Origin of the sequence: Burkholderia sp. S171, assembly GCF_009766085.1 — a bacterium.
GTDB lineage: Bacteria > Pseudomonadota > Gammaproteobacteria > Burkholderiales > Burkholderiaceae > Caballeronia.
The window spans coordinates 57,672-112,112 of record NZ_LMUF01000023.1 but is presented as its reverse complement, the minus strand read 5'-3'; the positions used below and the strand labels follow the sequence as shown (position 1 = coordinate 112,112).

Below are 54,441 nucleotides of genomic sequence, written 5' to 3'. Positions count from 1 at the left end.
TGCTTCGTTTCTTTGTCGCTTTGGACAAAGAAATGACGTGCCGCCACGCACAGTGGCTAACAGTGATAAAGAGAAAATCCAACTCTCGCAGACCACTAACACTGAAAGCAGCAACCCGGCATTGACCCCGACCGCTAACGCAGAAACCACCAACCCCGGCACCACCCCGACCACCCCCGACCACTACAATCACCCCCGAGTGCGAACGAAACCAACTACACGCTTAGGCCATTCACAAGGCGCCCTGCTTCTATTGTCACCGTGGCGTCGCATCGCTCGGCCAGCTCGATATCGTGCGTGACCAGGATGAGCGTGGCGCCATTACGCCGGTTCATCTCGAACATCAGGTCAATGATCGCGTAACCTGTTGCCGCGTCCAGACTGCCCGTGGGTTCATCGGCGAACAGCACGGCCGGATGCGTGACAAACGCGCGCGCAAGGGCCACGCGTTGTTGCTCGCCACCGGATAACAGCTTGGGATAATGCGCGGTCCGCTGACCGAGACCGACCTGATTGAGCAGGTCCCGTGCACGGATCGCAATCTCTTTGTGCGGCACGTCGCCGCGCAATTCCAAAGGCAACATCACGTTCTCGAGAGCGGTCAGGTGCGGCATCAACTGGAACGACTGGAAGACGAATCCCACCGAGCCGCTGCGCAATGCCGCACGTTCGTCCTCGTTCAGCGTGCCCAGGTCGCGCCCGAGCAAGCGAACCGAGCCAGCCGTCGCGCTGTCCAATCCCGCAAGCAGACCGAGCAACGTAGACTTGCCGGACCCCGACGCGCCGACTATGGCGACACTGCTGCCCTTTTCGATCGACAGGTCGATCTGATCGAGGATGATCAATTCGCCCGTCGCGTCCTTCACTCGCTTGCTTAAACCCCGTACTTCAATGACTGGTTCGATATTGTTTTGCATGGAGAGACTTAAGGTGAACTGGACAACGCGCGCCACGCTGGCACCGCTGGCATATGTAGCATTGATTGCATGCACGGGCGCCGCGCCGGCTTGTGCGGCGCAAGACGCGGCTGTGGCCAAGGTTGGGACAAGCACGACGGCCACAGCGGGCAAACCGTCGATCGTGGTCCTCGGCGACAGCATTTCCGCGGAATACGGCCTGCCGCGCGATACAGGCTGGGTTGCGTTGCTGCGCACAAAGCTTCCGCAAGAGCACTTCGATTATAGCGTCGCCAATTCAAGCATCAGCGGCGACACCACCAGCGGCGGCCTCGCCCGCCTGCCCGCTGCACTTAACCGCATCAAGCCAACCATTGTCATAGTAGAACTCGGCGCCAACGACGCGCTGCGCGGCGTGCCGCTCGCCACCACCGAAGCGAACCTGCGGGCCATTATCGAAAAATCACAGGCCGCCAACGCGAAAGTTTTACTCGTGGGGATGTATGTTCCGCCTAACTATGGCCCCGACTATTCGCAAAAGTTTCACGGCGTCTATGAACAATTGTCCAAAGAAAACCATGTGCCGCTAGTCCCGTTCCTATTGGCTGGCATTGAAAATAACCCCGAAATGTTCCAGGCGGACCAGATTCATCCGACCCCTCAGGCCCAGCCTTTGCTATTGAACAACGTCTGGCCAGTTTTAAGACCTTTGCTGGGCGCGCCATCGAAATGACCGGAGGTTATTGCTGATTGAAGCGATTCATCGATATAACCCAGTCAGCGCGTCGCCCGGTTGGCATTTAGCCATGCGCGGAATACGGCCACGATTCAGTAATCAAGATTTTCGCGTAACCCTGAAAAACCCCGGCTCCGCTGTGAGCGCATTGAAAGGAGGTAACGTGAAATATTTACCAATTCTCGCCATGACCGTCGCGATCTCGGCTTGTGCCGCTCCCATGTCCCCTGGCGTCAGTCAGGTCGGCACGAGCCAGCAACCGCCGAAGGTCGTCGCACAATGTATCGCGCAGAAATGGGCCGATAAATCACAGCAACAAGTGGTTTCGCAGGACACGCTCGCGAACGATATGGCAGCCGATGTCTACGTTCCGGGTCAGCAACCGCCCGATGGCGCCAAGGCTATCGTGCGCCCCAACTATTCGGGTCCCGGTACATGGGTCGGCTTCCGCGCTGCGGGCTCGGCCGGCAGCGATGCCACCGGCGACATCCAGACATGCCTCTGACCTCATTGAAGGTCTTGTAGTTCGTTCTGAAACCCTTCCATCGGGCGCCTTCTTCTTAGACTCTCAAAGAAGCCTGATACGAAAAAGCCCCACTGGTTTTCGCCAGCGGGGCTTTTTTTCTGCGGATCAAATTTGGCGGCTCAGACCGCGACGATCATTGCGACTGATCGGACGTGGTCGGCACGTTGGTGACCTTCACCTTCGAGCGCGCCTTCAATGAATCGAGGTACGACTCCATCTCGGCTTGCGCGTAGACCTGAGCGACTTGCTGCTGCGCGCCGGCAAGACGGTCAGCGGTCACCGGTTCAGGCTTCTCGATGCCGTTCACGCGATAAATAGCGTATCCGTCCGTACCCAGATCGACGCCAACATAAGCCGGCAGCTTCGACGAATCCGCCTTGAAGATAGCGGCGAGCGCGGCGGGCGGCAGGCCCTGCGCGTCGTTACGCGATACCTTCGACACCGACGAAAAACCGGCAGTCGAGTTCGACTTCTGCAGTTCGGCCAGCTTGGCTGCGCCCTCTTTGCGCGCAGCCTCGGCGGCTTCTTCCGCCACGACCTTCGTGCGCACTGCGTCCTTGATGGTGTCAAGTGCAGGCACGGCTGCCGCTTTGTAGTCGGTCACACGGCCGGCGATCAGCGTGCTGTTGCCGATATCGATAGCCTGCGTGTTGTTGTGCTGCTTCACCGCGTCCGGCGCAAATACGGCTGCGAGGAACTTCGTGTTATTCAACGGGCTGTCTGGCGGCAGCTTCGGATCCGGCTTCGATCCAACCGTTGCCGTCTGGATTTGCAGCTTGTATTTATCGGCAGCGGGTTGCAGCGACTTCGATTGCTCGTACACCGTCGAGGTGAAACCTTCCGCGCCGTCAGCCAGGCTCTTCGCCGCTTGCTGCGCGACGACTTCCTTCGTGATCGCGTCCTTCACTTCGTCGAACGGCTGCGTGACGGACGGCTTTACGTCGGTTGCTTCGATAATGTGATAACCGAAATCCGTCTGCACGATCCCGCTGATTTCGCCCTTCTTCAGACCGAACGCGGCGTCGTCGAATGCCTGACCGCCTGCAATCATGCCGCGGCTGAAATAGCCCAGGTCACCGCCTTTTGCCGCCGATCCCGGGTCCTGCGAATTTTTCTGTGCAATCTCGGCGAACTGGTCCGGATGCGCCTTGACCTGCGCGAGCAGCGTTTCGGCTTGTTGCTTGGCCTTGGTTTTATCAGCAGCGCTTGCATCTTTCGGCGCCGTGATCAGGATGTGGCTCACGCGCACTTGCGCCTGCGTCTTGAAGCGCGCGATGTTGTCGTCGTAGTACTTCTTGAGGTCCGCGTCAGACGGCTTGAGCGCTGCCGACAACGTAGCCGGCGACATCACCAGATACTGGATAGTCGCGGACTCGGGCGTAGCGAACTCAGCACTGTGCGCGTCGTAATACGACTTCACTTGCGCGTCGGTGGGCTGGATCTTTGCGGTGTAATCGACGGTGCGGAACGCGAGACCCTGAACGTCGCGGCGCTGCTCGGCGATCTCGGTCAGCGTTTGCGCCAGGGTTTTCGACGTGAACGCCGTGGACTGGATACTCGACGGAATCTGGTCCGAGGCCAGGCCATAACGGACGCGCTCGTCATACTGCTCAGGCGTCATGCCCTGCATCGCGAGCAATTGCTTGTACTGGTCCACGTCGATGGAACCATCCGGCTTGCGCAGCGAAGCGATGGTCGGATCAGCCAGCAATGCGCGGCGTACGGCTGCGTCGGAGGCGGTCAGGTGGAGGCGCTGGGTTTCGTCGGAGAGCATGCGCTGTTGCACGAGGCTGTCGATCAGCGACGCGCGCATTTCCGGCGTTTCGAACATCTTCGGGTCGAACTGGGCGCCGAGCATCTGCCGCGCGCGATCGACTTGCTGGCGCATCGCGCCGTCGTACTCGACACGCGTGATCTTGTGGCCGTTGACGCTGGCGACGTTGGCGTTTTCGTCGAAGAAACTGCTGAAGCCCTGGATACCCACAATGCCTAATCCCGGCACGACGATCAGGATCAACAGGGCCATCATCAGGCGTTGGTGATTACGGAAAAAGTCGAGCATGCGTGACGATTCTGCCTAATACGAAACGCCCGATGTTACAGCAGCGGGCAATAAAAAAGGCGAACCGGAGTTCGCCTTTCTCGTGAATGCTGGCGGAGTGGACGGGACTCGAACCCGCGACCCCCGGCGTGACAGGCCGGTATTCTAACCAACTGAACTACCACTCCTTTTTTACATCTTTTGCAACGATCCGGACGAGATCAGCGCGGCCGATTATTTCAATCATTTGCAACAATCCGTCGGCCGATTGAACCGGAAAGCGGCGGTCCGGAAGGTTTGTCAACACCCTGCCAGCCTTGCTCCACAACCGTTTGCTCAATCGGGGACGAAGTATACAACGAAACATCGGATGATGCGAAATTTTCTCATGCGACGCAGCAAAGACTGCGGCAGCGGGGATCGCTTCGGCAGGATTCCGTCGGGCTGTGAAGCTAATCAGCGTCTGCAGCAGCTGAGCCGTTAAGCCGCGGTTTCAACGGCGAGAACAAAGCTTCCAGTTGGCTTGCCGGGGCATTTCATGGAGGTCGAATCGCGTCGACGTTCGCAAAATGCCCTCCGGACCACTAGCGTCCCCCCACTCCCTGCGACTCGGCTACATCAAGCGACTGACCACCCGGAATCTGCAGCGGCTCGATCTTGCCTACGATCACCAGGTAACTAAACGCGCCGAGAAAACAGAACCCGCCCGCGACGATCAGCGGAATCGTGAACGACCCTTTGGTCAGCGCGAGCATAAAGCCGGTGAACGTGGTGATCACGATGCCCGCGAGGTTCGACGCGAAGTTCTGGATACCGCTGATCGAAGCCACATAATCCGGCGTGGGCGCCACGTCACCGGGGAGCGACCAGATGCTGGCAGCCGCGAACGCGAGGCTGCCATAGGCAATTCCAAACGATGCCAGCATCACATAGATGCTGGATGTGAACGCCGACAGCGTGATGATCGATGAAAGCAGCATGCCGCCGACCATGCAGGTCTTGCGCGACTTCGTCAGGCTCCAGCCGCGTTTATAGAGCGCGTCCGAAACGATGCCGCCCAGCCAGCCGCCGGGAATGGAAATGAGCGCGGGAATCATGCCGAGAGTGCCGAGCGACTTAAGCGAAAAACCGCGCGTTTGCACGAGATAGCTCGGGAACCACGTGATAAAAAAGTAGATCACGAAGTTCAGGCAGAAGAAGCCGAGCATCATGCCCCACAGCGTGCGATGCCTGAAGAGCGAGGCCCACGTGACGTTCTGGCCGGAAGTTTTCTCGCGCGGCACAGGCGTTGCATTTTCCTCGCCGGTCAGATCCCCACGCGACGGATTGCGGTAGATCAGGAACCAGCCGAGCACCCACAGCAGGCCGACCGCGCCCGTCGCGACAAACGACGCTTCCCAGCCGAAGCCGCTGATGATCAGCGCGACAATCGGGATGGAGAGCGCGGAGCCGACCCGCGAGCCGCTATCGAAGATACTGGTGGCGAACGCGCGCTGCGCCGGTTTGAACCATTGCGCGACGAGCTTCGCACACGCCGGATAAGCGCCCGCTTCGCCCACGCCGAGCATCAGGCGGCAGCCGAACATGCCCGCCACGCTCGAGGTCGCCGCCGTGAGCGCGGTGAATATGGACCACCATCCGACTGCGAGCGGCAATGCAATACGCGCGCCGACTTTATCGATGAACCAGCCGAACGGCATTTGCATCAGCGCGTAGGTCCAGAAGAAACCGCTCATTACCAGGCCCATTTGCGCCGGTCCGATGTTGAGCGCCTTCTGTATTTGAGGTGCTGCGACTGCGAGGTTCGCGCGATCGACATAGTTGATCGCGATTGCCAGGAAGCATAGAAATATGACCATCCAACGCATCTTGCGCATTCTTTGTCTCCTCCGGTACGGCACGTTTTTTTATCTACGATGCTCGAGGCTTAAGCGATGCTGCGAGCGAGCGCAGGATCGACCCGGTCAAGCACGGTGCGCGTGCTTGCCGAGGCGTTACATGCTACTCGCAAAATGCGGATGTTTGCACGGCCGGTATCGCGCGCCACCCTTCCAAAAGCGCCCACCTTGGATTCAAGGTGGATTTTCAGGAAGAGCGGAGCCGGCCGATCAGGGTGTCCAACGATAAACAATGATGCTTGAACCGTTGTAGTTGTCCTTCGTGACCACGTACTCTCCGGTCGACCGAAGATACGACCTGAGGCCGTACATGGAGTCCACGTCATTGCCTACGTACACGGTGCTGGGGCTGCTGTTGATAAACGTGTTGTCCAGGTTGCCCGTGGTCAGGTTGAAGGCATCGATGTTGGGTACGGTGTGTACGTATCCGACGAAGAGATAGTTGCCGGTTGCCGTGATCGACTTGGGATTGGTGCTGGTGAGATTGATCACGGGGTTGGGTGCGGTGGTGTTGCCTGCGAGCCAGCCGTGATACACCTCGACTCTCGTTCCGATCGACGTCCAGCCTGAGCTCCCGGTCAGGCCTTGGGCCAGGATCATGGTGTCGCTATCAGGCAGGTAAATGATCCGCGACAACGGCGTGATCGTGCCCGGAATGGGCGTTGCAATTCCTGCTCCCCATGTCGGTTTTCCGTTGCTGTCGAAGCCAATCAGCGGATAGTGCCAGATGGCGTTCGTCTTATCCAGACCTGCCCAGACGTCCCCTTTGCTGTCGAGGCAGAATCCGTCCCTGACGGGTGCGGTCGCATTGAACAATGTCCCTGGAATCGAGCCATCCGGTATGGCGATGTAGCCATTCGCCGTATTGAAGTGAAAGAAGTAAAAGGTATCTGGATTCTGGCCGGATGCCACAAGGATTCGATTGATGCCGAGCGCGGCGACTTGACCGAAGCGCTCATCGCGAGAGGGATCGTTGATGTTGATGCGTGGGTCGGAGGGATAGTCGATCGGATCGACCGTGTTCGCTACGAAGGTCCCGCCTGCGGTGCCGCTGTAGAGGTTGGTGCCGCTGTAGAAGTAGCCGCCGTCGCTACCCGGGTCCGGAGCGGCGACCCCTTCGAAGTTGAGAGATTGAAGCTTCCATTGCAAGGTGCCGGAGCTGCTGTAGGAGTGAATGTCCGTGCCGCCGTCGCGGCCGAGGTCCCAGCTTCCGCCCCATGGGTTGTTGAGGACGTACAGGTTGCCGCCCGAGTCCTTGCCGACGCCGGTAACCCGGGTGAAACGCTTATCGCCGACCCGGCCCTTTGTTCCAGCCGTCGTGTCGAGATATCCGCCCTGGATGCCGAACGTACTGACCAGAACTGGCGTGTTCGAGATGTTGTAGTTCTTGATGTTCATGTCGGGCCCCTGGTCCCCGACCATGAGATATCCCGTCGATGAATCGAAATACAGCGCGGACGGACGAGACGTAGTGGACATCTGGATCGTGTTCAGCGGCGCGCCGGCCGGACTAAATTCGAGGACCGTGCCGGCGCTTTTCTGCGCCACCCAGACGTTTCCTGCGCTGTCCACGGCGAGCGCGCCCGGGCCTGAGACGTTGATATCCTGCCGCCAGGTGCCGTCGGTGGTGTAGACCCGGACGCGATTTCCCGGAAAATCGCTCGCGTAAAGGAGCGACCCCGACGTCGCGAGTCCGGTGATTACATCGGCTCGCTGCTCAGTCGTTGTCGCGCTGACGGAGATCAGCAGATCGCGGGATTGGGTGATCCGGTTGTACCGCCCCACCGCGCCGCTGCCGTAAGCGGTAGTCAATGCCAACGCAGCGAAGATTGAAGTGGCATTACCCGTAATGGCGCCGCCCTGGAAATCGCCGTGACCTCCTATGGACCCCGTGCTTTGGCCGTTTTGGTAGATGGCGACTCCGCCCTCGTTTTCGTCCCACATTGAAGCCGTATAGATGACGCCCTCGGGCGCTACCCACATGGAGCGCGCAACGCTGCCCACGCGCGTGGCGTTGGTCCCGTAGGTGTTTGCTATCCAGTCAGTGGTGTATTGCGCCTGGCACGCGGGAGCAATGGTCGCGATCAGCAGCGCGGCGAGGAACGTGGCATGGATTCGTTTCATGATCCTGAAGGCCGCCCTTTTGAGGCACCTGTATTGGGTGAATGTGGCGTCGCCGATGATTGCGGCGTTGGCAACGGGGTGGACTCTGCGTGGAGAGCGGGTGATGGGTCCTGTGGTGGCATTCGTTTGCGGCGGTTGTCGTACTGGCGTGCGAGCTGGGGCTGGAAGATGCTTCGATCTGGACGTGTCTTCTTTGAGGCTTTGAGGCGCACCCCCACGGCGCCCTCCCGTTCGGCGAGCGTCGTTTCGCAGAGACATGTCCCTCTTCGCTCGGTGCTCCAACACTCGCCACTGCAACACGTGTCGTGTCTGTCCAATCCGATGCTGCCTTCAGGCGGTATATCGGCGGGGTAGGAAAAAAGTTGAGTTGTTCGCGTTTTGAGAACAGGCGAATGCGCTGGAACGGGCAGTCGGTCTGGCCGGTCCGAGAGGTGGTTGAGCTTTTACGGGTGATATCCGCAAACTGGCGTATTTAATGTCGAAAAGCGCTTGTCCTGTCAGAGGGTTTGAATATATGATTCGTATACGTTTCATATATAGAGAGTGATATGGGCATTGTGAATATCGACGACGAATTGCACGATCAGATACGTAAGGCAAGCGCAGTGTCATGCCGGTCGATCAACGCGCAAGCAGCCTTCTGGATCAAGATCGGCAAGTTGTGCGAAATGAATCCGACGCTGAGTTTCAATGAAATAGCTACCCGTGAACTGAGAGCCGCAGGCGTCGTTGCGCAAGCCCTCAATGTGGCATTGACATGACCAAGCGACCCGAAGAAATCGCGTTGATGGCAGAGTCAGGCCAGTTGCTGGCGGATGTATTCGGCTATCTGGATCAAATGAGCTTGATTGGCATGTCGACCATGCAGGTCAATGATCTGGTCGATAACTTCGTCGTCAACGAACGCATGGCACGCCCGGCAAGCAAAGGGCAATACGGCTACGCCTATGCGCTTAACGCTTCACGCAACCATGTTGTTTGTCACGGTGTTCCGTCCACGACAGAGATGCTGCAAAACGGGGACATCGTTAATTTCGACATTACGCTGGAGAAGAATGGCTACATCGCTGATTCCAGTAAGACCTATCTTGTGGGAGAGGTGTCTCCACTGGCTCAACGGCTCGTGCAAGTGGCCTACGAAGCAATGTGGAAAGGGATCAAGGCCGTTCGCCCCGGTGCCAGGCTCGGCGACGTAGGTCATGCCATTGAGCGGCACGCCCGCAGAAATGGCTATTCGGTCGTAAAGGAATATTGCGGACATGGCATCGGGCGTGAAATGCACGAGGATCCGCAAGTGCTGCATTGGGGAAAGCCGCGGACGGGTTTGTTGTTGCGGGAAGGCATGGTGTTCACCATCGAACCCATGATCAATCAAGGGCGAGATTCTGTCCAAACCGAAGAAGACGGCTGGACGGTGGTCACGCGCGATGGGCAACTGTCGGCGCAGTTTGAACACACCGTGGCCGTGACCCAAAACGGTGTACAGGTCTTAACGCTCCGATCCGAGGAAAAGGTGCCCAACTGATAGTTCTGCAGATTAACCGTGCGTTAAACCAAGCACATCTTTGCGGCACAGGTCGGGAAGATCGCTCATTGCCGGTGGCACGTCCACTCGAACCAAGCGCGAGACGCAGTCGTCAACGATTGCCGCGAAACCACGTAAGCCCGTTGTTGGCCGATGGCGGGCGCTGGCTATCAGTCAGGCTTACTGCCGCTGCCCTCCTGTTAGATCCGTTGACCTGACCGAAGACGAGGGCTAGGCGTCAGCGAGACCCTGCGCCGGAAACTGTGATCTCTGCTTCAGCAAGAGCTCTGGTTCGTAACAACGCAACGGTCACCGATCCTCAGGCATCACCTGCAGCAGCGGCTCCGGCGACAGCGCGATCTCTCCTGTAAAGGGCCTATCGTGCGAGAGGATGAGCAAAAAGGTTGTGGCAAGTGCCGTCGAAAACAGACCGATTGCCACGGCAGATGTCAACCGGTTGTCGCAATGAACGAACGCGATTGCGAACAGCAGGCACACCGCCAGAATCGCCAGGCATAGCCATTTGACACCGTTCACTTCGCTGCGACTGATCAGGATACGCTCGCGACGCACTTCGAGAGCACGCTGCAGGGACGCCGCGACCTCGCGCTGCGCCGTCTGCTGTCCAGGCGTAACGACTGGCAGAGATAGCGTGAACGTCAGTGCGTTGTTCAGCGTAGGAGGACTAACGTTAAGCGTGACGACTCCCTTCGCGACGAGCGGCCATTCAGTCGTCGTGGTGTACTGAATGTAGTCTCGGACCATCCTTCGCAGTTCGGTCTGGGCTTCGATCGGCAAAACGGCGGACATGACAACAACCGATCGCAGCGCACTCGCTTCATCGGCGACCGCGACAGTGGCACGCGCTGTATCGGTCCAGACCTGCGAGGCCGTGAAGGCGATAAACAAGCCGAATATGATGCCGAGTGGAGAAAGCAGACCGGGCGAGATTGCCTTGAATGATGGCCCATATCGACCGGCAGCAAGCCAGCCAGTGATGAAATGGATGGCCGCGCCCACGAGAAATATCACACCGAACGTGACAAGTGCCATCAACCATAACGGCAGCTCATGTACCCATGTACTCATTATTGTGGTTGCGCAGTGCGCAGTCCGAACGGGATCTTCGTGGTGGGTCGGGACGTCCAAACCCCTCAACCAGACCACGAAGCTGTATTAGTAGTCTGTGCGCTCGGCCACGTTGCGCCGTGATGGCCGAACAACCCATCCCTCGGCATGCATCCTGTAGAGGCTGTGTGCGGTTATCGTCCTTTCAGGTCGGCCAGCGCTTCGACGCCCGCGGCACCTTCTTTGCCTGGTTGAATTCGAGCAGCAGCATGTCGCGAAACCCCTTCGCCGCGGTAGACAACGGGCGAGCGGTCGACGTAATCAGATACGCGCGATAGTCGATGCGCGGCTTGAACGCGGCGATGTGATAGCCGAGATGCGCGAACTCGAGCGCTGACTCGTGGATCACGAGCCCGACGCCCAGACCATGCGCCACCATATGGCAGACCGTCGATGCCCATGGTGTCTCCGCGCGAATGCGTCGCTCGACGCCGCTCGAATCGAACACCGCATCGATCGACGTGCGCGCTTTCACCTTGGCGGCCATCGAAATGAAGTCTTCGCCGGACAGATCGGCCGGCTGCAACAGGGGTCGTCCCGTGAGGCGGTGCCCTTTGGGCAGGATGCAGACGATCTCCGAACTGGTGATTTCCTCGCTGCGCAAACCCTCGCGATCCGACGCGCGCAGCGCAATACCGAGATCGATGGTTTGCCGCGACACGGCTTCGATCACGCTATCGGTCGACATCGGCTCCAGCGACGTCAGCAGTTCCTCACGCCCCGCGACATAGCGCGCGATCCGCTCCGTGATCCAGCCCTCGGCGAATGCGGGAAACACACCGACGCGTAAATAGCCGCGCCGCGTGGTGCCGATTTCTCTCGCCACTTCGTTAAGGTAATCGAGCCCGCGATATACCTGCGTGACTTCGGCGAAGAAGATTTCCGCTTCCGGCGTCGGCACCAACTTGCCTCGGCGCCGCTCGAAAGCGACGAAACCGGCCTCCTGTTCGAAGCGCTCGATCATCCGGCTCACGGCCGGTTGCGATACGTTCAGGCGCTGACCGGCGGCGGTGATCGAGCCGTGCGTCATCACCGCGACGAATACTTCCATCTGCTTGGCATTGAGTCTGGCCACGAGCGTGTCACCTCGATTATTGGTGCGATGCGGCAGCGCTGAAAGCCCACCGTGAAGCGATCTTAGGCCATTACATAGAATAGGATCAAACGAACAAAATTGTGTTGGATGTAATAGTTTTGCCTGCCTATAGTCGCTTCATCGACGCATTGCGCATCTTTCGAAACGACTGCTTCACGAGGACAGGCCAGTGGACATTGAAGCTAGAGAAGACCTGCAGGACCCCGCTGCGTTTCTCACGGAGACGCCGCACAGCCACCGGCATAAAAGCGACGCTTACAGGCCTGGAGAAAAACCACCTGCGGCCTTACGCATTCATGCGCGCCCTAAGAACTCCGACTGGTTCTGGTACGCCATGCTGTTCGTCGTCGCCGTACTGTTCGTCGAACTGGTAGTCGACAACCAGCGCTGGCAATGGGATATCGTCGCCCATTACCTGTTCAACAAGCGCGTGCTGAAGGGACTAGGGAATACGCTGATCCTGACCGTGCTGTCGAGCGCGCTTGGCCTGTGTTTTGGGGTCGTTATCGCCGCCTGCCGGATGGCGGACAACGCAGTGCTGCGCACCGCCGGCTACGTGTACATCTGGATCATCCGGGCGACGCCGCCGCTTGCCATGCTGCTGTTCCTGTTCTTCTTATCAGCGCTGATTCCTCGGATCTATCTGCCGCTGCCGTTTCTTCATGCGAATCTGTTCGACGTCGACACTAACCAGATCATCTCGCGCTTCAGTGCGGCCGTGATCGGTCTCGCGTTGTACCTCGGCGGCTATAGCGCGGAGATTTTTCGCGGCGGGGTCTCAGCCGTCGATCGCGGACAACGAGAAGCCTGCAAGGCGATCGGCATGAGCGATTTCCGGACAATGTGGCATGTGGTCATGCCGCAAGCGGTGCGCATCATCATTCCGCCGCTCGCCAACGAACTGATCACGATGTTCAAGAACACGTCGCTCGTCACGGTGATCGGTTATGTCGAACTCCTGACTACCGTGCAACTGATCTACGCGACCAACTTCGAAACGATTCCGCTGCTGACCGTCGCCTGTATCTGGTATCTGGCGCTGACGAGCCTCGCCATGGCGGCGCAGAGTCTGCTTGAACGTCACTTCAGGAAAGGAGTGCGGGCATGAACGCGATCCTCAAGGACACATCGGCGATGAACGACACAACACGCTTTCTCGACATGCGCGCCGTCACGAAGCAGTTCGGCGACTTCACTGCGCTGGATGCCGTGGACTTCTCGCTGTCCAAGGGCGAAGTCGTTGCGATGATCGGACCGTCCGGTTCGGGCAAGAGCACCCTGCTTCGCTGCATCAATATGCTCGAATTGATCGATGCCGGCAGCATTACCTTCAAGGGCGAAGTGCTCGGCACGGAAATGCGCGGGACGCGCTGCGTCCGCCTGCCGAACAAAACGCTCGACCAGCAACGCCGTTACTTCGGCATGGTCTTTCAGGGCTTCCACTTGTTCCCGCACTATTCGGCGCTCGACAACGTGCTGGCCGGCCCGTGCATTGTCGGGCGCAAGCGCAAGCGCGACGTGATGGAGCGCGGCAAGTATCTGCTGTCGCGCGTTGGACTCGCAGACCGGATGCACCACTACCCTTCCGAACTGTCCGGCGGACAGAAGCAGCGCGTCGCGATTGCACGCGCACTCGCGATGGAACCCGAAGTGATGCTGTTCGACGAGCCCACCAGTGCGCTCGATCCGGAACTGGTCAACGAAGTGCTCAACGTGATCAAGGAGTTGGCGCTCGCGGGCACCACGATGGTCGTCGTCACCCACGAGATGGAATTTGCGCGCAAGGTGGCGAGCCGCGTGGTGCTGATGGACGGCGGCCGCATTGTCGATGAGGGCGCACCGGCCTACATCTTCAATGGCCGCGGAACCGAACGCTGCAAACGCTTTCTTTCCAGCCTGGGCACCTAGTGCATGACGGTTAATCGGTGATTTGGAAACTTCGATCGGGATTTGAAAAAATGACCACTACAGACGGAAAGATCAGAATTGGCTTGTCGATACGCTATCTGGGGTATCACATGGCCGCATGGCGGCATCCGGATGTGCCGGCAGCGGGCGCCATCGATTTCAATTATTTTCTTCGGACTGCAAAGAAAGCCGAAGAGGCTAAACTCGACATGATTTTCTTTGCCGATGGAATCGGCGTCCGCGCAAACGATACGCCTAAAGGATCGCTCGCCCGCGACGCAAAGAATGCCGAACTCGAGCCACTGACCTTGCTCGCGGCGATCGGTGCGCGCACGTCGCACATCGGCCTGGTCGCAACCGCTTCGACGACATACAACGAGCCTTTCCATATCGCACGCAAGTACGCGTCGATCGACCATATCAGCGGCGGTCGCGCGGGCTGGAACGTCGTCACGTCGTGGTCGCAGCAAGAAGCGTGGAATTTCAGCCGCGACGAGCATCTCGGCTATGAAGAGCGTTATGAGCGCGCAGACGAGTTCGTCGACGTGGTCAGGAAACTGTGGGATAGCTGGGAAGACGACGCATTTATTCGCGACAAGGCAAGCGGTGTCTTCTATGAAGAGACCAAGCTGCACGTGCCGAATCACAAGGGCAAGCACTTCAAGGTCCGCGGCCCGCTGAACTCCGCGCGCACGCCGCAAGGCCGTCCGGTCATCGTGCAGGCCGGCGCCGCCGAAGCGGGACGCGAGCTTGCCGCACGCTATGCCGATGTCGTCTATAGCAACGCAAGCAGCATGGAAGGCGCCAAGGCCTACTACGACGATCTCAAGGGCCGCCTTGCGAAATATGGCCGCACGCCGGATCAACTTTTGATCATGCCCGGCGTCACGCTGTATGTCGGCAAGACGCGCGGCGAAGCGCAGGACAAGTTCGATCAGTTGCAAAACCTGATCGATCCGCTTAGCGGACTGGCGATCCTGTACGGCGTGCTCGGCGATCTGTCCGAATACGATCTCGACGGCCCGGTGCCCGATGTCGGCAATCAGCGTGTGCGCAGTATCGCGGAGAATCTGCTCGCGCTGGCGCACAGGGAAAACCTGACGATCCGCCAGATGTACAAGCGCGTGGCCTCGGGCAATAACTGGCAGATCGTTGGCACTGCGGAGGATATCGTCGACGAATTGGAAAGGTGGTTTCGGGCTGGCGCTGCCGATGGCTTCAATATTTGCCCGGCGACGTTGCCGCAAGGTGTCGACGACCTGACGCAATACATTCTTCCCGAGTTGCGCAAGCGCGGACTGTTCCGCACCGAGTACGAGGCGAGCACGCTGAGAGGCAATCTCGGACTGCAGCCCCTGCACTTCGGCGACTAAATTCCGGTGTCTAAAAATATCGTGCGCCGCTTGCCACGGAGCGGCGCACGCCTGACGGGAGGCGTTTCACATGAACACCGACACGACCGACGAACTTTTCCGCAACGCGATGGCGCGCTTCACCAACGGCGTCACGCTCATTACGACCGCTGAAAGCGGCACACCGTTCGGCCTGATCGCGACATCGGTGTGCAGTCTGTCAGCCGATCCGCCGACGGTGCTCGTCTGCGTGAACCGAAGCGCGAGCGCGCACGACGTGATCCTGCGTGCGAAGGTATTTGCCGTCAATCTGCCGTCCGCGGATCAGAAGAACGTCGCGCAACGCTTTGCCAGCGAGAAAGGCCCGTCCCGTTTCGATCCCGCGCAATGGACAGCGGGCAAGAGTGGCGCGCCGTTGCTGACCGGCAGTGTGGTCTCTCTTGATTGCAAGGTAATCGCGACGCACAACGGGTATTCGCATACGATCTTTATTGGCGAGATCACCGATTCATCGACGCACGACGATCCGTCCGCCCACTGTCTGTTGTGGCATCAACGTCATTTCGCAGCGGCGGCGATGGAAGCGCGATGAGCGTGACAAGAGCGCGTACGCTTTAGCCCGGTCAACCCCATTCGAATCCCCCCACATAATGACCACGCCCGTCCGTTTCACCCAAATCATTGCGCGACTTTCCGTCGCTGCCGCGTTCAGTCTGGTCGTTGCGCCGTGTGTTGTGTCACCGGCTTTCGCCGAAGACGCGCCGAATATCGACGCGCTCCCCGCCGACCCCGCGCTGTCCGCGCTCGTGCCGGAGTTCTATCGTCAGAAGCAACCCATTACGGTTGCGGTCAATCCGGAGGTCGCGCCCGTCAAGTTCATCGACGATGACGGCGACGTGGCGGGTTTCGCGCCCGATCTGATCTCTGCTGCGGCCAAAGTGCTGGGGCTGAAAATCAAGTTCGTGCAGGCATCGTTCGATTCGTTGATTCCGGGCCTCGCCGCGAACCGCTTCGACGTCCTGCTGTCGCTCGGTGATTTTCCGTCGCGTCATGGCAAGGTGACGTTCATCGACTACCTGAACGTCGGCCAGACGATCGTCGCCTCGGCTAAGCGGCAACCGACGCTCAAGTCGCTCGACGATCTATGCGGGATGCAGATCGCGCTGCCGCGCGGCACCGCGCCGATGCAACGGGCCATTGAAGTAAGCAACAAATGCGTGGCGGACGGTAAGAAAGCGATCTCGATCGCCACCTATCCGGACACCAACATGACGCTGATGTCGCTGACCAACGAAGCAAGCCAGGTCGTGTGGATCGACTCGCCCGCCGCGAACTACAACATCAGGAAGTTTCCCGACAAATACCAGGCGGTGTACTACTACAACCTCTCGTCATACGGAATCGGCTTTGGCGTCGACGACAACGGCAAGCGGCTCGCTCATGCGTTCCAGCAAGCCCTGATCAAGTTGCAGAAGCAAGGGTTTTATCAAAGTGTGATGCAGAAGTGGGGTCTGCCCACGAAGGATGGACGCCCCACTTTCCCGATCAACGATCCGCAGATGTGAAGCCTCAGGCCGGCAGCGAGCCGGCCTGCGCGTCCGCTTACGCCCCCTTGCATACCGCGTGAAGCGCGTTAAGCCTGCGCACCGGATCGGCCACGTACGGATTCGATTCATCCCACGCATAGCCCGCCAGCACCGCGCTGATAAAACGGGAGATCTGCGGTGTCTTATGCGGATAAAAGATGATGTCCTGCAACTCGCCCGTATACCACCGCTCGACGAATGCACGGAACGTATCAATCCCTTTTCGTAGCGGCACGTCGTAAGCCTCGTTCCAATCGAGCGTCTCTCCGTTGAACTGCCGCTGAAGCGTTTGTACCGCCAGATGCGCGGAGCGCAGCGCGATCGTCACGCCTGATGAAAACACCGGATCGAGGAACTCCCCGGCATTTCCAAGCAGCGCGTAACCCGGACCATGCAGACGCTCGACGTTCGCCGAATAACCACCGATATGCCGTACCGGCATCAGGAACGGCGCCTCTCCTATAAGCCCGTTGAGCGTCGGCTCCTGCTGGATCAGCGCGCGCAGTTTTGCATCGCGCTCATCTTCCGGGCCCTCCAGGAAACTCGCTTCGGCTACGCACCCGACCGATGAGCGCCCGCCTGCCAGCGGAATCATCCAGAACCAGACATTGCGATGTTCCGGATGCGTCGCCACACAGATCTTGTTGCGGTCCGTGGCGCCCGCCGGAATGCCGTCGCGCACATGCGTAAAGATGGCCGCGCGCGTCGGCATCCGCGTGGGCGCTTCAAGATTCAGCAGACGCGGCAACACACGGCCGAAGCCGCTTGCGTCGAGCACAAAACGCGCTTGCACGCGGTATGCAACACCCGCTTCATCGATCACGTCCAGCACGGGCGCGCTGCCGGTTTGCATCGCCTGCACGGTGTGGCCGAAGCGCACTTCGGCACCCTGATCTGCGGCGCAGCGAATCAGCAGGTCATCGAAGACTGCACGTTCGACCTGATACGTCGTGCCCCATCCCGGTGAATGTTTATCGCGGAAATCGAAGGACGACGACTGCTCCCGATAAATAAAATGCGCGCCGTTCTTGTACTGGAACCCTGCCTCGACGACGGACTGCAGCATGCCGGCCTCCTCCAGGTACGCCATGCTTTGCGGCAACAGGCTCTCACCCACCGAAAAGCGTGGAAAATGCTGGCGCTCGAGCACGAGCACCGAACGGCCCGCCTTTCTCAGCAGCGCAGCCGCGACCGCACCTGAGGGGCCCGCGCCGATGATGGCTACATCGACAGTCGTGTCTTGCTTCGAAGAATCAGTATTCAAGGGTGCCTCGCTTAGGCCCTGGGGCTGTCTGTGAAATTTTTTACGGCGCACGTTGCCAGTTCATCTGCCCGGATCAACTTTCCCGCTCTTGCTTCTATGCGTGCCATGCTTGCGATTACAATGAAGTGCGCCCTGTTCGCATTCTTTGTTGCCGGAGAGAAATTCGTGTCGTCATCCGAAATATCCAGCGTTGCCTTCGTGCCGGAGACGGCTTTCGGGCTCTGGTTCCTGCGTACCGCCACGTGGGAGCATCACGTACTGCGCGTAGCGATCAACGATCTCAAACGCCTGGTCGATACCACCCTGCCCGCCGCGCCCGTGATCGTTGATGTGGGCTGCGGGCAAGGTCAATCGTTCCGGCTGCTCGGCGAAGCATTCAGGCCGGCCCGGATCATCGGAGTCGATTTCCATGAGCCTTCGCTCGCGGAAGCCCATAGTGCAGCGCAGGCTTGCTCGCGGGACGACGGCTGGGCGAGCGAGATCCAACTGCTGCACGGCGACTGCGCGAAGCTGCCCTTGCCCGATGCGAGCGCTGACATTGTGTTCTGCCATCAGACCTTTCATCATCTCGTGGATCAAGGCCGCTCCCTGGATGAATTTCGCCGGGTGCTGAAACCCGGTGGGGTGTTGCTGTTCGCTGAATCCACCGATGCGTATATCAAGTCCTGGGTAATCCGCTTGCTGTTTCGCCATCCCATGCATGTGCAGAAAAGCGCCGACGGTTACCTCGATATGATCCGCGACGCCGGCTTCGCATTCGGTCCACAAAACGTTTCGATGCCCTACCTGTGGTGGAGTCGTGCTGCTGACTTCGGACTCCTTGAACGGCTGGGGTTGCATCGGCCGCTGCCGGGCAAGCGTCGTGAAACGCTGGTCAATGTGGCTGCGATCAAGACAGGTTGAATCGGCCTTGGCCTTGGCCTTGGCCTTGATCTTGATCTTGACCGCAGCTTTGCTTCAGATTTCCACGTTCACTCCAGGTTACGGCGCCTCAAGCACCACAACATCTCCACGCACCCGCAAGGCGGCCGCGCTTGGGCTCACGCCACAGGTGAACTCGGTCGCCGACGCTGATTCCGTGCTATGAAAACTCGTCCCGATGTTGATGACGGCGTTCGCGTGACGGTCCCGGGCATACGCACGCAACTTCTCCAACGCATCGGCGAGCGCGCGGTTGCATGACGCATCCTGCCCATTGGTCTCACGCGCGATACGCACCGACGCCGTGGTTTGTCCCAACTGACTCTGCACGGCAGGATGATCCTGCGAGCCGAAATACAACGCGACCTTCGCGCCCGGTGCCGACTGAGCAGACTGAGCAACCACCGGCGCAACCGGCAAGGACTTCACCTGCGTGGCACACCCGGACAACGTCGCTACAACCACCATCAGTCCACCAAACGCATACTTGCTCTTCATCGTGTTTCCCCGGTTAGTTATTGTTACAGTCAGTAGAAATTTTTCAAGCGCCCTTCCACGCGTCGAAGATCAAGCTGGCGCAACTGCCGCCGAACCCGAATGAAATCGACATCGCGGTGTCTATGGTCATGGGTCGCGACGTGCGCACGAGCGGCATGCCGTTCGTGCGTGGATCGGGCGTTTCTATCGGCCCTGTTCCGGCGATAAAACCATCGCGCATCATCAGCAACGCGTAGATCGCTTCGTGCACGCCACAGGCGCCAAGCGGATGGCCGGACAATCCCTTCGTCGATGAAAACAACGGGATGTCGTCGCCAAATACATCGCACAACGCATCCAGTTCTTCGACGTCGCCAAGAGGCGTCGAAGGTGCGTGCGTGTTGATATACGACGGACGTGTGCCTGCTTCGTCGAGTGCGCCACGCATCGCGCGCGCGATGCCCGATGCATGCGGACTCACCATGCCGGCTGCGTCGGTGCAATGGCCGAAGCCCGTCAGTTCGGCATGAATGCGTGCGCCCCGTGACAACGCGTGATCCAGCGACTCCAGCACCAGCACGCCACCGCCTGACGCAATCACGAAACCATCGCGCATGCTGTCATAGGGACGCGAGGCCCGTTGAGGCGTGTCGTTGAAACGCCGCGACAATGCGCCCATTGCATCGAACTGCAGGGTCATGTTGTCGTGCAACGCTTCGCTGCCGCCTGCGAGTACGATCTGCTGGCGGCCGGTCTGGATCAGTTGCATCGCTTGACCAATTGCAAGCGCCGATGTCGTGCAAGCCGAGGAAGGCGAATAGGTCATGCCCTCCAGCCCAAACACCTGAGCGACGTTCGCCGATGTAGTGCTGCCCATCGTTTGCGGGATCACGTACGGCGGCACTTTTTCGATACCGCGCGTGTGAGCAATCACCATCGCTGCGTCATAAGCGGAGAACGTACCGGTGCCCGAGCCGATCACCGCGCCGGCATGCGGCGAACGCAACAGGAAGGGATCAAGGTTGGCATCGAATATTGCCTTGCGCGCTGAATGGCATGCAAAACGCGCCGTATCGCCCATGAAACGTTCGAGCTTGCGATCGAACGGCAGTTCGTCCGCGATCGACGCCACACCCGCCACCTGACTTGCCAGACCCCGTTCACGCCACGCATCGACGCCCGTGATACCGCTTCGGCCTGCGCGCAAAGCGGCGGACACTTCATCGAGCGTATTACCGAGGCACGACACAATGCCCATGCCCGTCACGACCACGCGTGACAAAGCACGGGGCGCAGACATACTCGCACTCATGGCATGCGCCTGAAAATCAGCGACGTATTGATGCCGCCGAACGCGAAGTTGTTGCTCATCACATATTCCGCGTCGATCGTACGGCCGCACTCCATGATGTAGTCGAGCGGCGCGCAAGCCGGATCAACCTGCGTCAGGTTCAGCGTTGGGGCATACCAGTTACGCTTCATCATTTCGATGGTCCACCACGCCTCCAGCGCGCCGCACGCGCCCAGCGTGTGGCCAACGTAACTCTTCAGCGAACTGATCGGTACACGCGCGCCGAAGGTCTGCGCGGTCGCGTGGCTTTCCGCTACATCGCCTCGATCCGTCGACGTGCCATGCGCGTTGACGTAGGCAATGGCTTCAGCCGAAAGCTGTGCATCGCGCAGCGCGAGCTGCATCGCGAAGGCCATGGTCTCGGCCGATGGCTGCGTCATGTGCGCCCCATCCGAGTTGCATCCAAAACCTACGATTTCCGCATGAATGCGCGCCCCGCGTGCAATCGCATGTTCATACTCTTCGAGCACCAAAGTCGCCGCGCCTTCACCGACCACGAGGCCGTCACGGGCGACATCGAACGGGCGCGGAGTCAGATGCGGCTCGTCGTTGCGCGTGCTCGTGGCATAGAGCGTGTCGAACACAGCGACGGCCGGCCCGGACAATTCTTCAGCGCCGCCCGCGAGCATCAGCGTCTGTTTGCCAGCCGCAATCATCTCGTAGGCGTAACCAATCGCCTGACTGCCCGATGCACACGCGCACGATGTCGGCACAATCCGGCCCTTCAGGTCCCAGAACAGGCTGACGTTGACGGCCGTGGTATGCGGCATCATCTGCACGTAGCTATTCGAGGTCACGTCGCTCATCGAACCTGTTTCGATCATCTTGCCGAAGGCACGAATCGGCTGGACCGATCCGGACGACGATCCGTACGCCACGCCCATGCGGCCGTCCTTGATCGTGAGATCGTCGGCGAGACCCGCATCGGCCAGCGCCAGTTCGCTCGCGCGCACCGAATACAGGGACACGGGTCCCATCGAACGGGTTTTCTTGCGCGGGTAGTGAGCGGGCGTCGTGAAGGCGGGCAAGGGGCACGCGAGCCGTGTATGCAGCAACTCGAAGTAGTCCCACTCGGGCATCCGGCGCACAGCGTTGCGGCCGCTTCTCAAGTTTGCTTCGATCTCGTCCCAGGCGTTGCCGAACGCCGTGACACCACCCATGCCCGTAATGACGACGCGCTTCATCAGATCATCCCGCCATTGACGCCGATCACTTGACGCGTGATGTACGAGGCCGCATCCGACATGAGAAAGCTCACCACGGACGCCACTTCGGCCGGTTGCCCGACGCGGTTCATCGGCACCGTCTTCAACGCGTGTTCGAGCGGCACGCCCTCAAGCATGCCGGTATCGATCAATCCAGGCGCCACGCAGTTGACAGTGATGTTGCGCGTCGCCAGTTCGACGGCGAGCGCCTTCGTGGCACCAATAAGCCCGGCCTTCGCCGCGCTGTAGTTCACCTGGCCGCGATTGCCCATGACGCCGGATACCGAGGCGATCGTAACGATACGGCCGCCCTGCTTCGCGCGCACGAGCGGCATGGTCAGCGGATGCACGACGTTATAGAAAGAGTCGAGACCGGTTTCGATCACGATGTCCCAGTCCTCTTCGGTGAGCGCCGGGAACGCCGCGTCACGCGTTACGCCCGCGCAACAGACGATGCCGTAATACGCGCCATGGGCGGCCACGTCTGCTTCAAGCACTTCGCGGCATGCGGCGCGGTCGCGTACATCGAATTGCAGCACCCGTGCCGAACCGCCCTGCGCGGCAATGCCGGTCGCGACAGCTTCAGCTTCAGTGCGACCGCTGCGGCAATGCACGGAGACCGTGAAGCCGTCTGTCGCGAGTTGATACGCTATCGCGCGGCCAATGCCGCGGCTTGCGCCCGTTACAAGAACACGCCGGCTCATGATCCGAAACTCCCAACAATAAACGACTGAAAATCAGCCGGTTGATACACCTTGATAACGGCCTCGGCGCAGCACACGCTGCTGCGATTCAGGTCGTGTTCCTGGTCATGATGGATCGAGCATTCGTACGCGCCGTGGCCTTCACTGCCACGCAGCAGTTCTTTCACTTCGATGCGCAACCGGGCATCGCGCGCAAACGCCGGACTATGCGCTTCGTATCGACGCGATCCGAGCAGCACGCCCGGACGTGCCTGACCGCCTGCGCGCGTCGCGAGTAAAGCGACGTGAGCGGCGATTGCCTGGGCCATCAGTTCGATGCCGATCCACGCCGGCATCGCGCCGTCTTCGTCGGCATACCAGGCATCGCCACGAACGCTTGCATAAGCGCTCAGGGTTTCGTCCGTGCAGGCGCTGACGCCGTCGAGCAGCAGCATCGTGCCCCGGTGCGGCAAGATCGTTTCAATGGCGCCAAAGCCGCTGTTATTTATAGAGGTCGTCATAGTCATCACCGGCCGAGAATCAGGCTGACGTTGCTGCCACCGAATGCAAACGAATTGCTCATCACGTACTGTGCGCCCGTTGCGTGTGACAAGTACCGCTCCCCTTCGACCAGATCGAGCGGCGGCAACGCCGGGTCAGCCTCACCGTCCCACAGATGACGCGGCAAAGCGACATCGTCGCGCGCGAGCGTGAGCCACGCGAACCCGAGTTCAGTCGCGCCCGCTGCGCCAAGTTGATGCCCGGTCAGCGGCTTGGTGCCGCTGGCCGCAACGCCGTCCTTGAACACCCGCGCCATCAGGTGCGCTTCCATGTCGTCGTTCTTGCGCGTAGCCGTTGCATGGAGGTTCACATAAGCAATATTGGCTGGCGTAAGACCGGCATCCGCCAGTGCTGCGCGCAATGCGATTTCACCGCCCGCGCCGTGTGGATCGGGCGCGGAAATATGATACGCATCGCTCGATTCACCCACGCCCGCGAGTATGACCGCGCCTTCGTCGCGGCTCATCAGGAACACGGCAGCGCCTTCGCCCACATTGATCCCGCAGCGATTGCGGCTCATCGGATTGGAGCGGACCGCACTGGTCGACTCGAGCGACGCGAAACCCTGCACAGTTAGTTCGCATAACGAATCTACGCCGCCGACCACCACCGCATCGCACAAGTGCAACTGGAGCAACCGACGCGCGGAGACGAACGCCTTGGCGCTCGATGTGCACGCGGTCGAGATCGTGAATGCCGGGCCATGGAGGTCGAGCGCTGCGGCGGCGAACGGCGCCACCGCGCCAATTTCAACTTGCCGATAGTCGAAGCCCACCGGCAACTTGCCTGCTTGCGCCTGATACACAAACGCAGCCTCAGCCGCTTCGATACCCGATGTACTCGTGCCAAGCACCACGCCAATCCGATGCGCACCGTAACGCTCGCGCGCGGCTTCTACTGCCGGTGCGACCTGTGCGAGTGCGGCGAGCAGCAACCGGTTATTGCGGCAGTCGTAATGCGCGAGCGAATCCGGAGGCGCGAGATCGAGTGGCACGGTCACGCTGCCGGCAAACGCATCGCCGATGCCGGTGTGGATTATTCCCATGCCGGGTGAAATGCCGGCCGCGAGCGCCGGCACAATCGCGTCGATACTCTCGCCGAGCGCATTGATCATGCCGAGCGCGTGTAGATAAACCCGTGGCCCGTTCATGCGGCCCTCCTTCGTTCCGATGGCATGCCGATGGGCGCAAGCAACACCGATACCGCTATACCGAGAGCAAGCGTCGCGCCGAAACTCCTTAGCGCGGGCATCGCACTCATGGCGAGCAAGCCAAAGGAAAGCAAGGTCGTTGCCGCCGACAGCAACACGCCCGTCCACACCGCGCCGAGATCGGCGTCCGCGCGCGCGGCGCCTTCGCGTAGGAATACGGCATAGTTTGCGCCGACGCCGAGCACGAGCATCAATGCCAGCCAGTTGAACAGATTCAGCGGCACGCCTGCATAGCCGAAGACGGCGAGCGTCACGCCCACCGCCAGCAACACCGGCAGCGTGACAACAACGCCGCCGAGCGGCCGGTAGCGCGCCATCATCAGCAAGAGCACTAGCAGCAGCGCGCCCGCCAGCCAGATGCCGCTATCGATTCGATAAGCACCGAATAGCGTCGATACGCTCGCGGCTTTATCGACAAAGGTGACGCCCGGTAATGCGCGCGCGGTGGAGATCAGCACAGGTTGATTCGCCGGTGTAACGCCCTGCGGAATCACGACGGCGGCGTAACCGCCCGACGCTGATGCCGGGTCAACTCTGCCAAGCCACAAGTGACGGAACGGTTGCGACCATGGCGCTGCAAGCCAGCTATCGACGCTCAGTACCGCATGGTCCGACTTAGCGTAAGCCGCGAGCCACGCGTCAGCGACTTCATCGCGGAAACCAGCTTGAACAAGCGTCGCGCGTAACGCGGACGGATCGTTGAATACGCGTTGACTGAGCAGCGTATGGTCTTCGTCTTGCCGCTTCGCCGACGGGACAAACGACGTTATCGATTGCCAACTACTCAGCCGGGCCGCGCCCGTCAAACCGTCGAGCTTCGCGCCGAGTGCCTCTGCCCGCTCCAGCACGATCTCGGGTGTTTCACCACGCACGACGAAGAACTGCGAGGTGTTGTCGAAACCGACCGCGTCGCGAACCTTCTGCTCCTGCGCCATGAGTACAGGATCTCGTTGGATCAGCAGATGGATGTCGTCGTCACTCGTAAGCCGGAGCCATCCCGGCACGGCAACAACCAGCAGAAGAGCAGCAACACACCACGCTCGCCGTCCGCCGATCACCGCGCGCCATGCGTTAAGCAGACGTGCCGCTCCATCGAATACGCGCTGCGGACTGCGCTTGGGCGCGCGGATCAACAACGCCGGTAGCAACCACAGCACCGAAGCAAACGCGGTACAGATACCTACTATTGCAAAACAAGCGATCTGCTTGAGCGCAGGGAACGGGACCCACGTGAGGATGGCGTAACCCAGCAGGCTTGTCGTCAGCGCAACCGTCAACGCCGGCCTGACGGCACGCACGCCGCGCTGTGCATCCCAGGCTTTCCCTGCACCAAGGTAAACAACAAAATACTGGATCGAATAGTCAACCGCCTCCCCGATCAAACTCGCGCCGAACACGAGCGTCAGCAGATGCAGCTTGCCGAATATCAGCATGGTGGCGGCGAGCGCGCAGACAATACCGAGCGCTGTCGAGACAAAGCCAAGCAGGATCAGCCGCGGCGAACGGAACACCCACAACATCAGCAGCGCAATGCCGCAGAGCGATGCGATACCGATCAGATGCACCTCCCGCTCTGAAGCAGCGCGCGCCGCCTCCGCGTAGAAAACAGCGCCGGCGCGGGCTAAAGTGACATCGGGGAAACTTTGCTTGAGAGAACTTTCGCCGTGCGCCACGGCTTCATGGACCGCATGCTGGACCTTCGATTCGTACGCCGAACCCGGCAACGTCGCCATCACAAGAACACTCGTCGCATTGCCTCGATGCGCCACGAGTAAACTGTCTTCCACCTCCAGGTTCGAAGTGGCAAGCGGCAACCCCGAAAGCCAGTGTTCGAGCCAGCCGAACGGATCGTCGGCGAGTTGAGTCGCAAGCCCGCCATGCAGCGGGCTATAGAGGCGTCGCGCGAGTGTGTCGTGCAAGGAAAGCGTACCGTCTGCGAGCGCGGTGCGATCGGCAGGTGCAAGCAAGCCGAATCGATACGGCATGTACAGCCCGGCGATCTTCGATACATCGAACGGGGGTAATTCCGCTGTCACCGAGCCGAACGCTCCGCTTGCCGACAACGTCGCCCCAAGCTGTTTCGCCGCGGCTTTGACGTGCGCTGCGTCGTTACTGGTCACGAGAAAAACCGTACGATCACCCAGCGCGGTCGCCAGGGTATCGACGGCTTTTTCAGCGACCGGATCCGCTTCCGTTGCGGGCAATAACGCAAGCAGGTTCGTCTGCAACGGCGACGGCCCGGCAAATCGCCACACGCAATAAAGCGTTGCGACAAGCGCGAGCAGCAGCCAACCGACGCGTATACTCCACGCCGGTTTTGCGACCTGTGATTGCGATTGCGGCAACTGCATTACGGCCCTCCGAACAGCGTGCGATCGGCCGGCGGCAACTCGCTCACCGCCGCGCTGTTCGCAAAGTCGATACGCGTCACATCACCATTCGCAAGCGTAATGCGCAGTGCCTGCAAGTAGTCCCCGCCGCTCATCTCAAGGCCCTTGATCGACTGCGCGAGTTGCGGTTGATTCGGCGTCAGTTGCATACGCCATTGCGCCGGTGTGCCGTCCGCGTGCACGTCGAATTGTGCGTAGAGCGCAGAGAGATCGCCACCCAGCATTGCGCGCATCATCCGTGAGACCTGTGCCACACCGCGCACGCCGTCGCTGCTCTTCGAGTTCATCCGCTGGCCGTTGGCATTCACTTCGCTCACGCCGGTGTCGGTGATGACGTAGGTCGCTTTGTACGGTGTATCGATCTGCCAGATCACGCCCCGTTCACGAAAAAAAACCAGCGAGCCCGTGCTGACGAGCGGCTGTTTCATCGCGGCAAGGGTTTGAGTTTGCGTGAACTGCGCGCGAACGCCCTTCGCTTGAGCAAGATGCGTGGCTATCTGCGAAACGAGATTCGTATCGCTTGCCGATGCAGGCTGCGCGGCGAACACCGGCGCGGACAGCACAATCAATAAAGCGGCGACGGCGCTACGCCAATTCAACGTGCCCATGCGCGCTCCAGTTTCTCGATCATCACGGGCGGTGATACGAACTGCAATTCTTGCGTCGCGGCGTGAATAGCGACCTGGATCGTATAGCCCTTGGTCAGCCGCTCGCCTGAAGCGGCATCGACAATCTCGTAGCCAATTTTCAGGCGGTTTTCATATTCCAGCAACTGTGCGCGTACTTCGATCTGCTGCCCGTAAGTAGCCGGGCGCACGTACTTGAGATGCACTTCGACGATGGGCCAGAGATAACCCGACGCCTGCATCTCGCGATAGTCGTAGTCGAACACGCGAAGCAGCGCGGCCCGGCCGATCTCGAAGTACTTCAAGTAGTGGCCATGCCAGCAAACGTTCATGGCGTCGACGTCGTGGAAAGGCACTTCAACTGGCGCGCTGGCGGTCAAGACCTTTGGGGTCGCAGCTTCAATCATGCTGATCCTCTTGGCCGTAATCCTGGACCAACTCGCACGCCGCGATCCGCGCAGTCAGTGCGCGCAGGTCGCTTTCAAGCGCGCGGTCTTCATCGACGAACGGCGATCCGGCTGTCACGCTCTCCATAAAATCACGCAACGGCGGGGGGATGGGCGTCGTATTGTTGATCCGCAGACGCAAACGCGCAGCCTGCACAGTCGCGAGCGTATGCGCCGCGGCGACTTGCTCGGTCAGTTCCAGGATCCGCAGGCAATCACGTGCGGCGATCGTGCCCATGCTCACCTTGTCCTGGTTATGCGCTTCGGTCGAGCGCGAGAACACACTGGCGGGCATGGTCAGCTTGAGCGCTTCCGCGGTCCATGCCGACGACGATATCTGCACTGCCTTGAAGCCGTGATTGATCGATGCGCGCTCGGGCGCCGCGCCCGACAAGCTGCGCGGCAGGCCGTTGTTGAATTTATCGTCGACGAGCAGCGCCAATTGGCGATCCATCAGGTCGGCAAGATTCGCGACCGCCACTTTCAGCGCGTCCATCGCGAAGGCAATGTGACCGCCGTAGAAGTTGCCGCCATGCAGCACGCGTTCGCCATCGGGATCGATCAGCGGATTGTCGTTGGCGCTGTTCAGCTCGTTCTCGACATCGCGACGCACCCACGAGAGCGCGTCACGCGCAACGCCGATCACGTGCGGTGCGCAGCGGATGGAATAGCGATCCTGCAGGCGATGCCCCGGCGTGTCCTCACGGCCCGCGAGATCCTCGCGAATCCATGCCGCGGCTTCGGCCTGCCCTGCGTGTGGTTTTACTTCGAAAAGCATCGGGTCGAAGTGCGCGGCGCGGCCGTCGAGCGCGACGGTGGACAACGCAGTCAGGCGTGCGGCGAGCCGCGTCAGATGACCGGCACGGGCGAACGCGAGGCACGCGAGGCCCGTCATGACCGCCGTGCCGTTCATCAGCGCGAGGCCTTCTTTCGGCGCGAGCGTGAGCGGTGTGTGGCCAAGCTTGGCCCAGACGCTGCGGGCATCGCATAACTCGTCGCGAAAACGCACGTCGCGCTCGCCAACCAGCGCGGCTGCCACGTAGGACAATGGCGTCAAGTCACCGCTCGCCCCCACCGATCCCTCCGATGGAATCCGCGGCAGCACGCGATGATTGATCAGGTCAGCGAGCCGTTCAAGCAGTACGTGCCGTACTCCTGAGAACCCGTATGCCAGCGAATTGAGCCGTGCGGCGATGACCGCGAGCGTCTGCGCGTCGTCGAGATGCTGGCCCATGCCGCAGCCGTGATAACGCAGCAGTTGCAGGGGCAGGACTTCGACCAGTTCCATGGGGACATCGACCACGCACGAGTCGCCGTAACCGGTGTTGACGCCATAGACGGTTGCGCCCTGAGCCAGATGACGGCGCAGGAAATCAGCGCCGCGTTCAATGCGTGCGCGCCACGCTGGATCGGCATTCAAAGCGACAGGCGTTCGCTGATAAGCGATCGATACGACCTCTTCAATCGTCATCCGCCTGCCACCGATGACGATCGCTTCTTCAACTGTCACCACTAACTCACGTATTTCGTCGCTCAAATCATGTTCGGCCATTCGCGCCTCCAGTGCCATTAGCAGTGCCATTGGGACGCGCCCAGAAATCGAAGAAATTGAACCATTGATAAGGCGCCTTGCGACAATAATGTTCGAGACGTGACGCATATCGCTGTGCCCACGCCGCGAGATGCTGCGCACGTTCGCGGCGCGGCAACTCGATGCGCTCCGCGAACGGCTCGAAATAAAGCTTATAGCCTTGCTCTTCCTTCAAGCAGAAAAACAGGTACACGGGGCAGCCGAGTGCATGGGCCAGCACGTAAGGACCTTGTGCAAACGGCGCGGTCGAGCCCAGAAACTGCGCCTCGGTCGTGCGGCCAGAATCATGCGCGGGCACGCGGTCGCCGACGATCACCAGCAGCTCGCCGGCCTCCACGCGATCCTGCATCATCATCGCCGTTTCGGGGCCGAAGTCGCTGACCTCGACAAGACGTTGCGCAAACTCGCTATTCGCCGAGGCCAGCACGCTATTGAAACGGCGCGCGTGTTCGGTATAGACAACAGCGGTGACCTTCGCATGTGCGCCGCGCGTGGCAAGCGCCCGGGTCATCTCGAGGTTGCCGAGATGCGCGCCGATCACAAGTGCGCCACGGCCGCTGGCGCTCAGCGCTTCGAACGCAGCCGGGTCGTCGAACTTCACGTCGCCCATGTTGACGCGGCCCGACCATGCAGCGAGTTTATCGAAGCCTGATCGCGCGAACGCCAGCATGTGTTTGTACGCGGACCACCATCCTGGCCGGGGCGTTTGATCTTGCGGTGCGGCTTGTTGAAGGTGCATGAAGTAGCTGCTCGACGCAGCGCGTGCGCGGCTTCCGGTCACCAAAAAATAGGCCACGATCGGATGCAGCCACAACGCAGTAAAGCGCATCCCGAAGAGACGGCAGCTAAGCGCAAGCAAGGACATGCCTAGATGGCTGCCGCGTTCCGCGATATGCCACCAGTGCTGCTCGCTTTCCTTCGATGATGCGGCCGAAGCTCGCGGCATCAGCTTGTGTGCAAGCAGCATTGGCAGCCGTATCAGCATGCCTAAAACGAGCCGCGTGTGAGTACGACTGATGCGCACGTTGTCCCATAGCACGTCGAAGTGCGAAACGCCGTCGCTTGCATAGGTGACGCGCGTCGGGATCGAACGGAATGCTGTTTGGCGCCAGTACAGCCGCACCAGTATTTCGATGTCGAAATCCATTCGCGTGGGCAACTTCACGTCATCGATCAACGCGCAAACCACGTCGAGCGGATACAGGCGAAAACCGCACATCGAGTCGCGGATCGTAAACGAGAGCGTTTCGATCCACACCCACACATGCGTCAGATAACGGCCATACAGGCGCGACTTCGGCACGGAGTCGTCGTAGACCGGACGACCAAGAATCACGGCGCGAGGCTCCGCGCGTGCAGCCTCGACGAAGCGCGGCACATCCGCACTGTCATGCTGTCCGTCGGCGTCGATCTGCAAGCCATGCGTGAAGCCTGCCTTGCGCGCCGCTCGCAGGCCCGCCATCACCGCCGCGCCCTTGCCGCCGTTGACAGGCAGCCGGATCAGCGTGAGCGTGTCCGCGTATTGCTGCTGAAGCGCTGCAAGCACGTCCTGGGTGGCTTGGTCGCTGCCGTCATCGACAACAAAAATGGGCAACCCATGCACGTTCAGATTCGCGACGGTCGCGCTAATCGCTTCCTTGTGGTTGTAGATCGGAATAATGATGCACGGCAGGTTAGGCCTCGCAACGCTCATGCGGGCCCCCGATAAACAATGACACCCGACGTGCACTCGCGCCGCCCAAGCCTATACACAAATTGCACACGTTGACGCGATGCGTCATGCGTCAACGTGAGATCGAGCAGCGCGCCCGGTGCCACCGGGGCCTTGAATTTCAACTGCTCAATCGATGCCAGCATGCGCACGCCTGGAACTTGCTCGGCCGCCAATCGCATCGCCCAGTCGATTTGTACAACGCCCGGCAGGATTGGCAAGCCGGGAAAGTGGCCAGCGAAATGAACCAGCGTCGGAGGCACGCGAAGTTCGTAGTGCAACGCGGTCTCGCTGCGCACTTCGGAGAGCACTTCGACGCCGTCCGCGCGTGCATCAAATGCTGCGGCAACAGCGGCCGCCGGCAACTTGCCTCGAGCATCGAACGGAAGCGCGAAACGGAAACGCCAGAAACGCGGCAGCACGACGATATCGAAATACGCTGCAAGGTGACGGCGCAGGATCTTCGCGAGCGCAACGCGCCCTCGTTCCCGCAGCGCGTCACTACCGGCTTCGGTGAGCGCCACCACGGCGCCGACACGCTCGCGCGTCATCCCCTCAAGCGACACAACCGCCGCCTGCGCTACGTACGGATGCAGCCCAAGCCGGCTTTCAAGTTCGGGCAGCGACACGCGCTTGCCATCGAGCTTGAGCACGCGGTCGAGGCGGCCTTGCAGACGAAAGCGTCCGTCTGAATCGAACGTGATGATGTCGTCGGTACGATGCCAGTCGTCATGCCCCAGATGCGGTGAACGCAGCCCGAGCGCACCGTCGTCCCCACGATTAATCTCAATGCCGTTCAACGCTTCCCATGCGTCCGTTTGATCCTGCCGACGCCATGCGATACCGCCCGTCTCCGTGCTGCCGTATATCTCGACCGGCGCCGCGCCGAAAGTCGCGGCATATTTACTTGCTGCGTCTGCTGAAAGCGGACCGCCCGATGAAAAAAACACGCAGGGTGCAGGACTTAAATGTGCAAAGCCATCCAGTTCAGGCCAGCGCGAGAGTTGCGCCGGAGTCGATACCACGACCGAGCCGCCCGGACCGCACTGCGCGATCCGCGCCTGCAAATGTTGTGGCTCGACGCTAAGCGCCCGGTCGAATGCGCGCCCGGCTGCGAGTGGCCAGAACACGCGAAACAGCAGCCCGTAGATATGATGATGCGGGACGCTGCCGAGCACGGTTGCATCGCCGACAAGCGCGTCCCACTGCGCCTCGAGCGTATGAACTTCGGCGTTAAATTGCGCGAGTGTCTTTCGAATTGGCTTCGGTGTGCCGCTGCTGCCGGAGGTGTACAGCGTGAGCGGCGCGTGCGGGTCGATCGATGCAAACGATCTGACGTACTCCGAACTAGACACCGGCGCAGGCATGTCGACATCGGTTAGTACAGTATCGTAGGCACTCGATAGATCGGCCAGATAACCAGGCGCTGCATGCGCCGGAATGACCGGTTCTTTACCGCAGGCGAATAACGCAAACAGCGCACAGGCGAAGTTAAACGGATCGTCAATACACAATGCATAGCGTCGCGCCGGCTGCTCGCTCAAACGTGCAGCGATGGCTTGCACTCGTTCGAAGAACGCAGAGAAATCGAGCACGTTGGCACCGTCGCGACAAACCGGTGTGCCGGCGTCACGCTTGACCCGCAACAGGTCGTGCAACGCTATCATGCCGCCTCCGAGCGCGCGGCGCGTGGCAGCACGGCCACGTAACGCCATACGATCTCGCCAACCAGCAGCACCCCTATCAGGCCATACGCGATCGCGCCGTTATAAAGCGACCAGGCAGCACGCGTCCAGAACAGCGCGGTATAGGCGGAAAACGCACCGTTGAGCGTAAAGAACACACACCACATTTGCGTGACCCGGCGCGTGTAGTGCACCGCATGCGCCCCAAGCTTGGGATTGCCCATGCGCGCGAATTTTTCGACCATCGATCGCCCGCGCACAAGCGTCGCGCCGAACGCGACCAGCAGTCCGAGGTTCACCAGCGAGGGGTATAGATGCAACAGCAATTCACTGCCGGACAATACGATCCCCGCCGATGCGCAGCTTAGAAGACCCGCGACGCACCAGTCGGTCACGGCGAGCTGGCGCAGCGACGTCGCGAATGTACCCGTCCCGGCCCATCGCTGCAGCCATAGCAGCGCGAACAACGCGGCGCCAATGTATCGCGGTGAATCCCAGCGCCATGCACACAAGATCATCAACGGGTAAGCGAGCTTCAGCGCGACTTGCAGAACCGTGCGCAGCCAGCCAAGCGGCCTGGCTTGCGCGTTACAGCCATCAGCCTCGGGCACCGCGGCACCCTGCTCGCCGGAACGTGAATGCTCCGCTTGCATCACCCCTGTTCCGCCAGCAGCGATTCCACGGCACCGATCACATCGCCGACCGTGCGTACCGACTTGAACTCTTCCGGCTTGATGCGTCGTCCGGTCATTTCCTGCAGCTTGATCGCGAGATCGACGGCGTCAATGCTGTCCAGGTCGAGGTCCTCAAACAGATGCGCTTGGGGCGTCACGCGATCGGGCTCGATCGCGAAGTTCTCTTTGAAGATGGCGCGGATGCGCTCAAGGATCTCTGTCTCGGTCACGATTTATTCCCCTTTTCCCCGATGTCGTTCGTAGCGCCCAACCCGCCTTGCTGGCTGGCGACCAACGCAGCGAGGCTGCTGATCGAACGAAAGTGCTCTCGCGTGCGTTCGTCGTTCGCCGCAATCGTCAATTGATAGTGTTTGCGCAGCACGATGCCAATCTCAAGTGCGTCGATCGAATCGAGCCCGATGCCATCGGTTTCGAACAACGGTGCATCGTCATCGATGTCGGCAGGCGTCAGGTCTTCCAGATCGAGTGCATCGATCAGGAGCTGCTTAATTTCCAGTTTCAAAGAATCCATAGTCGAACAGCCGCTGGTTAATGTGCGCCTCAACAGCGCTGGTCAAAGTGCGCGCGGCAAGGGCCGAAGAAGGCGCCTCATGCGAGGCGTCATGCGCCATGAGCTGGTCGGCCGCGACGGGCTCCAGCACGCTCACACGGATGCGGAACGCCCGCGACGGCGCGTGATACCAGCGCATCTGCTTGGTGAACGCCGGTGGATCGCAATCCATCAGCACGGGCAGGATCGGCGTGCCGGCCTTGAGGGCGATGTGCGCAAAGCCGCGCGAGAATGCGTGCAGCCGGTTCGGCGCGGGACTCCGCGTGCCTTCCGGAAAAATGATCATGGTATAGCCCGCGGCGATCTGGCGGGCACTGGCTTCAACAAGCTCAACCGGGTCGACGTTGCTCACGTATTCAGCCGCCCGCACGATGCCCCAGAAACAGGGATTACCCCAGTGCGCGTTCTTGACCACGCAACACGCGGAAGGCGTGAGCGCGAGCAGCACGACGACGTCAAGGTAGGTGGGATGGTTGGCCACGACAACCACGGGGCCGGCGTCGCGCAAGGCGGCCGCCCCCGAGACTTCCAGTTCCATCACGCCGACCCACTGCAAAAAGCCCACCAGCGCCCGGAAGAACCAGTGAATGATGGTCGTGACCATACGCTGACGCGACGCGCGATGCGGCCACAGCCACGCGAGTGGAAACACCAGCACCGAGAACAGCAGTCCGCAGACGCCGAACACGACGAAGCTCATGCCCGTGGCGACCAGCCGCCAGCCGTAATTAAGCCGCGCCGTCATGCCAACTCCAATGCCAGGTAGTGCCGTTGGTCTGCCATGTGGCGGGCGCCTGTGTGCCGAGGCAGCGTTGAACCGCTTCGCTCTGCGTAAGGAAAGAGTCAGGAATGCGGGCAAATGCGGCGGGACCTCTCAATGGCGATTCTGGTTCGCCCGACGGGCTCCCCGAAGCCGATATTGTGCATGCAAGCTGTCCTGCCGCGCGGGTGTCCAGCAGGATCGCGAGCGCACCGCCTTGCACCTCGTCTTCAATCGTGCCGTAGGCGGCATCGGCCGGCTCGTCCGCATAGACCACCAGCACGGGCGACGACGGGTCCGCTTCGAACTGCGCATGCGCTTCGAGCAAGGCAAACCCGAGCGTTTGCGCCCCGGCAGAAATCGCGCTGGCGGGCGAACGATCGCCCCGGGCGATACCGAATATTCCAGTCATTGCGTTGAGGACGGACAGGCTGAAAGCCGTCGGCGACACCGGCTCGCCCGTGCTGATGGCGCGCAGGATATCGGTCGTGCGCCGCAGTTCACCATGCCGCGATGCGAACACTACGCGCACGCGGTCTCGCCCGGCCACGCAGTCATGGGCGACCTTGAGGGCGCTTCGGGACAGGCTGCTCAGACGACGGCGCACGATCGGCTCGATGAAGCTTATATCGGCGGTCGCTGCAGCAGCGACGGCTGACCATCGGGCAACGGGCATGGTCCAGCGCAGATCGTGCATACGATGTTTACGATTTGAAAGACACCAGCACCTCACCAGGATCCGCCTGTGCGGACAGCACATGAATGCGCCCGCCCCAGCCGGACGTTCTTCAACCGGCTGTCAGGAGATGACCGGCAACCACGCGAATGCCTGTACTGACTTAACGGCAGTTTGTGCCGATTATTTAACGCCATATTGGGGTACGCGAAGCGGGTAAATGGATTATCTAGATTTGGCTCGGCTCCGCATTGAGGGGCGAATCATACTGAAAATTGCTTGCTAAATCAGCCATAAAACCAATTCAGGCCTGGATAAGTCTCCCATATACGACGGAAAGGCATCTTTGATCCGATGCCCCCACCGGAATTCGAGCGCGTTATCGCCAATCTAGCCGCCGCATGCTCATTGTCCAAATCGAAAAAGTTACGGAATGTATGCGCCGCCGGGGGCATCGGCTGGGACTAGTTGCATCTCCCGATCGACCAGATGACTCATGCAAGCAGTCCTGCGGGTTTCGCGATTGCCGGATCGGTATTGAGCATTTGCGCGGAACGGGTGACGGAGTGGGACGTGTGGGGCCCCACGTCCTCGGCGTTTTCGATAATAGCGACGCTCATCAGGAACCGTGCGTCTCGCCGTGCCGAACGAACGGGCGCCGGAGCGGTACGTTATGCCAAGCGTTCGGCCGGATGCAGGTCGGTGAATCGTGACTTGATCGGCGCCGCCCTCGGCTCGCTCGCTTCGTACAATGCGTAACGTCTCTTACTCGATGGTGAGGGAAGAACTGTTCCTCATTTCTTTTTGGCCCTGCTTGCTCGCGTTCAGTAGGCTTCTCGTAAGGTAACGAAGTGCAGCCCTCGCTTTTTCGCAGCCTCGAAAACCCGTGGCAACACTGAGAGCAAGACGGGTTGACCGTCGTCGGTAATCGCGGCGCCGCCATCGTGGAGCAGCAGAATGTCGCGCGGGGCCAGATTGCGCAGCAGTCGCCGTGCGACGATTTCCGGATCGCGCTCGCGGGTATCGAACCCGCGCCGTGTCCAGGCGGCTAGCCTCAGATCGAGCTTTTGCAAGACTGGCTCCAGCAGAACATTTCGCAGGCCCGCCGGCGCGCGGAAGAAAGCCGGCCGCTCGCCCGTCAGTTCCGTCAGCGTGCGTTGTGCTGCATCGATTTCCCGGCTTAGCGCGCCCATGCCCGTCACCGAAAACGTGTGCACATGCTTCTGCGAGTGGTTCTCCACGCCGTGCCCTCGCGCGACGATCTCGCGGGTCAACGCGGGATATCGGCGCGCGCGTTCGCCGATCAGAAAGAACGTGGCGCGAACCCGGTGCGCATCGAGCAGGTCGAGAACCTGGGGCGTGACGAGCGGATCCGGACCATCGTCGAGCGTAAGCGCGATGGCGTTTGCATTGCGCGGGATAGCAGGCAAGCGAGTCCAGTTGGCGCCAAGCAGCGTTGAGCGCGGCCATAACCCCGCTGCCGTGACCGTCGCGTGGTTGATCGCCGTGCCGGCCAGCCACCAAGGCCACATCTCCGGCGCGATGGCGCAGCCGGTCAGCGCCACCGCATGCCAAGCCGCCGTGACCTTCAGCGCGAGGGGAGATCCTGTGACAGGCCAGCGCCGCTCGGACGCTGCATCCGGATCGACTTGCAGTCGCGGATGAAGATTGAGCATGCGTGTTCCTTCTTTGATTCCAATAACCGTTAACTGTGTTTATACGCTAGTAAAAAATACACCCCGGCAGAGCGGGTTGAACACGGCCAAGTTTACCTATTTCCGGCTTAAGGCATTCGGAGGCATTGGGACTTGGCGTGCGCGCATGAATTTTAGCCTTTGGTGCAGCGTTAAAGCGTTTTCACGGTGATGTCTGGAGGCCGAGGTCGGTATCACTACCTCGGGTCGCAGGCCGCTTCGAAGGTGACAGCAACCACGGCTGAACAGCCGCTCAAACGCACATCCGACACATGGCGGTCACGCGGTTATCGCATGATGCGACTCGCCATCGATCCGGGACAATCAATTCGCGCGGCACGGCCGGTTTTTGCCGCGAAACATCCCGCTTCCTAAGCCTTGGTAAGTTGTGCCGTAACCCACGTAATGGAATGGGATCTTAGACTGCCTCCGGCTCGGGGATCCGTCCTGAGCGGAAAGCGCTCCCCCGCAGCGGAGTGCCTCGCCGGAAGCATGTATGCCGCACGCAATCCAGCCACTGTCGAGTGTGGCGTTGATCCTCTCGTCGGCGCTCGGCGACTCGCTGCTGATGATGACCGTTGCACGCAACCTCAGGTTGAACGGTGTGTCGGTCACGGTGTTTGGCCAGCAAATCAATAGCATGCGGAGCTGGTTTCCCGGCATGGAGATTGAACCCGAACTGAAACCGGAAGACTGCGCGAAACAACTCGCGCGCTTCGACACAGTGATCCAGCTTCACGCCAACAAGCCTTTTGTGAACCTCGAACGGCTGCATCCCAAGGTCATTGTCCTGGCTCATCTGTGCAGCGCCAATTCAACCGAGTCGATGGCCGAGCGCCTGACCCGCTTCTGCCGCGACGAACTGCGCCTCACCGTCGTCGACAAAGGCAACGGCATCACGCCCCTTCCCGGCCTGATGCATCGGCAGCGGTCTCTGCGCGTCGCGATCCACCCCATGGCGAGCACGACCGACAAATGCTGGCTGGCGTCACGCTTCATCGGACTGGCGATCAAGCTGCGGGACAGCGGCTTTGATCCGCAATTCGTCGTGGCGCCCGAGGAACGCGCGCACTGGACCCATATTGAACAATTAGGACTCACGCTCGCCGATCTCGGACCGCTTGATCAGGTCGCCGGGTGGCTCTATGAGTCCGGCTGGTTTATCGGCAACGATTCGGGGGTGGGCCACCTTGCGTCGAGCCTCCAGATTCCCACGCTATCGCTCTTCATGCGCCGCGGCACCGCCCGCACATGGCGTCCCGGCTGGGGCGTGGGCCAGGTGCTGATCGGCAGTGCGTATCTGCCGACCGGACGGCTCAAGGAGCGTTACTGGAAATACATGCTGTCGGTGAACAAGGTGTCTCAGGCATTCGACCGGCTGCGCGCACTCACTGCCAACGCATGAACGTATGACTAACCCCACCCCTCCCTCGTCGCTTCCACTTGCCCCGTTCGGGCGGGTCGCGTTCGTCGCGTCCAACGCGATAGGCGACACATTGGTGTCGATGGTGATCGTCAGGAACCTGATCGATAACCGTATCGATGTCACCGTGTACGGCACTCCCGCCCACGCGCTTCGGCACTGGTTTCCCGGCGTCGCTATCCATGCGCTGCCGCAAGACAACCTGACCGCTGCGTTCGCTCGGTACGACACGGTTTTCCAGATGCAATGGAACCAGCCGCTGCGCGATCTCGTCGATGTCCATCCTCATGTGGTCACGTTGCATGATGTCGAATTCGGCGACCGCCCGGGCTGCATGGCGCAGCGTTTCGCCGACTTCTGCCGGGACGATCTGGCGTTGAGCGCGCCGGTGCTAGATAACGGAATTACAGCGCCTGCGAGCCTCGTGCATCGCAGAAACGTCAAGCGCGTGATAATTCATCCCGAGGCGAGCACCGAAGACAAACGCTGGTTCTCGCACCGCTTCGTGAGGCTTGCCCAGCGCCTGCGCAAGCGCGGTTATGACGTGCAGTTCGTGATTGCGCCGCACGAGCGCGAACGCTGGCGCGATCTTGAGACGCTGGATATTCCTGCGCCCCATTTTGCGAACCTGCACGAGCTTGCCTGCTGCGTGTATGAGTCGGGCTGGTTTATCGGCAACGACTCGGGCATCGGCCATCTCGCGTCGAATCTCGGCATTCCGAGCCTGAGCTTGTTTCGGCGCCGCCGGGTGGCCGAGCGCTGGCGGCCGGCGTGGGGCGTAGTCGATGTGGTGTTGCCGTGGCAGTGGGTGCCGACCGCGTATTTGAAAGAGAAACTCTGGCGGCAAACGCTGACCTGCAACCGCGTGCTTGCCGCATTCTCGCGGCTGACCCGGCAGGCAGCTCGCACGCACGGTTAGAGGGAGTGGACAACGTGGCGGCTAGGCGTAGCTACTCATCGCGGAGGCGCGCTTCCACGCCGGTTCTGGCGGCATGACATTGAGTTCGTCGTGGTCCAGAGGCGCGGCGTTCGGCCCTGACGGGGTGAAGACATAACCGCGCCCGCGAATAGTCTGGATCAGGCGAGGCATCGACGGGTCAGCTTCGACAATTCGCCGCAACCGGCAGACGAGCACGTCCAGCGAACGATCGCAGTGCCCTTCACCGGCGCCGCGCAATTTGTCGGCGATGCTGCGTCGGGACAGCACTTCAAGCGGATGTTCCGCGAAGAGGCGCAGCAACGCGAACGTGCTCGAGTGGAGGGTAACGGGTACGCCGTGGCGGGTCAGCATGCGGGCCCGGACATCGAGGACGAAATCACCGATATCGCACCTTCCCATTGAATGCACCGGTGTCTGGGATTTGTGCGGTGCGCGACGCAGCACGTTCTCGACTCGCGACAGCAGCTCGCGTGGATTGCAAGGCATCCTGATGTAGTCATCGGCGCCCAGTTCAAGGCATATGATCAGTTCCACTGAGTCGAGGGTATTTCCGATCACGATGACCGGCGTGTCATGGCCGGTTTGTTGCAGCGTCCGCAGGATGGCTGACGCTCTCATGTCGGGCAGGCCGTCGCGGAGCACGATCAGCGCGGGGACATCGTGCTCCATGCGCGAGATTAACGCGCTGCCGCTGCTGAGCGTGTGAACATCCATGTAGCGGCTTTCCAGGACATCGCGGAGGTTTCCGTGGAGCGCCGGATTCGCTTCGACAAAAAAGATGCGTGTTTTCATCTGTGTTTCCTGAGCGTTGATGCTTTCGGGGTTAGTGGTTGGGGTCAATGCCAGGTTGTTGCTCTCAGTGTTAGTGGTCTGCTTGAGTCGGATTTTCTCTTTATCACTGTTAGCCACTGTGCGTGGCGGCACGTCATTTCTTGGTCCTTAGCGACAAAGAAACGAAGCAAAGAAAACGCTTTAACCGCTCTACCCTAAGTGTCCACAGCGTGCAGTTTTTATTCATAGGTGCCCCAAAAGCACGGTGCTCGCCAGAACCACCGATGTTTGAGACCCTCCTTCTCCGTACACGGGTACTGACACGCTTCGCCACCAGTGATTGAACCCGCCCAAGGGGCACCCCGCGCTATCCGCGGAGAACCTTCCGCCGAATTTTTACGCAGGCCGAACCATGCAGCAACCAACTTCGAAACAAGGCCGGAAAGATATCTCAGGCCGTAACTCACGAAAATAATTTGCAGACCAAACTGCTAACCCACCAAAACATGAAGAGTAAAGACGCGTGGGTCCGTGCAGGTTCCTTGGCAATGGTGCTTGCCCGAGAGCACTGGTGGCGAAGCGTGTCTATGTCAGGATTCGCGAGAAGGAGGGTTTCACACATCCGGTGCTCTGGCGAGCACCGTGCTTTTGGGGCACCTATGATTCAAAACTGCACGCTGTGGACACTTAGGGTAGTGCGGTTAAAAGCGTTTTCTTTGCTTCGTTTCTTTGTCGCTAAGGACCAAGAAATGACGTGCCGCCACGCACAGTGGCTAACAGTGATAAAGAGAAAATCCGACTCTCGCAGACCGCTAAGGCCGAAAGCACCACCCCGGCATTGACTCCAACCACTAACGCTAGAACCTGCCAACCCAACCCCAACCCAACCCCGACCCGCTAACCAAAACCACCACCACCATCCAGCCCCTCCCCTACGCTCGCGGCAAAACCACCTTCACCGGCAACTCACGATCATCCGTCACGAGGTACTGCGGACCGTTCCTGTGCGACCTCATGCGACAGCGAATCTCCTCCTCCGACGCATCGCCCGGCACCGCAAGACATGAATACTGCCCTTCGCGATTGACCCACTCCACAATCCTGCAGCACTCGCCCCACGCCCGCGGCAGCGTCTCCGACACCCGCGCGCCACGCAGCTTGATGACCCGTTGCGCAGCGTTCACCGCAGCAATCTCGGGCGCATTCGCTGCCAAACGCTTGCCGCTGTCCCGCGACGACGCCGAAACGCGTCCGAAGACCTTCGATGGGGTGCGCTGAACGCTCGACGCGGTTTGCATGTGTTCTCTCCAGAATCGACAAAAATCGGCGGATGAGTGGATCGGGATGAATGAAGCCATCTGCAGGATCGGATAATAGTCAGGCATCACGCACTGACAATGAACAAAAGAAGGAGAAATCGTGGAGGTTGTACGGGAACATCGCGCGAACGTGAGACAGCCCCCCTGTTTCCACTAGAATCCGCGGATGCACAGCGAAACACATAGCGAACCACTCGGCGCACAGACAGGCTCAGAAACCGGGTCGGAGACCGTCCCCACCGGCCTAACGCCGCGCCGCAGCTCGCGTAATATTTTGAAAGCACTTGGAACACGCTCCCGCGCGCGGGCAGGCACGATCCGCTTCGGCATTACGTGGAAGATGTTCCTCGCCGTGCTGATCGCCTGCCTGACGATTTCCCTCACGATGGGATACGCGCTGCGCCTGAGTTTCGAGAACGGCTTCCTGCACTACGTCCGCGCGCGCGACGCCGGCCGCATGAACGCCGTCATGGCAAAGGTAACGGCCGAATACGCCGCTCACGGCAGCTGGAATTTCCTGCGCCAGCATCCCGAAGAATGGATAACGCTGCTCGACGCCGCACATGATCAGGCCCTCAGGCAAGAGATGGTCGAGGCGCAGACGAACAAACTGCCGAGTTGGCGTACCTTCCCCGGCAGCGCCAGCGTGCAACAAATGCTCGGGCCGCTCTCGGGCAATGACGGGGGTTCGCATTGGGGCATGCGCCTGCCTGCCCCCGCGTTCGCCGACTCGGGTGTAGCAGCAAACCGCGACCGCAGCGTAGGACGGGACGCGCCATTCGACGAAACGCCCTACGAGCATTCGCCACGCCCACCGATAGGACGCGGAGGACGGGGCGCGCCCCAACCCGCCACGCTCTACGACGCCAATCATGACCTGGTCGCGACCACCGACTCCGAGCCGCCGCCCGACGCCGCCCTCAAGCCGGTGATCTACAACGGCAAGATAGTCGGCTGGGTCGCGGCCAACGCGCCCAATACGCTCTCCGATGCCGCCGATATCGCATTTCAAGCCCAACAGGCGCGTGCGACCTGGGAGATCGCCGGCGTGGCTGTGATCGTGGCCGCGCTGGTTGCCCTGCTGCTTGCGCGGATCGTGCTGGCGCCGGTCAAGCGCCTGATGATCGCAACGCACCGGCTCGCAGGCGGCGACTACACCACCCGGGTTGCCGCCGGACGCCGGGATGAACTGGACCGGCTGGCGGGCGACTTCAATGTGCTCGCGGATTCCCTGCAGCGCGCGGAACGCTCGCGCCGGGATTTCATCGCCGATATCTCGCATGAGCTGCGCACGCCCTTGGCGGTATTGCGCGGCGAACTGGAAGCGATCGAGGACGGCGTGCATGCGTTCGATCACCATTCGCTGGCCTCGCTGCAAAACGAAGTCGCGATGCTGAACAAGTTGATCGAAGACCTGTATGAGTTATCGTTAAGCGATGTCGGTGCGTTGAGCTACCGGAAGGTGCCGGCTGACATCGGACAGTTGGTGAGCGCATCGGTCGAAGCGATGCGGGAATCATTCAGGGCCAAGCAAATCGCATTGAGCCTGACGCTGCCGGAGCCGTCGGCGTACGAATCGGCTAACGGAGCCACCGGCGTGATATTCCACGTCGATCCCGCGCGCTTTGTGCAGTTGCTTAAGAATCTGCTGCTCAATTCCTTGCGTTATACCGATCCGGGCGGAAGCGTATGCGTCTCGGTGAGCGTTGGCCCTCGCGGCTGGCAACTCGATATTCAGGACTCTCTGCCGGGCGTGCCTGCCGAAGCGTTGCCGCATTTGTTTGAACGCCTGTATAGAGTCGATGAATCGCGCAGTCGCCAAAGCGGTGGCGCGGGCCTCGGTCTTGCCCTGTGCCGCGCTATTGTGACCGCGCATGGCGGGACTACGATGGCCCGGCCATCGCCGCTTGGCGGCGTCTGGATAACGGCGCATTTTGAACCGGAAGGAGGCGTGGCATGAGTACCGAGCGACGCGGCGTTCGAATCCTGATCGTCGAGGATGAGCCGAAGCTGGCGGCGGTCATGGCGGACTACCTGCATATCGAAGGATTCGAAACGACATCGATCAACGACGGCGCCGAAGTGATCCCGTTCATTCGCACTACACCGCCCTCGCTGATGCTGCTTGACCTGATGCTGCCCGGGCGCAACGGCATGGATATATGCCGTGAGCTGCGGCAGTTCTCGACGCTTCCGGTGATCATCCTGACGGCGCGCGTCGATGAAGCCGATCGTCTGCGCGGCCTCGAAATAGGCGCCGATGACTACGTCTGCAAACCCTTCAGTCCACGCGAGGTCGTCGCACGCGTGAAGGCCATCCTCAGACGTGCGGCTCCGCCTGCAGTGGCGGCTGCACCCGTTGCAACGGGCCTTGAGGTGGACCAGCAATTTCATAGCGCACGGCTCGATGGCGAGGAGCTCAAGCTCACGCCGGTCGAGCTGCGCATGCTGGCATTGCTGATGAAATCGCCGGGCAGGATCTTTCCGCGTGATTACCTGCTTAATCAGCTTTACGATGATCATCGGGTCGTGACCGACCGCACCATCGATAGTCACATCAAGAACTTGCGCCGAAAACTGCAGGTCGTGCGTCCGGACAGCGAGCCGATTGTTTCGGTCTACGGCGTGGGGTATCGGCTGGAGCTTTAGCGGGCGCCGTGCAACGGGCGCCGTTAGCATTCAAGCGCCAGTGGGTTTGCTCTCTTCAATGAAGGCGCGAATGACATCGCTAAAGTTGCGATCGGCCGCAAGCCCCAATTTTTCGCCTCGTTCCGTCTCCCATGCGCCCGGCCAGCTCCCGACAATCTTTTCGATCTTCGGATCCGGTTGCCAGTCGATCAGCGCGGCCACCTCTTCTCCCGCCACGTCCTTCAGTGCATCGACCATTTCCGTCACGCTGACCGAGAGTCCCGGCATGTTGACGACCGGCCACGTGCCCAACTCGGCCTGTTCAAGCTCGCAACCCGCGATCAGCGATTCGATTGCCTGCTTCGGCGACAGCAGCCACAAACGCACATCGCCCTCGACCGGACACACCGCGCGTTCACCGTTCAGCGGCTCGCGAATGATGCCGCTGGCAAAGGACGATGCCGCCGCATTCGGCCGCCCCGGACGCACGCTGATAGTAGGCAGGCGCAGCACGCGGCCATCGACAAAACCGCGCCGCGAGTAATCGCACAGCAGCAACTCCGCGATCGCTTTTTGCGTCCCATAGGATGACTTAGGATTCAACGCGGTATCGTCGCGTACGACGTCGGGCAGCGTGCCGCCATACACAGCGACCGAGCTCGTGAATAACACACGCGGCGAGTGGCCAAGCGAGCGGCACACATCGAGCAACAGGCGCGATGCGTCCAGATTAATGCGCATGCCCAGTTCGAAATCTGCCTCCGCCTGACCGCTCACGATCGCGGCAAGATGAAAGATCGCATGCGTGTCCGTGCTGATGTATCGCTCAAGCACGCTGCGATCGGCAATATCGCCGGTCTCGGCGCGCACGCGTTTGTCACCCAGATCCGGCGGACGTACGACGTCGAGCAGCGTAAGTCCGGTGATCGGCTCGCCCATCAGCGTGCCGCGTTCAAGAAGACGGCGCGCGAGCCGTTGTCCGAGAAAACCGGCGCCGCCGGTAATAAGAATATTCATGTCGCCCTCACGCACGTTGCAGATAAGGTTTGATCCAGCCGAGCCCGTCCGACGTCGCGGCTTTCGGCCTGTATTCACAGCCAATCCAGCCCTCGTAGCCAAGCGAATCGATCAGGTCAAACAGGTACGGATAATTCAGTTCGCCCAAATCCGGCTCGTGCCGCTCCGGCACGCCCGCGATCTGGATATGGCCGATACCCGCGTGCGGGCGCTTCATGTCGCGCCGGAGTTTGACCGCGAGGTCGCCCTCCACGATCTGGCAGTGGTAACAATCGAATTGCACCTTGAGATTGGGCACACCGATCTCCTCGCAGATCGCTTGCGCGTCGTCCTGGCGATTGAGAAAAAATCCGGGGATGTCACGCGTATTGATCGGTTCGATAACGACCGTGATACCAGCGGCGCGTGCTGCGTTGGCGGCCAGTTCGAGGTTCTTCAAGTACACCGCACGATGTTTCTCGCGTGACTGTTCCGGCGTGATCAGCCCCGCCATCACATGGAGCGTCTTATTGCCGAGAACGGCCGTGTATTCCAACGCTTTATCGAGTGCGCGAGCGAACTCTTCCTCGCGCCCCGGCAGCGAAGCAGTCCCGCGTTCGCCTTGTGCCCAGTCGCCCGGCGGTGCGTTGAACAAGGCCTGGGTAAGGCCATGTTCGTCGAGCCGTGCCTTGATGTCGGCTGCGGCAAAGTCGTAGGGGAACAGGAACTCCACGGCCTTGAATCCGTCCTTCGCGGCGGCGGCGAAACGGTCGAGGAACGCGTGCTCGGTGTACATCATTGTGAGGTTGGCGGCAAAACGGGGCATAACATCGACTCCTGAAATAAGTTCCGTGCGCGTTACCAGCGCACGTTGAACGTCTTGCGCAGATCTTCAATTGCCGCCTCGTCGAGCGGCTCAGGAAGTGGTGCATTAGTCGAACGCGCGAGGAGCCAAAGCCGTGCCGTTTCCTCAAGCTCTTCCAGCGCATACGATGCGTGGCGGACCGATTTTTCCCAGACAACCGGCCCCAGTCTCTCCAGCAGTACGGCACGTACCTTCAACGCCAGCGCCGCGACTTGTTCCGCAACAATGGGGTCACCCGGACGGCGGTACGCGATCAACGGTACATGGCCGACCTTCATCACGTAATACGGCGTGATCGGCGGCAAGATGTCGTCGCGGCGCCAGATACCGGCAAGCGTCAAAGCGACCAGGTGCGTGGAGTGCGTATGGACAATACCGTGCGTGTTGCTGTTGTTCTCATAGATTTTTCGATGCAAAGCCAACGTCTTCGAGGGCTTGCCGCCGGACACGTGATAACCCGCTGCATCGACCTTCGCGATATCGGCCGGATCGAGGCGACCGAGGCAAGCATCGGTCGGCGTGATTAACCAACCATCGTCGAGCCGCGCACTGATGTTCCCGGCAGTGCCAACCGTATATCGACGTTCGTAAAGACTCGCGCCCGTCTCGCAGATTTCATCGCGAATGCGGTTCTCGTTCGTCGCCATGGTTACGCGGCTCCATCGAGAGACTTCAGCGCCTTCACGAAGAAGTCCTTCGTGCCGAAATTGCCCGACTTCAACGCGAGCGCCAGCGGTTCTTCGCCAATAGACTGCGTCGCCGGCACGCCGGGATCGATCTGAGCGCCAATCCGCAGCGATTTCACGCCAAGCGCCTGCACGACCGCGCCGGAGGTCTCGCCGCCCGCGACAACAAACTTCCGCACGCCGGCATCGCGAAGCCTGCTTGCAATCGATGCCAACGCTTCTTCGACCAGATGCCCGGCTTTCTCGACGCCCAGTTCCTTCTGCACGGTCTTGACTTCATCGGGCGTGGACGTGGCGTAGATCAGCACGGTTTCATCGGCATGTTTCGCCGCGAATTCAACCGCTTGTTCAACGACCGGTTCGCCGCGCGACAGCGCGAGCGGATCGACGCGAAAGCTCGGCTTCGTCGCACGCCACTCCGCCACCTGCTCGTTGGTCGCCTTCGACGCGCTGCCCGCCAGCACGACGGATCTACCTTCGATTTTGGGCAGGTCCGATGCATGACCCGCTTCTGTCAGCAAGTTCGCCGCGCGGAAGTTATTCGGCAAGCCGAGCGCGATGCCCGAGCCGCCAGTAATCAGCTTGAGATCCGCGCACGCTTCGCCCAACACGTAGAGATCGGCATCCGAGATTGCATCGGCGATAGCAAAACGCACGCCCTCCTTGCGCAACAAAGCAATCCTGTCACGTACGGCTTGCGCGCCCTTCGCAACCACGTCATATGCGATCAACCCGACCTTAGATTTCGTCTGGCGTTGCAGCACACGCACAAGATTCGGATCGGTCATGGGCGTGAGCGGATGGTTCTGCATGCCCGACTCGCTCAGCAGCACATCGCCCACGAACAGGTTGCCGCGAAAGATCGTGCGGCCGTTTTCTGGAAACGCGGGACACGCGAGTGTGAAGTCCTCGCCGAGTGCGTCGAGTAATGCATCGGCGACCGGGCCGATGTTGCCTTTGTCGGTGGAGTCGAACGTCGAGCAGTACTTGAACAGGAACTGCCGGCAGCCTTGCACGCGCAGCCATTCGAGCGCCGCCAGCGATTGCGCGACCGCTTCTTCTGCAGAGATAGTGCGCGATTTCAACGCGACGATCAGCGCGTCTGCTTCAATGGTTATATCCGATGCGTCCCATGCGTCCGATGCCGGCACGCCAATGGTCTGCACCGCGCGCATGCCCCCGCGCACGAGCATGTTGGCCAGATCGGTCGCGCCGGTGAAGTCGTCGGCAATGCAGCCTAGCAGCGCTTTGGTCATTATTTCGTCCCCTTCGGTAAGTCGATGCCCGGGAAAATCTTGATCACGGCCGAGTCGTCTTCGCCACCGTGTCCGGCCGTCGATGCCATCATGAACATCTGATGCGCCGCGGCCGACAGCGGCAGCGGAAACTTCGACGTGCGCGCCGTATCGAGTACGAGGCCGAGATCCTTGACGAAGATATCGACGGCTGACAGCGGCGTGTAGTCGCCTGCAAGAATGTGCGGGACGCGGTTCTCGAACATCCACGAGTTACCCGCGCTATGCGTGATGACGTCGTACAGCGCGTCCGGGTCCACGCCTTCGCGCAGCCCGAGCGCCATCGCCTCGGCCGCCGCGGCAATATGCACGCCCGCCAGAAGCTGGTTGATGACCTTCACCTTCGAGCCTGCCCCATGCTCATCGCCGAGCCGGTACACTTTGCCCGCAATCGCTTCGAGCACGTCCTCGCAAGCCTCATAGGCGGACGCGGGGCCTGACGTCATCATCGTCATTTCGCCGGATGCGGCGCGTGCCGCGCCACCGGACAGAGGTGCATCGAGCATATGCAGGCCAGCCGCTTCCACACGCTTGCCGAGTTCGATGGCAAACGCAGGAGACACCGTCGCGCAGGCCAGCACCACGCTACCGGGTTTCATCGCGGAGACGGCGCCAGGCTGCGTCTCTGATCCAAACAACACGGTCTCGGTTTGCGCCGCATTGACGACAACAGTCACTACAACGTTGCACTGGCTGCCCAGTTCGGCAGGCGTGGCACAGGCGATACCGCCCTCGCCTGCGAACGCATCGAGCACTTGAGTACGCACGTCGCAAGCATGAACCTTGAAGCCCGCGCGCAACAACGAACGCGCGACGCCCAGGCCCATTGCACCCAGGCCGATCACTCCCACGTTTCTGGACATTTCGTTATCCTTCGAATTAGCTGATCAGCAAATGCCGGCTTCCGCGAGGCGGCGAGCGGCGTTGTAAAGGTGGGTCTGTGCAGCATTGCGCGCAGCCATGGGGTCGCCTGCGCGAATGGCCGCTGCGATCCGCGCGTGTTCCTCGCGGACCTGCCGCGAAAAATCTTCTCGCAGCGATTCGTTGCGGCGGGTAACGAGCGTGCCGGCTTCGAGATACTGGTTCAGAAATGCAAGCGTGGTCAGGAAATACGGGTTGCCGGTGGCTCTTGCGATCGCACGATGAAACTCGACGTCTTCCGTCACGCCGTCCTCGCCTTGCGCAACGGCAACATCGATCTGCGCCAGCTTCGCTTCGATCTCGTTCATCTGCGCGTCCGTGCGGCGCATGGACGCCTCCGACGCGACTTCCGCTTCGATCGCCCGGCGCAGCGCCAGAATCTGCACGACCGCGCCCGGCTCGACCGCTTGCGCGTAATCGATCCGCAGCGGCCTGATCCCTGCCCGCTCGACAATAAACACGCCACTGCCCTGGCGCGGCTCGACCATGCCTTCGTTTTTGAGCCGCGAGATCGCCTCGCGGATGACCGTGCGGCTCACCCCGAACTCCTGCGCCAGCACGGCTTCGGTGGGCAACTTGCCGCTCTTTACGAAGCTGCCCTTTTCGATTTGCAACTGAATCTGCTGCGCGACCGTGTCACTCAAGGCTTGCGCAGGGATCTTGTCGAACATGCAGCCTCTGATTTGTTGGGTGATGTGGTCATCATACAAATTTAGAAACTTATCGACATACTAGAGATAACCCTGATGACGCGCTGTGCCGTTGGTCAATTCCCTTTGCTGTGCAATTCGATCGTAATTTTTCTCACATACGCATGAGAATTGTTCGTTTGGCCGGTTTGGGCTCGCACGCCTACGATGGCAGCCATATACCGAACCACGAGCGAACCACCACGTTTGCTCATTTGTCGTTTCACGCCGGACTGAACCATCTCGCGTTGCAGCGCCTATACGATGGCTCCGCGTCGCGACTCCACTGCGCTCGACGCCCTAAAAAATGAATCCTATAAACATCGTCCAGTTGCTCATCCTCGCCGCGTTATGGGGAGGATCGTTCCTGTTTATCCGCATCGGTGTCACCGACTTTGGCGTCGCACCGTTGATGGCGCTGCGGGTCGGCATTGGTGCAGTGTTCCTGCTTGCCGTACTGTTCATGCGCGGGTCCGCTCGCGGCTCCCTGCAGATCATGCGCACCCATGCATTGCCGCTTTTTGTGGTTGGCATTCTGAACTCGGCCGCGCCATTCTGCCTGTTCGCTTACGCGGAACTCACGCTGTCAGCGGGCGTGACATCGGTGATCAATGCCACGACGCCGCTGTGGGGCGCAATCGTTGCCTACCTGTGGCTGAAGGATCGCCTGACCGGGCTGCGCATCGCCGGACTTGTGATCGGATTCGCAGGCGTGGTCGCGCTGGTCTGGAATCAGATGGACGTGGGAACAAACGCAAGCACGGGTGCGAGCGCCACGCCGATGACCACCGCATTCGCCGCGGCCGCAGCGCTGGGCGCCACGCTGCTGTATGGGATCTCGGCGAGCTACACCAAGCGCAATCTCACCGGCGTCAATTCGCTTGTCGTCGCCTCCGGCACGATGACCGCCGCTACGATCGTATTACTGCCATTCGCCGTGTTCTGGTGGCCGGTTACGCCCATCTCGACGCAGTCCTGGGAAGCGGTCATTGCGCTTGGCGTAGCGTGTACGGGCATCGCTTACATGCTGTTTTTCCGGCTGATTGCGGCAACCGGACCCGCGCGTACGATCAGCGTCACGTTTGTCATCCCGATCTTCGGCATCCTGTGGGGCGCGCTTTTCCTCTCGGAACACGTGTCGTCGGGAATGATCAAGGCGTGTGTCGCTATTCTTGTTGGGACGGCACTTGCTACGGGTTTTATCAAGCGGCTTCCGGGCATGGGTACGCGACGCGAAGCGCCTGTGAAATAGGGCGAGCGTGGGTGTTTTTTCGTAGCAATCGCGACCGCATCGCCCTGTGCATATTCACGCATCCACGATCACCTCGAACCCGCCGTAGATCATGCGCTTGCCATCGAAGGGCATCGCATTCGTGTGGGACTGCGACCGAGGATCGGCCATTACCGCTTTCATTCCTTCATCCCTGACCTGACGCGACGGCCAGACGACCCATGAGAACACCACCGTCTCGTCGTCCTTACGTTTGACCGCCATGGGAAACGAAGTCAGCTTCCCTTCCGGCACGTCATCACCCCAGCACTCGACCAAATTCAACGCGCCGTTCTCCTTGAAGACGACCGCCGCCGATTCAGCAAATTTCCTGTATGTCTCGCGATTGGCCGTAGGCACCGCGACGACAAATCCATCTACGTAAGTCATGAACGCTCTCCGTTTCGTTGTGAATAGATTGAGGGCACGAAGCGATATCGTTCGGATCTGGTTCCATTGCATCGCATTGCAGCGCCGGATCACCGCCCTATCCACACGACGCCCGGCGCGTTCACGAATCGACATGGCTCGCCAACTATTTTCTGAAGCATCGCGGACGTGCGTGTCTCGAGATCCGGCGGCGTATGCTTTCTCGGATGCCGTTTGCTCAGGAGAACTGCCATGCCACAGGTCACGCGCTTCGGAGACCACGTCCGGCTCGAATTGCATCCGATGGATTCGCGTGTCGCGACGGTCGTGCTCGACCGGCCCGAGCGTCGAAACGCGGTCGACCGGCAAGTCGCCGATGCCCTGCGCACAGCCTTCGAAACTTTCGACGCTGATCACTCGCTTGCGGTCGCCGTGCTGTGGGGCGCGGGAGGCACGTTTTGCGCGGGTGCAGACCTCACTGCACTGAACGATGCCGAACATCGCAACGAAATCCATGCCGACGGCACAGGCCCGGGGCCGATGGGACCCACGCGGCTGATGCTCAGCAAGCCGGTCATCGCGGCCATCGCCGGGCATGCGGTGGCGGGCGGTCTGGAACTCGCGGCGTGGTGCGACTTGCGAATCGTCGAAGAGGATGCGGTGCTAGGTGTTTTCTGCCGTCGTTTCGGTGTGCCGCTCATCGATGGCGGCACGCTGCGGCTACCTCGCCTGATCGGGATGTCGCGCGCGATGGACTTGATTCTCACCGGGCGTGCCGTCGATGCCAGCGAGGCGCTGGCGATCGGTCTCGCTAATCGGAAGGTCGAGCGCGGCGGCTCGCGTGCGGCGGCTGAAACGCTTGCCTGCGAACTCGCCGCCCTGCCCCAAGCAGCGATGCGCGCCGACCGTCGCTCGATCTACGACAACGCAGTCGCCGACGATCTGACCGATGCACTGCTCCGCGAAGGCGCGGGCGGCTATGCAGCGGTGTTTGCCGAAGGGCTCGCGGGTGCGAGCCGCTTTGCCGTCGGTAAGGGACGGCATGGGAGTACGAAATAAGCGCGTTCTTTGCCGTTCACAATAAGTGCCCTTGCGACAGCATTCGAGCGGCTCGCGTGCGGCATACAACATCGCTGATAGAAAAAATCGGGCATGGTCAAGACCCGCCCGAAACAGCGAATTCGCTAGCCGACGAAGCGACGCGCAATTTAGCGTCACGGGCGTGGCACGTTAAAGTAACGCTTTAGAGCGAAAATAAGCAGCGAGCCGCGAATAGTCCAAACGGGCCGTTCCAGATACAACCAGGTATGGCCTTCGCTGCAAGGCAGGCTCAACTTGGGTTGAACGCTTCCGCATCGATCCGCACCCGCGCCGCAAGAAAACACCGTGACCCGCATAATGCTTTTCCAAGCCTTTTGATGACCGACTTCAACGTGCGTACCCAAGAAACCGCCAGTGATTGCCTCGTCTGCGGCAACGTGCTTGCATCGCCTGACGCGGCGTGTTCGCGATGCGGAGCAAAACCCGCAACCGCGAGCGCAGCCGATTTATCCTCGCCCGAAGCAGTACCGAAAGAGGATTTTCCCGACCGGCTCTACAAGAAGCCGACGCCGGTCAATTCGCCCTATCCGAGCGAATCTAAACCGGCAACTTCTACCTTCGCCTCACGCAGCCTGTCGAGCCGGCGCATCAAATTTGCCGGAGCCGCCCTCATCACGCTGACGGCACTGATTGCGGGCGCTGCCTACCTGTATGACGGGTCCGCACCCAACAACTCCGAAGTTAAGGCCGGGAGCGGGCCGATCGCTGAAAACGGCCTCGTTGTCGCCGCTCAGCCGGGCAGCATCAACGCGCCGGTCACTGCTAAAAACACCTCGATCGATGCGATGAGAACCGTCGATGCGGTGCAGTCAGCCATGGTACGAGGCGAGCTGAACACCGCTCGGCAGCAACTGGCGATGCTTCCTCCAGGCGCGGATCAACGGGCTGATGTTCGGCGAATCAACAACGAACTGGTCCAGCGCGAACGCGCAAGAGATTCAGCCTTGGGCCTCGCCCGAGCCTGCGAGCAGGCTGGCGACGTGCCGTGCGTCCTGCGATCGGCGGGCGATGCATTGGCAAGCGACATATCCGATTCCGAAGCGCGCGTAATGCTTCTCCGTGCCGTCACGCAGTCGGGCGCAAACCAGGTCATGGCCGTAAAGGTCAACCAAGTGGGCGATTCTCCGATCGCGACACATCGGCAAGCGCACGAAAAACACAAGCTCCGACGCGGACCGCAAATAGTCGCGAACAACAACGACGTCTACGGGAAACACTGAGCTACGTTATTGAGTTACGGCAATTAATCACGCGTCGTCCAGCTCGGTCGACCGGGCGATGTCTTCCTGCGCTTCGAGATCGGCAAGCCGTTTCGACAGCCCGGCGCGAACCCTGTCAAAAGCGTCGCTGCCCAAGGTTAACCTCAGCGGCGCAGGCGTACGTTCGACGCTATCGATCATCGCCTGGGCCATCTTCACCGGATCGCCTTTCAACACGAACGAACCCGTTTCGATTGCGCGCCGGACATCACCGGCCGGCGTGTTGCCGTAGATTGCCATGGGCGCCGATTTGACAATGCCCCCTCTGAAGCTCGTTTTTGCGGGCCCCGGCTCCACGATCGTAAACTCGATCCCGAACGATGGGACTTCCATAGCGACTGCCTCAACGAAGCCTTCGATTCCCCATTTCGTCGCGTGATACAGGCTGAAGTCCGGATACGTGATCTGCCCGCCCTCTGACGACACCTGCAGGATCCGGCCACCGCCTTGGTTCCGCAAATGCGGCAGCACGGCGCGTATGACCTGGATCGAGCCGATGAGGTTGGTGTCGATTTGCTGACGGATCTGTTCGTCGCTTAACTCCTCCGCTGCGCCGATCAAGCCGTAAGCGGCGTTACTGACGACAACATCGATACG

The 54,441-nt window shown here is 60.6% G+C and carries 52 protein-coding genes and 1 tRNA gene (1 of these 53 cut by a window edge); 17 read left to right on the top strand and 36 right to left on the bottom strand.

Translation table 11 applies throughout. The features are described from left to right. Nucleotides 1–215: 215 nt before the first annotated feature. A complete protein-coding gene (locus GSQ93_RS11935; RefSeq protein WP_158935849.1) occupies nt 216–917 on the bottom strand; it encodes an ABC transporter ATP-binding protein in 702 nt (233 codons plus the stop codon). On the opposite strand from GSQ93_RS11935, the gene GSQ93_RS11930 reads away from it, so the two are divergent. Together GSQ93_RS11930 and GSQ93_RS11925 are read left to right on the top strand one after the other, a co-directional pair. Then, nucleotides 916–1,629 carry an arylesterase gene (locus GSQ93_RS11930; RefSeq protein WP_254073850.1) on the top strand — a complete coding sequence of 238 codons (714 nt, stop codon included), beginning with the start codon at nt 916–918 and terminating at the stop codon, nt 1,627–1,629. The two genes, GSQ93_RS11935 and GSQ93_RS11930, sit on opposite strands and share 2 nt — an antisense overlap. A gap of 166 nt (nt 1,630–1,795) precedes the next feature. Then, nucleotides 1,796–2,137 carry a hypothetical protein gene (locus GSQ93_RS11925; protein ID WP_158935847.1) on the top strand — a complete coding sequence of 114 codons (342 nt, stop codon included), beginning with the start codon at nt 1,796–1,798 and terminating at the stop codon, nt 2,135–2,137. Between the two features lie 154 nt (nt 2,138–2,291). On the opposite strand, the gene GSQ93_RS11920 is transcribed toward GSQ93_RS11925, so the two are convergent. The 4 genes from GSQ93_RS11920 to GSQ93_RS11905 form a co-directional block, all read right to left on the bottom strand. Further along, complete coding sequence (locus GSQ93_RS11920; RefSeq protein ID WP_158935846.1) at nt 2,292–4,220, bottom strand: SurA N-terminal domain-containing protein; 1,929 nt, start codon at nt 4,218–4,220, stop codon at nt 2,292–2,294. Nucleotides 4,221–4,310: 90 nt separating this feature from the next. Next, a tRNA-Asp gene (locus GSQ93_RS11915) sits at nt 4,311–4,387 on the bottom strand. 396 nt (nt 4,388–4,783) lie between these two features. Further along, nucleotides 4,784–6,076, bottom strand: coding sequence for an MFS transporter (locus tag GSQ93_RS11910; RefSeq protein WP_158935845.1), 1,293 nt, complete (start codon nt 6,074–6,076; stop codon nt 4,784–4,786). A 231-nt stretch (nt 6,077–6,307) separates the two neighbouring features. Next, nucleotides 6,308–8,221: an SMP-30/gluconolactonase/LRE family protein gene (locus GSQ93_RS11905; RefSeq protein ID WP_158935844.1), complete on the bottom strand. Its 1,914-nt coding sequence runs from the start codon at nt 8,219–8,221 to the stop codon at nt 6,308–6,310. 548 nt (nt 8,222–8,769) lie between these two features. Here GSQ93_RS11905 and GSQ93_RS11900 point away from each other — a divergent pair. Both GSQ93_RS11900 and map read left to right on the top strand, forming a co-directional pair. Further along, the gene (locus GSQ93_RS11900; protein WP_158935843.1) at nt 8,770–8,982 is read left to right on the top strand and encodes a ParD-like family protein; all 213 of its coding nucleotides are present in this window, start codon (nt 8,770–8,772) and stop codon (nt 8,980–8,982) included. After that, nucleotides 8,979–9,746: a type I methionyl aminopeptidase gene (map, locus tag GSQ93_RS11895; protein WP_158935842.1), complete on the top strand. Its 768-nt coding sequence runs from the start codon at nt 8,979–8,981 to the stop codon at nt 9,744–9,746. The genes GSQ93_RS11900 and map overlap by 4 nt, the downstream gene beginning before the upstream one ends. 309 nt (nt 9,747–10,055) lie before the next feature. Here the strand turns inward: map and GSQ93_RS11890 are convergent, their stop codons facing one another. Together GSQ93_RS11890 and GSQ93_RS11885 are read right to left on the bottom strand one after the other, a co-directional pair. Next, nucleotides 10,056–10,835 carry a DUF4239 domain-containing protein gene (locus GSQ93_RS11890; protein WP_174254608.1) on the bottom strand — a complete coding sequence of 260 codons (780 nt, stop codon included), beginning with the start codon at nt 10,833–10,835 and terminating at the stop codon, nt 10,056–10,058. Between the two features lie 184 nt (nt 10,836–11,019). Beyond that, a complete protein-coding gene (locus GSQ93_RS11885; RefSeq protein ID WP_158935841.1) occupies nt 11,020–11,949 on the bottom strand; it encodes a LysR substrate-binding domain-containing protein in 930 nt (309 codons plus the stop codon). Between the two features lie 190 nt (nt 11,950–12,139). Between GSQ93_RS11885 and GSQ93_RS11880 the strand changes: the two genes are divergently transcribed. The 5 genes from GSQ93_RS11880 to GSQ93_RS11860 all read left to right on the top strand — a co-directional run bounded on the left by GSQ93_RS11880 (nt 12,140) and on the right by GSQ93_RS11860 (nt 16,795). Next, the gene (locus GSQ93_RS11880) at nt 12,140–13,078 is read left to right on the top strand and encodes an amino acid ABC transporter permease (RefSeq protein WP_158935840.1); all 939 of its coding nucleotides are present in this window, start codon (nt 12,140–12,142) and stop codon (nt 13,076–13,078) included. Next, nucleotides 13,075–13,878 carry an amino acid ABC transporter ATP-binding protein gene (locus tag GSQ93_RS11875; protein WP_158935839.1) on the top strand — a complete coding sequence of 268 codons (804 nt, stop codon included), beginning with the start codon at nt 13,075–13,077 and terminating at the stop codon, nt 13,876–13,878. The genes GSQ93_RS11880 and GSQ93_RS11875 overlap by 4 nt, the downstream gene beginning before the upstream one ends. A gap of 50 nt (nt 13,879–13,928) precedes the next feature. Beyond that, a complete protein-coding gene (locus GSQ93_RS11870) occupies nt 13,929–15,251 on the top strand; it encodes an LLM class flavin-dependent oxidoreductase (RefSeq protein WP_158935838.1) in 1,323 nt (440 codons plus the stop codon). A 70-nt stretch (nt 15,252–15,321) separates the two neighbouring features. Continuing rightward, on the top strand, nt 15,322–15,822 hold the full coding sequence (locus GSQ93_RS11865) for a flavin reductase family protein (protein WP_158935837.1): 501 nt from the start codon (nt 15,322–15,324) through the stop codon (nt 15,820–15,822). Between the two features lie 58 nt (nt 15,823–15,880). Beyond that, a complete protein-coding gene (locus tag GSQ93_RS11860) occupies nt 15,881–16,795 on the top strand; it encodes an ABC transporter substrate-binding protein (protein WP_158935836.1) in 915 nt (304 codons plus the stop codon). Nucleotides 16,796–16,832: 37 nt separating this feature from the next. Here GSQ93_RS11860 and GSQ93_RS11855 read toward each other — a convergent pair whose 3' ends face one another. After that, entirely contained in the window at nt 16,833–18,080 is a 1,248-nt protein-coding gene (locus GSQ93_RS11855) for an NAD(P)/FAD-dependent oxidoreductase (RefSeq protein WP_158935835.1), read from the bottom strand. Between the two features lie 165 nt (nt 18,081–18,245). Between GSQ93_RS11855 and GSQ93_RS11850 the strand changes: the two genes are divergently transcribed. Beyond that, nucleotides 18,246–18,983, top strand: coding sequence for a class I SAM-dependent methyltransferase (locus GSQ93_RS11850; RefSeq protein WP_158935834.1), 738 nt, complete (start codon nt 18,246–18,248; stop codon nt 18,981–18,983). A gap of 78 nt (nt 18,984–19,061) precedes the next feature. Here GSQ93_RS11850 and GSQ93_RS11845 read toward each other — a convergent pair whose 3' ends face one another. From GSQ93_RS11845 to GSQ93_RS11760, 18 genes are all read right to left on the bottom strand, one after another. Then, on the bottom strand, nt 19,062–19,499 hold the full coding sequence (locus GSQ93_RS11845; RefSeq protein WP_158935833.1) for a signal peptidase: 438 nt from the start codon (nt 19,497–19,499) through the stop codon (nt 19,062–19,064). 43 nt (nt 19,500–19,542) lie between these two features. Beyond that, on the bottom strand, nt 19,543–20,778 hold the full coding sequence (locus GSQ93_RS11840) for a beta-ketoacyl synthase N-terminal-like domain-containing protein (RefSeq protein WP_158935832.1): 1,236 nt from the start codon (nt 20,776–20,778) through the stop codon (nt 19,543–19,545). A gap of 8 nt (nt 20,779–20,786) precedes the next feature. After that, on the bottom strand, nt 20,787–22,013 hold the full coding sequence (locus GSQ93_RS11835) for a beta-ketoacyl-ACP synthase (RefSeq protein ID WP_158935831.1): 1,227 nt from the start codon (nt 22,011–22,013) through the stop codon (nt 20,787–20,789). Beyond that, a complete protein-coding gene (locus GSQ93_RS11830; RefSeq protein ID WP_158935830.1) occupies nt 22,013–22,738 on the bottom strand; it encodes a 3-ketoacyl-ACP reductase FabG2 in 726 nt (241 codons plus the stop codon). Before GSQ93_RS11830 ends, GSQ93_RS11835 begins: the two co-directional genes overlap by 1 nt. Then, complete coding sequence (locus tag GSQ93_RS11825) at nt 22,735–23,238, bottom strand: hotdog family protein (protein ID WP_158935829.1); 504 nt, start codon at nt 23,236–23,238, stop codon at nt 22,735–22,737. The genes GSQ93_RS11830 and GSQ93_RS11825 overlap by 4 nt, the downstream gene beginning before the upstream one ends. A gap of 5 nt (nt 23,239–23,243) precedes the next feature. After that, entirely contained in the window at nt 23,244–24,428 is a 1,185-nt protein-coding gene (locus tag GSQ93_RS11820) for a beta-ketoacyl-[acyl-carrier-protein] synthase family protein (protein ID WP_158935828.1), read from the bottom strand. Then, the gene (locus tag GSQ93_RS11815; protein ID WP_158935827.1) at nt 24,425–26,839 is read right to left on the bottom strand and encodes an MMPL family transporter; all 2,415 of its coding nucleotides are present in this window, start codon (nt 26,837–26,839) and stop codon (nt 24,425–24,427) included. The genes GSQ93_RS11820 and GSQ93_RS11815 overlap by 4 nt, the downstream gene beginning before the upstream one ends. Next, nucleotides 26,839–27,486 carry an outer membrane lipoprotein carrier protein LolA gene (locus tag GSQ93_RS11810; protein WP_158935826.1) on the bottom strand — a complete coding sequence of 216 codons (648 nt, stop codon included), beginning with the start codon at nt 27,484–27,486 and terminating at the stop codon, nt 26,839–26,841. The genes GSQ93_RS11815 and GSQ93_RS11810 overlap by 1 nt, the downstream gene beginning before the upstream one ends. Further along, entirely contained in the window at nt 27,474–27,911 is a 438-nt protein-coding gene (locus tag GSQ93_RS11805) for a thioesterase family protein (protein ID WP_158935825.1), read from the bottom strand. Before GSQ93_RS11805 ends, GSQ93_RS11810 begins: the two co-directional genes overlap by 13 nt. Beyond that, nucleotides 27,904–29,502, bottom strand: coding sequence for a histidine ammonia-lyase (hutH, locus tag GSQ93_RS11800; protein ID WP_158935824.1), 1,599 nt, complete (start codon nt 29,500–29,502; stop codon nt 27,904–27,906). Before hutH ends, GSQ93_RS11805 begins: the two co-directional genes overlap by 8 nt. Beyond that, nucleotides 29,489–31,234: a glycosyltransferase gene (locus tag GSQ93_RS11795; protein WP_158935823.1), complete on the bottom strand. Its 1,746-nt coding sequence runs from the start codon at nt 31,232–31,234 to the stop codon at nt 29,489–29,491. Before GSQ93_RS11795 ends, hutH begins: the two co-directional genes overlap by 14 nt. Further along, nucleotides 31,231–32,919, bottom strand: a complete 1,689-nt coding sequence (locus tag GSQ93_RS11790; RefSeq protein ID WP_158935822.1) for an AMP-binding protein — start codon at nt 32,917–32,919, stop codon at nt 31,231–31,233. The genes GSQ93_RS11795 and GSQ93_RS11790 overlap by 4 nt, the downstream gene beginning before the upstream one ends. Next, nucleotides 32,916–33,590, bottom strand: a complete 675-nt coding sequence (locus GSQ93_RS11785; protein WP_158935821.1) for a hypothetical protein — start codon at nt 33,588–33,590, stop codon at nt 32,916–32,918. The genes GSQ93_RS11790 and GSQ93_RS11785 overlap by 4 nt, the downstream gene beginning before the upstream one ends. After that, a complete protein-coding gene (locus tag GSQ93_RS11780; RefSeq protein ID WP_158935820.1) occupies nt 33,590–33,841 on the bottom strand; it encodes an acyl carrier protein in 252 nt (83 codons plus the stop codon). Before GSQ93_RS11780 ends, GSQ93_RS11785 begins: the two co-directional genes overlap by 1 nt. After that, nucleotides 33,838–34,143 carry a phosphopantetheine-binding protein gene (locus tag GSQ93_RS11775; RefSeq protein ID WP_158935819.1) on the bottom strand — a complete coding sequence of 102 codons (306 nt, stop codon included), beginning with the start codon at nt 34,141–34,143 and terminating at the stop codon, nt 33,838–33,840. Before GSQ93_RS11775 ends, GSQ93_RS11780 begins: the two co-directional genes overlap by 4 nt. After that, entirely contained in the window at nt 34,118–34,927 is an 810-nt protein-coding gene (locus GSQ93_RS11770) for a 1-acyl-sn-glycerol-3-phosphate acyltransferase (RefSeq protein ID WP_158935818.1), read from the bottom strand. The genes GSQ93_RS11775 and GSQ93_RS11770 overlap by 26 nt, the downstream gene beginning before the upstream one ends. Next, entirely contained in the window at nt 34,911–35,639 is a 729-nt protein-coding gene (locus GSQ93_RS11765) for a beta-ketoacyl synthase chain length factor (protein WP_158935817.1), read from the bottom strand. The genes GSQ93_RS11770 and GSQ93_RS11765 overlap by 17 nt, the downstream gene beginning before the upstream one ends. Nucleotides 35,640–36,442: 803 nt before the next feature. Beyond that, a complete protein-coding gene (locus tag GSQ93_RS11760) occupies nt 36,443–37,294 on the bottom strand; it encodes a polysaccharide deacetylase family protein (protein WP_158935816.1) in 852 nt (283 codons plus the stop codon). Nucleotides 37,295–37,808: 514 nt separating this feature from the next. Between GSQ93_RS11760 and GSQ93_RS11755 the strand changes: the two genes are divergently transcribed. Next, nucleotides 37,809–38,717, top strand: coding sequence for a glycosyltransferase family 9 protein (locus tag GSQ93_RS11755; protein ID WP_158935815.1), 909 nt, complete (start codon nt 37,809–37,811; stop codon nt 38,715–38,717). 4 nt (nt 38,718–38,721) lie between these two features. After that, nucleotides 38,722–39,654: a glycosyltransferase family 9 protein gene (locus tag GSQ93_RS11750; RefSeq protein WP_158935814.1), complete on the top strand. Its 933-nt coding sequence runs from the start codon at nt 38,722–38,724 to the stop codon at nt 39,652–39,654. Nucleotides 39,655–39,675: 21 nt separating this feature from the next. Here GSQ93_RS11750 and GSQ93_RS11745 read toward each other — a convergent pair whose 3' ends face one another. Then, entirely contained in the window at nt 39,676–40,467 is a 792-nt protein-coding gene (locus GSQ93_RS11745) for a winged helix-turn-helix domain-containing protein (RefSeq protein ID WP_158935813.1), read from the bottom strand. Between the two features lie 911 nt (nt 40,468–41,378). Then, entirely contained in the window at nt 41,379–41,744 is a 366-nt protein-coding gene (locus tag GSQ93_RS11740) for a DUF2866 domain-containing protein (RefSeq protein WP_158935812.1), read from the bottom strand. 295 nt (nt 41,745–42,039) lie between these two features. Between GSQ93_RS11740 and GSQ93_RS11735 the strand changes: the two genes are divergently transcribed. Together GSQ93_RS11735 and GSQ93_RS11730 are read left to right on the top strand one after the other, a co-directional pair. Next, on the top strand, nt 42,040–43,725 hold the full coding sequence (locus tag GSQ93_RS11735) for an ATP-binding protein (RefSeq protein WP_254073849.1): 1,686 nt from the start codon (nt 42,040–42,042) through the stop codon (nt 43,723–43,725). Continuing rightward, complete coding sequence (locus tag GSQ93_RS11730; RefSeq protein WP_158935811.1) at nt 43,722–44,414, top strand: response regulator; 693 nt, start codon at nt 43,722–43,724, stop codon at nt 44,412–44,414. Before GSQ93_RS11735 ends, GSQ93_RS11730 begins: the two co-directional genes overlap by 4 nt. 30 nt (nt 44,415–44,444) lie before the next feature. Here the strand turns inward: GSQ93_RS11730 and denD are convergent, their stop codons facing one another. Genes denD through GSQ93_RS11700 form a run of 6 tightly spaced genes read right to left on the bottom strand, consistent with a single transcriptional unit; the run spans nt 44,445 to nt 49,827 of the window. Next, a complete protein-coding gene (gene denD, locus GSQ93_RS11725) occupies nt 44,445–45,410 on the bottom strand; it encodes a D-erythronate dehydrogenase (protein ID WP_158935810.1) in 966 nt (321 codons plus the stop codon). A gap of 7 nt (nt 45,411–45,417) precedes the next feature. Then, nucleotides 45,418–46,215 (bottom strand): 2-oxo-tetronate isomerase, encoded by a 798-nt coding sequence (gene otnI / locus GSQ93_RS11720; RefSeq protein WP_158935809.1) that lies wholly within the window; start codon nt 46,213–46,215, stop codon nt 45,418–45,420. A gap of 32 nt (nt 46,216–46,247) precedes the next feature. Next, a complete protein-coding gene (locus GSQ93_RS11715; RefSeq protein WP_158935808.1) occupies nt 46,248–46,901 on the bottom strand; it encodes an aldolase in 654 nt (217 codons plus the stop codon). Between the two features lie 2 nt (nt 46,902–46,903). Next, nucleotides 46,904–48,196, bottom strand: a complete 1,293-nt coding sequence (gene otnK, locus GSQ93_RS11710; RefSeq protein ID WP_158935807.1) for a 3-oxo-tetronate kinase — start codon at nt 48,194–48,196, stop codon at nt 46,904–46,906. Next, on the bottom strand, nt 48,196–49,098 hold the full coding sequence (gene ltnD, locus GSQ93_RS11705; RefSeq protein WP_158935806.1) for an L-threonate dehydrogenase: 903 nt from the start codon (nt 49,096–49,098) through the stop codon (nt 48,196–48,198). Before ltnD ends, otnK begins: the two co-directional genes overlap by 1 nt. Nucleotides 49,099–49,122: 24 nt before the next feature. Further along, nucleotides 49,123–49,827, bottom strand: coding sequence for a FadR/GntR family transcriptional regulator (locus GSQ93_RS11700; RefSeq protein WP_158935805.1), 705 nt, complete (start codon nt 49,825–49,827; stop codon nt 49,123–49,125). A 325-nt stretch (nt 49,828–50,152) separates the two neighbouring features. Here GSQ93_RS11700 and GSQ93_RS11695 point away from each other — a divergent pair, with 325 nt between their 5' ends. After that, nucleotides 50,153–51,097 (top strand): DMT family transporter, encoded by a 945-nt coding sequence (locus GSQ93_RS11695; protein ID WP_158935804.1) that lies wholly within the window; start codon nt 50,153–50,155, stop codon nt 51,095–51,097. A 54-nt stretch (nt 51,098–51,151) separates the two neighbouring features. Here GSQ93_RS11695 and GSQ93_RS11690 read toward each other — a convergent pair whose 3' ends face one another. Then, nucleotides 51,152–51,505: a DUF1428 domain-containing protein gene (locus GSQ93_RS11690; RefSeq protein ID WP_158935803.1), complete on the bottom strand. Its 354-nt coding sequence runs from the start codon at nt 51,503–51,505 to the stop codon at nt 51,152–51,154. Nucleotides 51,506–51,736: 231 nt separating this feature from the next. Here GSQ93_RS11690 and GSQ93_RS11685 point away from each other — a divergent pair, with 231 nt between their 5' ends. After that, complete coding sequence (locus GSQ93_RS11685; RefSeq protein ID WP_158935802.1) at nt 51,737–52,543, top strand: crotonase/enoyl-CoA hydratase family protein; 807 nt, start codon at nt 51,737–51,739, stop codon at nt 52,541–52,543. Nucleotides 52,544–52,902: 359 nt separating this feature from the next. Further along, nucleotides 52,903–53,805, top strand: a complete 903-nt coding sequence (locus GSQ93_RS11680) for a hypothetical protein (RefSeq protein ID WP_158935801.1) — start codon at nt 52,903–52,905, stop codon at nt 53,803–53,805. A 27-nt stretch (nt 53,806–53,832) separates the two neighbouring features. Here GSQ93_RS11680 and GSQ93_RS11675 read toward each other — a convergent pair whose 3' ends face one another. Next, a protein-coding gene (locus GSQ93_RS11675) for an SDR family oxidoreductase (protein WP_158935800.1) crosses the window boundary here: on the bottom strand, nt 53,833–54,441 show its 3' portion. Its footprint extends 225 nt past the window's final position; 609 of the gene's 834 nt are visible here — the last part of the coding sequence; its start codon lies off the right edge, out of view — the gene reads right to left on this strand; its stop codon occupies nt 53,833–53,835.

What these genes read in the sequence shown, in the direction of transcription:
- GSQ93_RS11930 (WP_254073850.1), top strand. Translation starts at nt 916, where the DNA reads ATGGAGAGACTTAAGGTGAACTGGACAACGCGCGCCACGCTGGCACCG.
- GSQ93_RS11935 (WP_158935849.1), bottom strand. Translation starts at nt 917, where the DNA reads ATGCAAAACAATATCGAACCAGTCATTGAAGTACGGGGTTTAAGCAAG.
- GSQ93_RS11920 (WP_158935846.1), bottom strand. Translation starts at nt 4,220, where the DNA reads ATGCTCGACTTTTTCCGTAATCACCAACGCCTGATGATGGCCCTGTTG.
- GSQ93_RS11910 (WP_158935845.1), bottom strand. Translation starts at nt 6,076, where the DNA reads ATGCGCAAGATGCGTTGGATGGTCATATTTCTATGCTTCCTGGCAATC.
- GSQ93_RS11905 (WP_158935844.1), bottom strand. Translation starts at nt 8,221, where the DNA reads ATGAAACGAATCCATGCCACGTTCCTCGCCGCGCTGCTGATCGCGACC.
- GSQ93_RS11900 (WP_158935843.1), top strand. Translation starts at nt 8,770, where the DNA reads ATGGGCATTGTGAATATCGACGACGAATTGCACGATCAGATACGTAAG.
- map (WP_158935842.1), top strand. Translation starts at nt 8,979, where the DNA reads ATGACCAAGCGACCCGAAGAAATCGCGTTGATGGCAGAGTCAGGCCAG.
- GSQ93_RS11890 (WP_174254608.1), bottom strand. Translation starts at nt 10,835, where the DNA reads ATGAGTACATGGGTACATGAGCTGCCGTTATGGTTGATGGCACTTGTC.
- GSQ93_RS11875 (WP_158935839.1), top strand. Translation starts at nt 13,075, where the DNA reads ATGAACGCGATCCTCAAGGACACATCGGCGATGAACGACACAACACGC.
- GSQ93_RS11870 (WP_158935838.1), top strand. Translation starts at nt 13,929, where the DNA reads ATGACCACTACAGACGGAAAGATCAGAATTGGCTTGTCGATACGCTAT.
- GSQ93_RS11865 (WP_158935837.1), top strand. Translation starts at nt 15,322, where the DNA reads ATGAACACCGACACGACCGACGAACTTTTCCGCAACGCGATGGCGCGC.
- GSQ93_RS11860 (WP_158935836.1), top strand. Translation starts at nt 15,881, where the DNA reads ATGACCACGCCCGTCCGTTTCACCCAAATCATTGCGCGACTTTCCGTC.
- GSQ93_RS11845 (WP_158935833.1), bottom strand. Translation starts at nt 19,499, where the DNA reads ATGAAGAGCAAGTATGCGTTTGGTGGACTGATGGTGGTTGTAGCGACG.
- GSQ93_RS11840 (WP_158935832.1), bottom strand. Translation starts at nt 20,778, where the DNA reads ATGTCTGCGCCCCGTGCTTTGTCACGCGTGGTCGTGACGGGCATGGGC.
- GSQ93_RS11835 (WP_158935831.1), bottom strand. Translation starts at nt 22,013, where the DNA reads ATGAAGCGCGTCGTCATTACGGGCATGGGTGGTGTCACGGCGTTCGGC.
- GSQ93_RS11830 (WP_158935830.1), bottom strand. Translation starts at nt 22,738, where the DNA reads ATGAGCCGGCGTGTTCTTGTAACGGGCGCAAGCCGCGGCATTGGCCGC.
- GSQ93_RS11825 (WP_158935829.1), bottom strand. Translation starts at nt 23,238, where the DNA reads ATGACGACCTCTATAAATAACAGCGGCTTTGGCGCCATTGAAACGATC.
- GSQ93_RS11820 (WP_158935828.1), bottom strand. Translation starts at nt 24,428, where the DNA reads ATGAACGGGCCACGGGTTTATCTACACGCGCTCGGCATGATCAATGCG.
- GSQ93_RS11815 (WP_158935827.1), bottom strand. Translation starts at nt 26,839, where the DNA reads ATGCAGTTGCCGCAATCGCAATCACAGGTCGCAAAACCGGCGTGGAGT.
- GSQ93_RS11810 (WP_158935826.1), bottom strand. Translation starts at nt 27,486, where the DNA reads ATGGGCACGTTGAATTGGCGTAGCGCCGTCGCCGCTTTATTGATTGTG.
- GSQ93_RS11805 (WP_158935825.1), bottom strand. Translation starts at nt 27,911, where the DNA reads ATGATTGAAGCTGCGACCCCAAAGGTCTTGACCGCCAGCGCGCCAGTT.
- hutH (WP_158935824.1), bottom strand. Translation starts at nt 29,502, where the DNA reads ATGGCCGAACATGATTTGAGCGACGAAATACGTGAGTTAGTGGTGACA.
- GSQ93_RS11795 (WP_158935823.1), bottom strand. Translation starts at nt 31,234, where the DNA reads ATGAGCGTTGCGAGGCCTAACCTGCCGTGCATCATTATTCCGATCTAC.
- GSQ93_RS11790 (WP_158935822.1), bottom strand. Translation starts at nt 32,919, where the DNA reads ATGATAGCGTTGCACGACCTGTTGCGGGTCAAGCGTGACGCCGGCACA.
- GSQ93_RS11785 (WP_158935821.1), bottom strand. Translation starts at nt 33,590, where the DNA reads ATGCAAGCGGAGCATTCACGTTCCGGCGAGCAGGGTGCCGCGGTGCCC.
- GSQ93_RS11775 (WP_158935819.1), bottom strand. Translation starts at nt 34,143, where the DNA reads ATGGATTCTTTGAAACTGGAAATTAAGCAGCTCCTGATCGATGCACTC.
- GSQ93_RS11770 (WP_158935818.1), bottom strand. Translation starts at nt 34,927, where the DNA reads ATGACGGCGCGGCTTAATTACGGCTGGCGGCTGGTCGCCACGGGCATG.
- GSQ93_RS11765 (WP_158935817.1), bottom strand. Translation starts at nt 35,639, where the DNA reads ATGCACGATCTGCGCTGGACCATGCCCGTTGCCCGATGGTCAGCCGTC.
- GSQ93_RS11760 (WP_158935816.1), bottom strand. Translation starts at nt 37,294, where the DNA reads ATGCTCAATCTTCATCCGCGACTGCAAGTCGATCCGGATGCAGCGTCC.
- GSQ93_RS11755 (WP_158935815.1), top strand. Translation starts at nt 37,809, where the DNA reads ATGCCGCACGCAATCCAGCCACTGTCGAGTGTGGCGTTGATCCTCTCG.
- GSQ93_RS11750 (WP_158935814.1), top strand. Translation starts at nt 38,722, where the DNA reads ATGACTAACCCCACCCCTCCCTCGTCGCTTCCACTTGCCCCGTTCGGG.
- GSQ93_RS11745 (WP_158935813.1), bottom strand. Translation starts at nt 40,467, where the DNA reads ATGAAAACACGCATCTTTTTTGTCGAAGCGAATCCGGCGCTCCACGGA.
- GSQ93_RS11740 (WP_158935812.1), bottom strand. Translation starts at nt 41,744, where the DNA reads ATGCAAACCGCGTCGAGCGTTCAGCGCACCCCATCGAAGGTCTTCGGA.
- GSQ93_RS11730 (WP_158935811.1), top strand. Translation starts at nt 43,722, where the DNA reads ATGAGTACCGAGCGACGCGGCGTTCGAATCCTGATCGTCGAGGATGAG.
- denD (WP_158935810.1), bottom strand. Translation starts at nt 45,410, where the DNA reads ATGAATATTCTTATTACCGGCGGCGCCGGTTTTCTCGGACAACGGCTC.
- otnI (WP_158935809.1), bottom strand. Translation starts at nt 46,215, where the DNA reads ATGCCCCGTTTTGCCGCCAACCTCACAATGATGTACACCGAGCACGCG.
- GSQ93_RS11715 (WP_158935808.1), bottom strand. Translation starts at nt 46,901, where the DNA reads ATGGCGACGAACGAGAACCGCATTCGCGATGAAATCTGCGAGACGGGC.
- otnK (WP_158935807.1), bottom strand. Translation starts at nt 48,196, where the DNA reads ATGACCAAAGCGCTGCTAGGCTGCATTGCCGACGACTTCACCGGCGCG.
- ltnD (WP_158935806.1), bottom strand. Translation starts at nt 49,098, where the DNA reads ATGTCCAGAAACGTGGGAGTGATCGGCCTGGGTGCAATGGGCCTGGGC.
- GSQ93_RS11700 (WP_158935805.1), bottom strand. Translation starts at nt 49,827, where the DNA reads ATGTTCGACAAGATCCCTGCGCAAGCCTTGAGTGACACGGTCGCGCAG.
- GSQ93_RS11695 (WP_158935804.1), top strand. Translation starts at nt 50,153, where the DNA reads ATGAATCCTATAAACATCGTCCAGTTGCTCATCCTCGCCGCGTTATGG.
- GSQ93_RS11690 (WP_158935803.1), bottom strand. Translation starts at nt 51,505, where the DNA reads ATGACTTACGTAGATGGATTTGTCGTCGCGGTGCCTACGGCCAATCGC.
- GSQ93_RS11685 (WP_158935802.1), top strand. Translation starts at nt 51,737, where the DNA reads ATGCCACAGGTCACGCGCTTCGGAGACCACGTCCGGCTCGAATTGCAT.
- GSQ93_RS11680 (WP_158935801.1), top strand. Translation starts at nt 52,903, where the DNA reads ATGACCGACTTCAACGTGCGTACCCAAGAAACCGCCAGTGATTGCCTC.